Origin of the sequence: Streptomyces sp. NPDC051776, from assembly GCF_040681345.1 — a bacterium.
Classification (GTDB): Bacteria; Actinomycetota; Actinomycetes; order Streptomycetales; family Streptomycetaceae; genus Streptomyces.
In genome coordinates, this window is the sequence record NZ_JBFAYQ010000021.1 from 57,672 (window position 1) to 115,342 (window position 57,671).

Sequence of the window (57,671 nt, forward strand, 5' to 3'; positions counted from 1 at the left end):
GAGGCGTCGGGTCATTACGAGCGTTCGCCGCGGCTGCTGTCGCGCGCCCAGTACCACGAGGACTGCGCGGCCGTCCTGGCCGGGGCCGGACACACGAACGAGGCGCGTAACGAACTCGACCGGGCGTGGGACCTGTACACCCTCCTCCAGGCCGACCGGTGCATGTCGCAGGCCGAGGCCAGGCTCGGCGCCGCGGGCGTGGCGCGGGCGCGGCGCAGCCGCCCGCACCGTCCCAGCAGGGGGTGGGGCTCCCTGACCGAGACGGAGCGCAATGTGGCCGCGCTGGTGGGCGAAGGGATGTCGAACACGGCGATCGGCGCGAAGCTCTTCATCTCGCGGAGGACCGTGCAGTCCCATGTCTCGATCATTCTGCGGAAGCTGGGTCTGACCTCCCGCGTGGAGATCGCGGTCGAAGTGGCCGGCCACGTCTGAACGTCGGGGCGCCCCGGCGCCTCCGCGCTCGGCCGCACCGCACGTAAGAGCCACCCGTACGTCGACGCTGCCACGTGCCAGCTACCCGTACCGGTCAACGCTGCCGCGTGACGGCCACCCGTACGGTCAGCGCTGCCGCGTTCGGCGCCCGTACGGTCAGCGCTGTCGTGTGACGGCCGTCGCCAGTTCGACGCGCGACGTGAGACCGAGCTTCCCGAGAATGCTGGAGACGTGCGACTGCACGGTCCTCCGCGAGATGAACATCCGGGACGCGATCGCCGGGTTGGACAGCCCTTCGGCGACCAGCGCCGCGATCTTGTGCTCCGTGTCCGTGAGGGCCTCCCAGCCGCTGGCCGGCCTCCGGCGGCGGTCGGTGCGCCGCCTGGGCAGGCCCGCCGCCTCCAGCCGCTCCTCCGCACACGAGATGCACCAGTCGGCGCGCATCTGGGCGTAGACGTCGAGGGCCTGGTCGAGTTCGGTCCGGGCTTCGTCCAGGCGCCCGGCGTCCGCGAGCACGGCGGCGAGGTCCTCGTAGTACTGCCCGCGCGAGAGCAGCCAGGGCGTCTCCCGGTAGTAGTCGGCGGCGTCGGCGAGCGCGACGAGGTCGCGGTCGGCCAGTCCCCGGCAGTGGGAGATGATCGCGCGGGCGCGCCGGGTGGTGCGCTCCGGGTCGTCGATCAGCTCGGTCTCCTCGATGACCTCGCGCACCGTATCGGTGTCGCCGACGTCCAGGGCGAGCCGTACGAGGTCGGCGGCCCGGAAGAGCAGTCCTACGCCCCGGACCGGGCCGAAGCCGCGCCGCCATCCCTCCAGCAGGTCGGCGAGCGCCTCCTCCTTGCGGCCCTGCGACTCCAGGCGCAACTCCCGTGCCCAGCGCGGCAGATACTCCACGTACGGGGTGGTGGTGGAGGACGTGGTCGCGGCATCGGCGGCCGCGAGCCGCTCGTCGGCGCTTGTGAAGTCTCCCCGAAACCCGGCGATCAGGGCCATCAGGCCGTGGATCGCGCGGGGCGTGCTGAGGTGGTCCGGGAGTTCGATGCCGACCTGGGCCTCGGCCAGCGCGTCGTCCCAGCGGCCTGCGTGGAACATGAACGAAGCGCGGCTGGCGTGGCACAGCGTGAGCAGCATGCCCCCGCTGCGCTCACCGAGTTGGAGGCCGGCGGCGATGGACTGGTGGGCCTCCGCGGTCCGGTCGAGTTCGAACAGGCTACGTCCCCGGATGATGTTGAGACCGATCAGGCTGTGCACCGGTACGGCCTGTCCCGGTGCGTTCCGCAGAGCCTGGTCGGCGGCCTCGATCGCCTCCCGGTAGTTGCCGTGGAACATCCGCACGATCGCGATCGTCAGCAGGGAGTCGACCATCGCGTGGTACTCCCCGTAGCGCACCGCGTCGGCCCATACCTCCTCCGCGATGGCGTGTGCCCGGTCGAGCTGGCCGAAGCGGAACAGGCAGGTGGACAGGAACGCCTGGTAACGACGGGTCTCGTAGGGCGACAGCGTCCCGGAGTCGAGGGCGTCCCTGGCACGCTGGACGGCGAGGTCGGGCCGGCCGCAGGCGACGTCCGCCTGGGCGAGGACCCAGAGCAGTTCGCTCCTCAGCGCCGGGTCGGTCATGTGCGGAAGGGCCTCTTCGGCCTGCGGCTTGACCTCGGGGGCGCGCCCCGACCACAACAGGGCCGAGGCCAGCAGGATCTCCAGGCGGCCCGCCCGGTCGCTGTCCGGGCTCGTCCCGTCCAGCGTCTGCTGCAGCAGCTCGACGGAGAGGGACGGCGCCCGCAGGGTGAGCGCCGCGGCGTGGTCGGCGACCCAGTCGACGACCACGTCACCGCCGGCAGCGGCCCCGGCGTCCCCGTCGGTGTCCGAGCCCATCAACAGGTGCTCGGCGACGCGTTCCACCGGGGCGCCGCTGCGGGCCAGGGCACGGCCCACGGCGCTGTGGGAGGCGGCCCGCGCGGGGATCGCCTCGTACAGGGCCTGGCGGATCAAGTCGTGGCGGAACACGAGCCGTTCGTCCTGCTCGCGCAGCAGGCCGTACCGGACGACCTCCATGACCGAGTCCACCAGGTCCGCTGCCGGCTTGCCGGTCACGGTCGACAGCTCCGGCACCGTGAAACCGGAGCCGAGCAGCGAGGCCGTCCGCAGGACCTCCAGCCCTTCAGGCGAAACCCAGTCGAGCCGTCCGACGATGGCGGAGGCCAGCGAGGCGGGGACGTCGGCCGTGCCCGCCTCCACGGTGCCCCGGGCGATACGGATCGCATGCTCCCGTTCCAGCGCTCCGACGATCTCCGTGACGAACAGCGGGTTGCCGGTCGCATCGTGCAGCAGGCGGCGCAGCGTCGGGCCGGCGGGCGCTCCGAGCAGGCCGCGCACCATCTGGGAGACCGCATACTCACCCAGCGGCCCGACCTCCACCAGGACCGCGCCGCGGCCGATCAGGCTGTGGCGGAGCTGGTCCAGCTCACCGCCCGCCGCGGCGGGGCGGGCGGCCGTGATCAGCGCCAGGGGCAGGCTGTGCAGGGACTTTCCGAGCTGGTGCAGCAGGACGAGCGTCCCGTTGTCCGCCCACTGGAGGTCGTCCAGCAGCAGGGCCACGGGCCCCGTGGACGACCAGTCGTCGAGAAGGGCGAGGATCGCCTCCACCGTGGCGAAGTCGGCTTCGAGTCCGGGAATGACATCGGGCCGACCCTCTCCGCGTATCTGCCCGGCCAGGGCGCGCAGTTGGGGGTCGGCCCACGCGGCATCGATGCCGAGACACCGCCCGATCGCGGCGAACGGCACGCGTTGTTCCAGCTCCTCCGCGGCGCCGTGGAGCACGCGCATGCCGCTCTCGCGGGCCTCGTCGGCGGCCGCCTGGAGCAGGGCGGTCTTGCCGATGCCCGGCTCGCCTTCCAGGAAGACGGCCTGGCCGAGGCCGGAGGATGCCCGGCTGACGGCCGTGCCGAGTTCCCACATCTCCTGGGAACGGCCTGCCAGTCCGGTTGTTGCCACACTCATGCGTCGCCCACCGATCTGTGCCACCGGTGCCGGGCAACGGCCGCCCTCTCCCCGATCGAGCGCCCGTCCCGGCACCCACCTGAATCATCATAAGACTCCCACTTTCGGGATGTTCATCCCATATCCGTGCACTCTTCACGGAAAGTGACAAGATGGTCACAGCGATGGCCTGGCACGGGTGACGTTCTGAGGTTTGTCTGGGAATACGCGATATCGCACACTTGACGAGTCAGCCTCCGGAAGGAGGGAGACCAGGGTGGCCGACGTGCCTGTGGGTCTCGTGGGCCGAGCGGCCGAGACGGCCGCCATCGAACGGCTCGTCCGCGAGGTCACCACCGGCGTGGGCCGGGCCCTGCTCATCGAGGGAGAGCCGGGCATCGGCAAGTCGGCGCTGCTCTCCCACGCCGAGGCCCAGGCCCACCGCTTCGGTCTGCGCGTCTTCAGCGGCGCGGCGGACGAGATCGACCAGCGTCTGCCCTTCGCCGCGATCTCCACCTGCCTGGGCGCGCGGGCCACCGCGAACGACACGCGCGACGCCGGCGTGGACGCCCTCATCCGCGGCGAGGGCTGGACCAGCACGCCGCTCGGGGTCGAGGCCGCCGACGCCGCGTTCACGGAGTCCTTCCTCGCCCAGGTCGACCAGTTGTGCGCCACCGGGCCCCTCGCCCTGTTGCTGGACGATCTCCAGTGGGCCGACGGGGCGAGCCTGCGGGTGCTGGCGGAACTCAGCCGCTCGCTCAGCCAGCTTCCCGTTCTGCTGGTCGGCGCCTGCCGGACCGCGCCGCCGGGAGGCCAGGACCTCAACCGGCTGCGCCGGACGTTGCGGGCCCACGGGGCGACCGCGCTGACACTGGAGCCGCTGGACGAGGGCACCGTACGGGAACTCGTGACCCGCATGCTGGGCGCGCGCCCGAAGGAGGATCTGCTGCAGTTGATGAAGGACGCCGGGGGAAATCCGCTCTACGTCACCCAGCTCGTCGAGACGTTCACCGCGAGCGGGGCGATCCGGGTCACCGACGGGACGGTGGAGGCGAGCGTGCCGACCACTACCCCGTCACTGCGCGCAGCCGTGCTGCAGCGGCTGAACTTCCTCTCCCCCGAGGCGCTGTCCGTGCTGCGGGTGGCCTCCGTGCTCGGCGCGGGGATCACCGTGGAGGACCTCGCTGTCGTCGCCGCCCGCCCGGTGCACGATGTGCTGGCTGTGCTCATGGATGCCCGTGATGCGGGTGTGCTGGACGAGAAGGCCGGCCGTTTCTCCTTCCGCCGCACCGTGGTCCGCCAGGCCCTCTACGACGACCTCCCCGCTCCGCTGCGTGCGGCCTTCCACCTGGAGGCGGGCCTCGCGCTCGCCGAGACGTCCGCCCAGCCCGAGCTGATCGCCGAGCATCTGACGCTGGGCACCCCGTCGGGCAGCCCGCGGGTGATCGACTGGCTGGCCGAGAACGGCGAACAGCTCATGGCCAGCGTGCCGAGGATGGCGGTCGAACTGCTGCGTCCCGCCCTGGACAGCGCGGATGCGACCGAACCCCGCCGGGGCCGCCTCCACATCCTGCTCGCTGTCGCCCTGCTGCGCTCCGGGAGGGCGGCCGAGGCCGAGGACCAGGCACGTCGGGCCCTGGCCCAGCACCACGACCCCGCATCGGAAGGCGCCATCTGGTGGATCCTGGCGCGCGCACCGTACGTCTCCGGGGAGCCGGAGCTGGCCTGGGCCGAGATCGAGCACGCACGGAACTCGGTCTCCCTCTCGGAGGTCGAGACCGTACGCCTGCAGGCCTTCGGCTCCGTCGTCCTGCTGGCCCTCGGCGAGCTGAACCGGGCCGAGAAGCTGGCCCGGGGCGCGGAGGGGGACGCGCTCGGCCTGGGGGACCTCAACGCGCTGTCGGACGCGTACCAGACCCTGGCCCTGCTGGATCTGCTGCGGGGCGAGACCCGCGGGGCGCTCGACCGGGTCGACCGCGCGCTGCGGCTGGCCAGGGACGAGAACGCGCCCGAGGACCGGCAGATCCCGCTGCATCTCATCCGCGGCTACTGCCTGCTCGCGCTCGCGCGCTCGCGGGAGGCGGACGAGGCCATGGGCTTCAGTCAGCAGGCCGCCAAGCAGCTCTGGGACCATATGCCGCTGTGCGATCTGTCCCGCGCGCAGGTGATGTTCGCCGACGGGCGGTGGGACGACGCCCTGGTCGAGATCCAGGCGGGACTGGAGCCGTCGAACGAGTCCCTCCCGAAGGCCCTGCACAGTCTGGCGGCCGTCATCGCCGTGCACCGCAACGACTTCGTCACCGCAAAAGCACATCTGGCGGCGGTGGACAGCGCGACCGACACCGCCCCGCAGAAAAACTTCTTCGACCACCTCTCCATCTGGGCGGCCTGCCAATTGGAGGAGGCCGAGGGCTACCCGGGCCGCGCACTCGACCGGTGTCTCGCACTCGTCGGCGAAGGCTTCGTCTCCGTGATGGGTTCGGTCCTGGCATTCTTCGCGCCACGCGTGGTGAGTCTGGCCCTCAGCGCCGGAAACACCGAATTCGCACGGGAGTTGACCGTCGCGGTCGAATCCAGAGCGGCCGCCGGTCCACCGGACGGCATTTCCGCGTTCGCCGCTCATTGCCGGGGGCTGCTGGACAACGACCCGGACGAGCTGCTCGGCGCCTCGCAGTTCTACGACCAGTTCCCCTGGGTGCTCTTCCGGGCGCTGTACTACGAGGACGTGGCCGCCGCCCTGGCCGAGGCTAGGCGGCTCCCCGACGCCCGCGGAGCGCTGAACCGGGCCATGGACATCTACGCGGGACTGGACGCCACCTGGGACGCCACACGAGCGGCGTCCCGGCTGCGGGCCCTCGGCGTCCGCAGGGGCCACCGAGGCCTGCGCGGGCGGCCCACCAGCGGCTGGGACAGCCTCACCGACACCGAGGTGGCGGTTGCCTCCCTCGTCGCCCAGGGGCTGTCGAACCCGGACGTGGGTGCACGCCTGCGGATCTCCCGCCGGACCGTACAGACGCACGTCTCCAACATCCTCTCCAAACTCAGCCTCAGCTCCCGTGTCGAACTGGCCACGGAAGTCACCTCGCACCATCTTCAGAGTCAGCCCTGACCGTCAGCGTCAGCCCTGACCGTCAGCGTCAGCCATGACCAACCGGCCCTTCGGGGAAGAGCCCGGCCCGGCTCGTCCCGTGATCGAGACGTGGCCGACGCGCCGGGGTCCGGCCACGCGAGCCAAAAAAGTTCGGACGGCGATGTCGAGAACCCGTGGCCGGCTCCGTCCCCGAGGTGAACGCGACCACAATGGGTCGCACCAGCACGGAGGAGAAAGACGATGGCCAAGTACTTGCTGCTCAAGCACTACCGCGGCGCTCCGGCTTCGATCAACGACATTCCCATGGAGAAGTGGACGCCGGAGGAGATCTCAGCGCACGTGCAGTACATGAACGACTTCGCCGCCCGGCTCGAGGAGACCGGCGAATTCGTCGACGGTCAGGCACTCGCCCCCGAGGGGACGTGGGTCCGCTACGACGGCGAGGGTCGCCCGCCGGTCACCGACGGGCCGTTCGCCGAAACCAAGGACCTCATCGCCGGCTGGATGGTGATCGACGTCGACACCCACGAGCGCGCCGTCGAGCTGGCCGGGGAACTGTCGGCCGCCCCCGGCGCGGGCGGGAAGCCGATCCACGAGTGGCTCGAGCTGCGCCCGTTCCTGACCGCGCCGCCCACCATCACGGAGTGACCTCATCGATGGACGAGGTTCTGCTCCGGAGCCTCACGCCGAGCGTGCTCGGGGTTCTCGTCCGCCGCGGAGCCGACTTCGCGGCGGCCGAGGACGCCGTGCAGGACGCGCTGGTCGAGGCGGTCCGCGTCTGGCCGGCCGACCGGCCGCATGACCCCAAGGGCTGGCTGGTCACGGTGGCCTGGCGCAAGTTCCTCGACGCGAGACGGGCGGACGCCGCCCGCCGCCGCCGTGAGGACCTCGTCCACGAGGAGCCGGTGCCCGGGCCCGCGCCCGCGGCGGACGACACGCTCCAGCTCTACTTCCTGTGCGCCCACCCGTCGCTGACGCCGTCGTCCGCGGTCGCGCTGACGCTGCGCGCCGTCGGCGGGCTGACCACCCGCCAGATCGCCCAGGCCTACCTGGTGCCCGAGGCGACCATGGCGCAGCGCATCAGCCGGGCCAAGCGCACCGTCTCCGGCGTGCGGTTCGATCGGCCCGGCGACGTGGCCACCGTGCTGCGCGTGCTCTACCTGGTCTTCAACGAGGGCTACTCCGGTGACGTCGACCTCGCTGCCGAGGCCATCCGGCTCACACGCCGGCTCGCGGCCGCGATCGACCACCCCGAGGTGGCGGGGCTGCTCGCCCTCATGCTGCTGCACCACGCCCGGCGCGCCGCCCGGACCGCGCCCGACGGCAGCCTGGTGCCGCTCGCCGAGCAGGACCGCGGCCTGTGGGACACCGAGTCGATCGCCGAGGGCATCGAGATCCTGCAGGCGGCCCTCGTCCGCGACCGACTGGGCGAGTTCCAGGCCCAGGCCGCAGTCGCGGCGCTCCATGCCGACGCGGCCACCGCAGAGGAGACCGACTGGGTGCAGATCGTCGAGTGGTACGACGAGCTCGTGCGCCTGACCGACAGCCCGGTCGTCCGGCTCAACCGTGCGGTGGCTGTCGGCGAGGCCGACGGGCCGCGCGCCGGCCTGGCGGCGCTCGCGGCGCTGGACGACTCTTTCCCGAGCTCTTCGAGCAGGGGACACCCCCTGCCCCGCCGCACCGCGGTGGCGGCATACCTCCACGAACGCGACGGCGACCTGGTGACGGCGGCCCGGCTGTACGCCGAGGCGGCCCGGAATGCGCCCAACCTCGCCGAGCGCGACCATCTGACGCGCCAGGCCGCCCGGCTCAACGCCAGCGGGCGGCACTGACCTCCGCGCTCGGTTTTCCCGTGGCGATTGGCACGGCCCCGTGGCCGGAGTGGTCGCCTCACAGTGAGGAGGTGGGCAGGACCAGCCGCGCGCGCGTGGCCGGGTGGGGCAGCTCAGCGGCGGACGACCTGCGCGCCGGAGGCCTGGTCTCTCCACGGACCCGTACGCGAACTGCCCCGTGAAGGTGGCCCATCCGCGACGATGGTGCCGCCTGGAAAGCGGCTCACCAGGTTTTGTCCAGGACGAGGCCATAACTGAGTGCACTCGCCCCGGAGATGAGAGGATTCCCGGCTGGGAGCGCTCACGGACCGCTCACGGAACGGGCACGGAAGCGCGCAGGGAATCGCGCGGTGGTACGGGTGGTGGTACGCCCCGAAAGGCCCTCACCTCGCACACCGGAAAGCCCGGTACGACTAATTCCGCTTTTCTTGTCGGTCTCCGTGCCGGGTGATTCGCTGAATTCATCCACACCGGCGGGCCGCCCACCCTCCCGGGGGAGTGACGACATGGCGGTCCCGTCGCCGGCTTGCGAGCCGGACCGGGCTTCCCAGCCGCCGCGTCGCTGGGCAGGCTCCCCCGCGGAGGAACTGGATCCAGCAGTCGGTGCCGGCCAAGACGGCACCGACTGGTGCGGCTCGTACCTCGACGCGCGAAGGAGTCCCGATGCGAGCCCCCCGCAGAGTCCCAGCTCTCCTCGGTGCCGCCGCCCTGGCGGCGGGTCTTGCGCTCCTCCCCGCCGAGGCCCGGGCCGTACAGTTCGTGGGCTGCAGTGAGGACGCCTTGGTCGACGCCATCGAGGCGGCCAACACCGCGGGCGGGGACACCCTTTTCCTGTCCCCGTTCTGCACGTACTCGCTCACCCGAGCCCACAGCGCCGACGGGGCGTCAGGGCTGCCGGAGATCACCGCGCCGATCACCCTCAGCGGAACGGTGTCCGACATCGTCCGCGCCCCGGGTTCCCCCGAGTTCCGTATCGCGAAGGTCGACGGGACCGGGACCAACCACGGCGAGTTGCATCTCGTCACGGTCACCATCCGCGGCGGTGACGCACCCGGACTCGAAGCGGGCGGCGGCATCGCCAACGTCGCCGGTCGCGTGACGCTGACCAGCAGCACCCTGCGCGACAACCGGGCCAGCGTCGGCGGCGGTCTCTACAACGACACCGGCACGTCGACGCTCAACGGAAGTGTCGTGGTGGGCAACACGGCCGACGACCCCGCCGGAGGCGGGGGAATCTACGAGCTGTCCGGCTCGGTGAATCTCGTGGGCACCCTGATCGGGAGCAACGCGCCGAACAACTGCGCTCCGGCGAGCAGCGTGCCCTTCTGCTCGGGCTGACCCACCGTCCGCGCCCCCGTTCCCGGGCGCGGCCCCCATTCTGCGGACGGTTTCTCCCGCCCGCTCCGCCCCCAACGCACAGGCAACCAGGAGGTATCCCATGCCCATCACACCCAACCAGGGGTCGACCGGCGGAGGAACCGCTGTCACGATCAGCGGCACCAATCTCACCGGCACGTCCGCCGTCCGGTTCGGATCCAAGCTCGCCACCAACGTCACCGTCGTCAACCCCACGACGGTCACCGCCACTTCACCCTCGGGCAGCGGCACGGTCGACGTCACCGTGACCACCACCGGCGGCACCAGCAACCCCATACCCTTCTTCTACGTCGGGTCGCCGTTCAAGTCGTCGCTGAACCCCGCGTCGGGCTCCACGGCCGGCGGCAACACCGTCACCATCAACGGAACGGGCCTGTCCACCGCGACCAATGTGTCCTTCGGCGGCACCAACGCCACCCCCACCGTGGTCTCGGACAGCGTGATCACCGTGACCGCGCCGGCGCACGCGGCAGGGCCCGTGAGCGTCACCGTCACCACCGCGGGCGGCAGCAACAACGGGCTGTCGTACACCTATGTCGGGGCACCCACGATCACCACGGTGGCACCGACCGAGGGGCCGGAGTCCGGTGGCACCGCCGTGACCATCACCGGCACCAACCTCGGCAGCACCCAATCGGTCACCTTCGACGCGACGGCGGCGCCGTTCTCGGTCATCAACTCGACCACGCTCTCCGCCGTTTCGCCTCCCGGAACGGGCACGGTCGACGTCATCGTCACCAACGCCGCCGGGAGCGACACCGAAGTCGACGCCTTCACCTACGTCGCCGGCCCCGGGATCTGATCCGGTCCGGCACGCTCTGCCGCCCGCGGCCGTCACCGCGGGCGGCAGCGGAGCACCGCAGGGTCGCTCAAGAGACCGCCGACGGCGGCTCGTCGGACCGCTGCGCGGGCGCTGCACGCATCGGGTTGCGCGAACAGTTGACCCGCACCCGGTGCGCGGGCCGCTGCAACTGGCCGCAGCGCGGCCGCCGTCCCGGTCGCCGTACGGGCTTGGCGGGCGGGTCCTCGTGCACCGGACGGAACGGCCCGAGGTCCCTCACGCCGGCGGGTCCCGGCCGGTCTTCGCCACGGCCGGCCGGGCCCGCGCCATCACGCCGTCAGGAGAGCAGCCATGAGCAGGGCCGAACCGTCACACGAGGCGAAAGACCCGATACCCGTCGCGGCGCTCCTGGCCGTGCCCGTGGTCAGCTCGATCAGCCCGTCCTCCGGTTCGACGGGCGGAGGCAGCGCGGTCACGGTGACCGGCAGCGGCTTCAGCGGCGCCACACAGGTGCGATTCGGCGCCACACCGGCAGGTTCGTTCACGGTCAACTCCGACACCCGGATCACTGCGGTGTCCCCGGCGGGCTCCGGCACGGTAGGGGTCACCGTCACCACGCCCGGCGGCATCAGCTCCCAGTTCGTGCCGTACACCTACGTCGCCGTGGCCGCGCCCGTGCTCAACTCCCTCAACCCCAGCTCGGGTCCACCCACCGGCGGCACCACCGTCACCCTCACCGGAACCGGCCTCAGCGGCGCCACCGCGGTCACCTTCGGTACGACCGCGGCCCCCTCCTTCACCGTCGTCTCCCCCACCCGGATCACCGCGGTGTCCCCGGCGGGCTCGGGCACGGTGGGAGTCACGGTCACCACGCCCGGCGGGGTCAGTGCCCAGTTCGTGCCGTACACCTACGTCGCCGTGGCCACGCCCGTGCTCAACTCCCTCAACCCCAGCTCGGGTCCACCCACCGGCGGCACCACCGTCACCCTCACCGGAACCGGCCTCAGCGGCGCCACCGCGGTCACCTTCGGTACGACCGCGGCCCCCTCCTTCACCGTCGTCTCCCCCACCCAGATCACCGCCACCGCCCCACCTGGAACCGGAACCGTCCAGGTCACAGCCACCACCCCCGGCGGCACCAGCAACGGGCTCTCCTACACCTACGTGGCGGCACCCGGTCTCACGACGATCGCTCCCGCCCAGGGGCCGGCCACCGGGAACACGACCGTTACCCTGACGGGCAGCGGTTTCACTGGCGCGACGCAGGTGAACTTCGGTGCCGTACCCGCGACATCGTTCACGGTGATCTCCGACACCCAGATCACTGCCGTGGCTCCCGCGGCGTGTCCCGGCGCCGCCGCCGTGACCGTCACCACCCCTGCGGGCACGACTCCGCCAACCGTCTTCTACTTCTACCGCGGCACCCCCGCCGTCACGCAGATCTCCCCGGACACGGGGCCGGTGTCCGGGGGAACGACGGTCACGCTCACCGGAAGCAATCTCCTCGGCGCCACGGCGGTGCGGTTCGGGGCCACGTCCGCCCCGTCGTTCACGGTGGTCTCCGACACCCAGGTGACCGCCACGGCACCCGCGTCGTCCGCCGGTGCCGTCGCCGTCACGGCCATCACCCCCGGCGGCACCAGCACGCCCACGGTCACCTACACCTACGCCGCCGTCCCCTCCCTCACCTCTCTCGCACCGCCTTCGGGGCCTGCCACGGGCGGCAACACGGTCACCCTGATCGGTACGGGGCTGACGCTTGCCCAGTCCGTCACCATCGGCGGCGCACCAGCGGCCTTCACGGTGGTCTCCGACACGTACGTCACCGCGATCGCACCGCCGGGCCCTGCGGGTTCGTCCACTGTCGCGGTGACCACCCCCGGTGGCACCGCGACCCGCACCTACACGCGCGTCGCCCCGCCGACGGTGTGAAGGTGGCCCGGGCGACTGCCGTGAGCGCCCGTGCCCGCACCCAGGCCCGGCCCGTCCCGAAGCGGCGTGCAGTGTCGGCCACTTGGGCACAGATACGCCGCAAGCCCTTCTCCGCCTCCGTCAGACAGTTTCGGTCGGGCACCTTCAGCACGCTCCGTAGTCGGCAGGGAGGGCGGCGCGGTGGGCGTCCGGGCGCTCAGCGCAGGCCCATGGCGAGGGTGACCACGGCACCGACCGCCCCCGCAGCGATCTCCAGGCGGTCGGCGAGCTGCTGCGTCAGCCACAGGCCGCGACCGCCCTCCCCGCTGCACACTCCCGGCGGATCGGGCGGGATGACGTCCTCCGTGAAGCCCGGGCCGTGGTCGGTGACCTTGCAGTGCAGCGTGCCGTTGCTGCGGTAGAGGAGGAGGCGCCCGGCCCCGCCACCGTGCTCGACGGCGTTGCACGCCACCTCGTGCACGGCGAGGACGAAGTCGCTGCGCCGAGGCTCCCCGAGACCGGCGCGGGCGGCGCACTCCGTGAGCTGCCGCCGCAGTATGGGCACGTCCTCGGCCGCGAAGGGCAGCTCCAGCAACTGCTCCCGCGGCAGGTCCGCCACATCCGCGTTCATGGCATCGCCACCTCGACCTCGGTCAGGACAAGCCGCAATGGTGCACTGCGGAGGAAACCGCAATCCGCATATGACGCTACTCGGCGTCATCGTGCGACACCACGTGTCACAACTTTTGCGCCGAGGCGTACGCATCTTGACCGGACGAACCATGGAGACGACAGAAAGCGTCCTTTCAGTGTCCGGACATGAACTCCGGGCAGAGTTCCGGGCAGAGTTCCGGACAGAGCGCCGGACAGAGCGCCGGACTGGAACAGCATGTGTGTGAGAGGACGCCGATATGAGCATCGTCAGTTGGATCATCCTCGGCCTCATCGCCGGAGTCATCGCCAAGATCCTTCTCCCGGGCCGCGACCCGGGCGGGCTGATCGGCACGACCTTCATCGGGATCGTCGGATCCTTCGTCGGCGGGTGGCTCTCGCTGCACTTTCTCGACCGGCCGGTGCCTAAGGACTTCTACGATCCGGAGACCTGGGTCGCGGCCATCGGCGGCGCCCTGGTGCTGCTGATCGGCTACCGGATCCTCTTCGGCCACTCGCGGGAACGCCGCTGATCCGCGTCCGCGTCTCGCCTGCCGCCCGGATGCCCCGCATGCGCGGATGCCTACTGCCGCAACTCCCCTCCGGGCGCGGCCCGTCCGGTCAGGACCGGGCGCCGCGGCCGAGGATGCCGGACGCCGCCGTTCAGCGTGACCCGGGGTCCGCGTCCCGGTCCGGTTGCGCACCGCGCTGACAGGGTTCCGCCTCGCCGTCCGGGGATGGATCCCGGCGCGCATCCGGTCCGGCTCCCGGGTCCTCCCCCGGCTCCGGCGCGCGGCGCGGAGCCCGGCCCGGCGCCTCGTCCTGTGCCGCGCCGCGCTGCAGCAGATGGCCCAGACCGTGCCGGGTGGCGGCGATGACGACGCGGTCCTCCGGCTGCAGCACATATCCGGGGTGCAGGTCCCATTCGAGCTCCGGCCCGCGGTGCTCCGGGTCGACCCGCAGCGGCAGGGAGAGATCGGGGTTGCGCTCCTCGGGGGCGGCGACATCGAGGGCCAGGACCCGCCAGGCACCGGGGCGAAACGCTTCAGCAACCGTGCGGCCCGCGAGTTCGGGGTGGCCGCCGACCTCGATCGCGGCGAAGAGCAGCACGCGGCGCTGCACCGGGATGGCGCCGAGGATCTGGCGGCCCATCATGGCCCCCGCGAAGGATGGCCCGGCCAGTGCCGACACGCTGCGGCTGCGGGTGAGAGCGCCGGGGTAGGAGTCCCGCAGCGTGCGGTAGACGGTGGTGGAGAACTTGTCGTCGTACAGCCGCAGGACGACCCTCAGATCGGGCCGTATCTCGCGCGCGTAGAGCACGGCTTCGAGGTTGGTGCTGTCGCTGCTGGTGAGGGCGAGCAGCACGCGGCTGCGCCGGATCTTGGCCGCCTCCAGGACGCCTTCCTCGGTGACGTCGCCGATGACGACCGGGACCCTCCTGCTGCGCGCGACGGCCAGTCCACGGGCGTTCTGGTCGCGTTCGACGCAGACCACCGGCACGTCGAGTTCGCAGAGCCGGTCCAGCACACGCGCCCCCACCTTCCCCAGGCCCAGCAGGACGACGTGTCCGGACAGTCCGCTCGGCGGTCTGCGGACGGAGGAGGCGGCACGGAAGGACCCGTAGCTCTCCAGCACGACGGCGAACAGCAGGGGAAGCATCATCAACCCGGCCAGGCCCGCGAGGAGTTGCAGGACCTGACGGCCCGTGGACTCCCCCACGGCGGGGTCGCCGATTCCGAAGACGTCGAGCAGCGCCAGATAGAACGCGCTCAACGGGCCGGCCGGGGTGACCAGCCAGGTGAGCACGGCGAGCAGGACCACCAGCCCGGTGAGCCCCGCGGTCGCAATGCGCAGCCTGCGGGAGAAGAAGGACGCCAGGGGGAGCGATCCTGCCATCCGCGGTGCGGGCAAGGCCCGTTCCGTGCCGTGGCTCATCGCCTCCAGGACGACGGCGGGGTGGGCGGCGTGCGTACGGGCCAGCGTCTCGTCGTCCGGCAGCAGTTGGGGCTCTTCGTCGTCCGAGGTGGCATGCAGGGCGAGGGTGCACAGCGCGCCCCGGCTGGTGCGTTCGCCCGCGCTGCGGTCGGAGGCGCGCAGCATGAGCCCGTCGGCCTGAACGATCTTGGTGGTGCCGGTGACGGCCGCCGCGGCCAGCGAGTGGGCGGCGGTGTCCGCGTCGGACAGCACCGTCGTCGAGGCTTCGATCGTCCGGGAGTCCATCCCGGGCGCGCGGACGGCCGCAGCCCGCTCCAGGAGCGCCTCCAGATGCCGTCCGAGTTTGCGATTGAAGAGGCGTACGACGATGCGAAGTTCGGGGTTGAGGCGGCGGGCGCGCAGCGCGGCGTGGATGTTGTCCTGGTCGTCACCGGTGGCCAGCGCGAGCGCCGCGGCACCCTCCACACCGGCCTCGATCAGCGCGCCGTCGTCCGGCTCCGCTGCCTCGACGACCGCGACCTCCAGATCGGATCGGCGGGCGAGAGCGGCGATCTGGGGGCCGTGGCGATGGCGGACGGAGGGCAGGACGACGGTGACCCGCTCGCCGTAGACGGTGGCCAGTTCGGTGACGAGCCGGTGCGCGAGCGCGTTGTCCCCGCAGACGACCATGTGGCCGGCGCGCGGTGCACGGCGCGGGAACGGGAGTTGGAACGGCAGGGTAGGCACCTGTAGAGCATGCCTGCTCGACCCCAACGAGGTCATGGATCAAGCCAATTCGGCCGAACTATCCACTGCTGGCGACCTTCCGGTGACGATCACGATGCCCCGGGGCGGACGACCGCGCCGGACGTTGCGTGCGTGAAGCGGGAACCGGGCCTCTGGATCCCGGCCAGGGTGGCCCCGTCGGAATGGGGCCGAGGTGACCGAACAGTCCCGCTCCAGCAGTCAGCTGTACACAATCCTGCGGCGGACAGGGCCCGCACGGGACCGGACGAGGCCGTCGTCGCGACGGGCAGGGTTCCGCACGGGACCGGCCAGGGACATCGGCAAGCGGGTCCGCCTGCCCGCACGGAACGGCGGGGCCCGTCGGCAGACGGGTCCGCCTGCCCGCACGGGACCGGCCAGGGACATCGGCAGACGGGGCCGCCTGCCCGCACGGGACCGGCCAGGGACATCGGCAGACGGGGCCGCCTGCCCGCACGGGACCGGCGGGGCCCGTCGGCAAGCAGGTCCGCTTGCCGATCTCCTGGTCCCGTATGAGGTCCTTCAGCAGCCGGACGAACGTCCCCGTGGCGATCTCCTGGCTGCCGGGGCCCTGCTTGATCGAGGAACAGGCCTTGTCGTTGTCAGGTTGAGCGGCTTGGAGGGGCTCTTGTCCGAAGCCGACCCGGAGCCCGCGGCAGATTCAGGAGGCGTAGGACCAGCCGGACCAGCGGTACACCGTGACCGCCACCACCGGGCCGCGGGGCGGCCGTTCACGGTACGGCGGATACTTCTCCACCAGCAGCGCCACCGGGCGCGCCCGGCCCGACTCGTCCTCGATGATCTCGGCGGTGCCGTCGGCGCGCACCCACCAGAGGGCGGCCCAGTCCTCCGCATAGTGGTCGGCCAGCAGCGCGACGCTCGCGTTCGCCCGGATGTTGCGCAGCCGCCGCAGATCCCGGACGCGCTTGGGCTTGTGGTCGACTGCGGAGAAGAACGTGTCACCGTCCAGCGCGAACGTGACGGGCACGAGGTGCGGCCGTCCGTCATCGCTCACCGTGGCGAGCCGGGCGACCCGTTGTGCCGCGAAGCGCCGCCGCGCCTCGGCCGGTTGGAGTTCCATGGCACGCGGCCGCGGTCAGGATGCGGACGGCGGCTGGTGCAGCCCGAAGCGTGAGCCCTGGTCGTCGCGGCAGAGTCGGAAACGGCCGAAGGTACGGACGGAGTCCTCGTCCCCCTCGACATCCGCCTCCTCGACCGTGCCACCCAGCTCCCGGACGCGGTCGAGCGCCGTGTCCAGGTCGTCGACGCGGAAGAACAGATACGGGCCGGCGCCCGGGTCACCTCCGTGCATGCCACCGGGCAGGCCCGGCGTGCCGATGGCGAATCCACCGCCCACGGGGCCCGGCTCGAAGGTCCAGCCGAAGAGGGCGCCGTAGAAGGCACGGCCCTGCTCGGGATCCTCCACGCCGATCTCGAAGAAGGCCGGTTCACCGGTCATCGGGCTCGCTCCCTCGGTCGTCATGGACGTCGCACCGACCACCGTACGGCGCGCCGGACACCATCGCCCGGCGAGCACCGACCGCGGAGGACGCAGGAGCGCGGCATCCGGAATCGGCGCCGGCAGACCACGCGTCGTCAGGACACCACGTCCTTGGTGCGGAAGCCGCGGAACGCGAGCGCGCCCAGGACCAGCGCGTAGGCCACCGAGACGGCCGTCCCCTTGATCATCCCGGCCCACTCCACCTGCTGCTGCAGCGCGTCCGCCCAGGCGAACTGCCAGTGAGCGGGCAGGAAGTCGCGCCACGAACCGAGCGCGGTGACCTGGTCGAGCACATTGCCGACGATCGTCAGGCCCACCGCGCCGCCCACGGCGCCCAGCGGGGCGTCGGTCACCGTCGAGAGCCAGAAGGCGAGGGCCGCGGTGACGAGCTGCCCGACGAAGATGTACGCAACGACCAGCGCCAGGCGCGGCAGGGCCGTGCCTGGCGCGAGGAAACCCCCGGTGGGGAGCTGCAGGGCATCCCAACCGTAGGCCGCTGTGCCCGCGGCGAGCGCGACCACGGGGAGCAGCACCATCGCCGCCGCGCTGAAGGCAAGCCCCACCGCCAGCTTGGCGGCCAGCAGCCGGGTGCGGGGCACGGGCGCGGCCAGCAGGTAGCGCAGCGAGGACCAGCTCGCCTCCGAGGCGACCGTGTCGCCGCAGAACAGCGCGACCGGCACGACGAGCAGAAAGCCCGCCGAGACGAAGAGGCAGGTCGCGGCGAAATTCGCGCCCGAGGCCGTGGCGGTGTCGACGAGCGTCACGCGGCTGTTCCCGTTGTCCGAGCCGCCGCCGATGGCGAAGGCGGCGATCAGGACGAACGGCAGGGCGGCGAGCACCCCGCCCATCACGTACGTGCGGCGGCGGCGCAGCTGGCGCATGGCCTCCACGCGCAGGGGCAGGGTGTGCCGGGCGCGGTAGCCGGGCGCCGACTGCACGAGCGCGCCGGTGCGGTCCGTCGCGGTCACGGGGTGCCTCCTCCGATCAGGGTGAGGAACGCGTCCTCCAGGCGGCGGTGCGGCCCGACCCGGTCCACCGGGATCTCCAACCGAACCAGTTCGACGAGCAGTTCGGGGGTGGTCAGCCCGTCCAGGCGTACGAGCAGGCCCTCGTCGGTGCGCACCGCGGAGACGACACCCGGCAGGGCGGCGACCCGGTCCGCGACGGCGCCGGAGGGCGAGCCGCCCGCGACCCCGACCAGCAGCGTGTCCCCGCTGCCGGTGATCTCAGCGACGGGGCCCGCGGTGACCAGCTCGCCGCGGTCCATCACGACCAGGTGCGTGCAGCTCTGCTCGACCTCCGCCAGCAGATGGCTGGAGACGATGACGGTCCGTCCGGCGGCGGCGTACCGGATCAGGACCTCGCGCATCTCGCGGATCTGCGGCGGGTCCAGGCCGTTGGTGGGCTCGTCGAGGATCAGCAGATCCGGCAGGCCGAGCATGGCCTGGGCGATGGCGAGACGCTGCCGCATGCCCTGGGAGTACGTACGGACGGCGCGCTCCAGGGCGTCACCGAGACCGGCGATCTCCAGGGCCTCCTCGATGTGCGCGTCCGCCGCCGGGCGTCCGGTCGCCCTCCAGTAGAGATCGAGGTTTGCGCGCCCGGACAGATGCGGCAGGAATCCGGCGCCCTCGACGAACGAGCCGACCCGCGACAGCACGGGCGCACCCGGCACGACGGCGTGCCCGAAGATGCGGATTCCGCCCGCGTCGGGCCGGATCAGACCCATGAGCATGCGCAGGGTGGTGGTCTTGCCGGCGCCGTTGGGGCCGAGCAGTCCCAGCACCTGGCCGCGTTCGACACGGAAGGACAGATCGCGGACCGCGTACCGGTCGTCGGACTTGGCGTACCGCTTGGTCAGGTCCGTGATCTGCAGCGGCACATCGGCCAGTTCCGCGTCGGGCGGCAGTACGGCGGTGCGGCGGCGGCCGGTCAGCAGCAGGGCGGCCGCCGCGACGGCTCCGGCCAGCGGCAGGCCCCAGGCCCACCAGGGCAGGGCCTCGTAGCCGGACCGCACCTCGGGCGCGGTCGGCACGGTCAGAGCGCCGGACCCGTCGAGAGCGACGGAGTGGGTGGCGGGCTCGGCCGGGGACGCGTACGCGAGATCGGTCGAGGAGACGACGAGCCGCATCCGGTGCCCGGCCGGGAACGTGTGGTCGACCGGTGGCAGCTCCAGCCGGACGGTCTTCCCCTCCTTCGCGCCGGCGACACGGACGGGGGTGACGAGCTGCGAGGGCAGCACCCTGCTGCCGTCCGGGCCGACGTCGTAGACCTTGGCGAACAGCACGGCCTCGTCCGCGTCGGACCTGACCTTCACACGGACGGATGACGAACCGGTGACGCGGGTGCCGGACGACAGCGGCCGGGACTGGAAACTCGCGTACTGGCCGGGGAAGTCGACGGACACCCCGACGCCCAGGCCGGACAGCCGCGACAGGCCGCCGACCCCGGGCAACCCGGAGATCGCGGGCGGGGTGGAACCGGCCGGGTTGGCGATCCGCTGCTCGCGGCCTCCGAGCGTGACGCTGCGGCGCTCGGTGCCCCTCAGCCCCGGGTAGCGCTCGCCCGTCGCGCCGCGGAGCTGGGAGCGGCCGTCGGTGGAGTCGATGCCTCCCGTGCGGGAGACGCGGAAGGCCGGTCCGGTGTCGGTGTTCTCCTCGCCCTTCAGATAGCGGTCGAACCAGGCCGTGACGCGGTTCCTGACCCGGTCGGTCTCCTGGTCCCCGCCGTCGTGGCCGCCGGCGAGCCAGTCGACCGCTACGGGCGCGCCGTTGCCCCGGACGGCGCGGGCGATGCGGTCGGCGTTGTCCAGCGGGAACAGCGAGTCGGTCTGGCCCTGCATGATCAGGGTGGGGACCTTGATGCGATCACCGACAGCCGACGGACTGCGCTCGGCGAGCAGGTCGCGCGCCGCGGAATCCGGCTTGCCCGCGACCGCCACCCGCTCGTACATCGCGCACAGCTCCTTCTCGAACCGGCCGCAGCCGGGCTCCTGTCCGGGCGGCGGGACCGCGCCGGGCGCGGCTCCAGTGTCTCCGCCCACGCTCTGCCCGGCCGCCGGGTCCTGGCCGGAGGCGGCGGCCTGTGCGTCGTCACCCGGGGTCCGGCCGCCTTCCCCGCCGCCGGTCGGGATGGGGGCGGAGCCGGTGGAGAAGAAGATCCCGGCCCACAGGCTCTTGAACACCCCATGGGGAAACAGTGCGTCGGCCAGGTTCCAGTACGTGTTCTGCGGCGCGATGGCGTCGACGCGCTTGTCGTACCCAGCGGCCAGCAGCGAGATCGCGCCCCCGTACGAGGCTCCGGCGACCCCCACGCGAGGGTCGCCGGAAGAGTCCAGCCGCACCTCCGGACGCTTCGCCAGCCAGTCGATCATCCCGCGGACATCGGCGACTTCACGGTCCGGATCGTTGATCCCGATGCGGCCGGTGGACCTGCCGAAGCCGCGCGCGGACCAGGTCAGTACGGCGTAGCCGTCGCGGGCCAGCTTCTCCGCCTCGCCGCGGAGCTGCTCCTTGCTGCCCCCGAAGCCATGGGCGAGGAGGACGGCGGGACGGCGGGTGGTGGCGGGTCCGGCGGTGTAGAAGGCGGTGTCGATCCTCACGTCCTCGGAGGAGCGCGGTGTCTCGGGCAGGGCGAGGATCCGGTCCTCCCGGTGCACCGGCTCCTCGTCCCCGGCCGCCGCGCTCCAGCCGATGCCGCCGGCGAGCACGGCGAGCACGGCAAGGACCGCGAGCCACCGCCCCCGCCGCTGGGGCATCCGGGGCCGGGGTACGCGTCCGGGCAGTCGGAGATCCATGTCCCGGATCCTACGGACGCCCTCGGACATGCCGAGGGGGCCTGTGGACGGAATCCCGGCGTCTCCCGTTGCGGTAGAAGGCGGTCACCGCGTACCACGACGGCGGTACGGAGCGGTTGCATGGCCCTTACAGCGGTGCCCCTCGGAAGAAACGGCCAGTGTCGGCCAGATGGCGCACAAGTCCGGAAAAACCGTACGGACTTCGCCGTCGGCGGTGTACCGGATCTCACAGCCCCGGGCGGTCCGCTCCCTCAGCGGTGCTCGGGGTTCTCGTAGTCGAAGCGGCAGCCCGCGTCCCACTCGGCCCGCTGGTTGCCGTACGCCGGGAAGCCGCCCGCGTCCTTCAGAAGCCGTGCGAGATGCATCAGGTTCCAGGTCATGAAGGTGGTGTTGCGGTTGGTGAAGTCGTTCTGCGGCCCGCCCGATCCCTCGTCCAGGTAGGACGGTCCCGGGCCGACCTCACCGATCCAGCCCGCGTCGGACTGGGGCGGGATGGCGTAGCCGAGGTGCTGAAGGCTGTAGAGCAGGTTCATGGCGCAGTGCTTGACGCCGTCCTCGTTCCCGGTGACGAGGCAGCCACCGACGCGCCCGTAGTAGGCGTACTGGCCCCGGTCGTTGAGCAGGGACGAACAGCTGTAGAGGCGCTCGACCACCCGCTTGGTGACCGAGCTGTTGTCGCCGAGCCAGATGGGCCCGGCCAGGACCAGGATGTCGGCGTCCAGCACCCGCTCGTAGAGTTGCGGCCACACGTCACTGGCGGCGCCATGCTCGGTCATGTCGGGCCATGTCCCGGTCGCGATGTCATGGTCGGCGGCGCGGATCTCGTCCACCTGGACGCCCTCGCGCTCCATGATGGAGCGGCTGATGTCGACCAGGCCCTGGGTGTTGCTCACGGCCGGGGACGGCTTGAGGGTGCAGTTGATGAACAGGGCCTTCAGGTCGTCGTACGTGCTCCGGGCCGAGGCCCCTCCGGATGCGGCGGATGCGGTCACAGGTCTCCTCCTCGAGTCGCCCCCGGCCGCTCAGCTCACCACGGCGCCCCGGGGCCCCGGACGCGACACGGCCCGGCATGTCGCCGGGCCGTGTGACGCGATCCGTCCTTCGAAGGTCAGTGGTTCTTCGGGAAGCCGAGGTCCACGCCGCCGTCCTCCGGGTTCGGCCAGCGCGTGGTGACGACCTTGCCGCGCGTGTAGAAGTGCACGCCGTCGTTGCCGTAGATGTGGTGGTCGCCGAAGAGCGAGTCCTTCCAACCGCCGAAGGAGTGGTAGCCGACCGGCACCGGGATCGGCACGTTGACACCGACCATGCCCGCCTGGACCTCCAACTGGAAGCGGCGGGCGGCGCCGCCGTCGCGGGTGAAGATGGCCGTGCCGTTGCCGAAGGGCGAGGCGTTGATGAGCGCGAGGCCGTCCTCGTAGGTCTCGGCGCGCAGCACGCACAGCACCGGGCCGAAGATCTCGTCCTTGTACGCGTCGGAGTCCGTGGAGACCTTGTCGAGCAACGAGAGGCCGATCCAGTGGCCGTCCTCGAAGCCCTCGACGGTGAAGGCGGTGCCGTCCAGGACGACGTCGGCGCCCTGGGCCGCGGCACCCGTCACGTAGGAGGCGACCTTGTCGCGATGGGCCTTCGTGATGAGCGGACCCATCTCGGAGGTCGGGTCGTTGCCCGGGCCGATCTTGATCTTCTCGGCGCGGTCGCGGATCTTCGCCACCAGCTCGTCGCCGACACCGCCGACCGCGACGACCGCGGAGATTGCCATGCAGCGCTCGCCGGCCGAACCGTACGCGGCGGAGACCGCGGCGTCGGCGGCCGCGTCGAGGTCGGCGTCGGGGAGGACCAGCATGTGGTTCTTGGCGCCGCCGAGGGCCTGGACGCGCTTGCCGTTGGCGGAGGCGGTGGTGTGGATGTAGCGGGCGATCGGAGTGGAGCCGACGAAGGAGACGGCGGCCACGTCCGGATGCTCGAGCAGCCGGTCGACGGCGACCTTGTCACCGTTGACGACGTTGAGGACGCCCTCCGGCAAACCGGCCCGGGCGGCCAGCTCGGCGAGGAGGATCGCCGCGGACGGGTCCTTCTCGCTGGGCTTGAGGACGAAGGTGTTTCCGCATGCGATGGCGAGCGGGAACATCCACATCGGCACCATGGCGGGGAAGTTGAACGGGGTGATGCCCGCGACGACACCGAGCGGCTGCCGGATCGAGGACACATCCACACGGCTGGACACCTGCGTGGACAGCTCGCCCTTGAGCTGGGTCGTGATCCCGCAGGCGAGCTCGACGATCTCCAGGCCGCGCGCGACCTCGCCCAGCGCGTCGGAGTGCACCTTCCCGTGCTCGGCGGTGATCAGCTCGGCGATCTCGTCGCGGTGAGCGTCCAGCAGCGCGTGGTACTTGAAGAGCACGGCGGTACGTGCCGCGAGCGAGGAGGTGCCCCACGTCGCGAACGCCTCCTTGGCCGCGGCCACCGCGGAGTCGACCTCCTCGACCGAGGCCAGCGCGACCCGGGTGGTCTGCGCACCGGTCGCCGGGTCGGTCACCGGGCCGTAGTTGCCGGAATCGCCTTCGACGGACTTCCCGCCGATCCAGTGGTCGATGGTCTTCATGGTCATCCTTTGCGAGAGGCGGTGGGCAACGGGTGGGCGGTGGTGCGCGGGCCCCGACCGGACGATCGTTCGGCACTTGTCTCCGGACGGTGCCCCGCAACGGAGTCACAGGTGCCGGCGTCGGCCGGCGGCCTGCCGTTCGTACTCCTCCCGGGCCTTCACGGCCGCCGGGCGGGTGGCGGCCTCGGCCACAGGAACATCCCACCACGCCTGCGGTCCGGGCGCGCCGGACAGAGTGTCTGCTGTTTCGGTCTCCACATAGACACATGTGGGACGGTCGGAGGCGCGAGCCGTGGCCAACGCTTCGCGCAGCTCACCGACAGTCCTCGCGCGGAGCACATCCATGCCGAGACTGGCGGCGTTGGCGGCCAGATCGACGGGCAGCGGGTCGCCGGTGTAGGCGCCTTCACCAGGGCCTTCGGCCTGAGGGGACCCCCAGACCCGGAAGCGGTAGGCGGTACCGAAGCGTTCGCCGCCGGTCAGCTCGGAGAGACCGCCGATGGAGGCGTAGCCGTGGTTCTGGACCAGCACCACATTGATGTTGATGCCCTCCTGTACGGCGGTGACGATCTCCGTCGGCATCATCAGATACGTGCCGTCCCCGACCAGGGCCCACACGGGGCGGTCGGGGGCGGCCAGGCGTACGCCGATGGCGCCGGGGATCTCGTAGCCCATGCAGGAGTAGCCGTACTCGACGTGGTACTGCCGCGGGGAGCGGGTCCGCCAGAGCTTGTGCAGGTCGCCCGGCATGGACCCGGCCGCGTTGATCACCACGTCCTCGTCGCCGACGACGGCGTCCAGCGCGCCGAGCACCTGCGTCTGCGTCGGCCGCGCGCTCTCGTCCGGAGCGGCGTACGCCCGGTCGACGGCCTCCTCCCAGCGCTCCTTGCCTGCGGTGTACTCACGCACGTAGGCCGGGTCGACGCGGTGGCCCTCCAGCGCGGCGGCCAGGGCTTCGAGGCCGGCTCGGGCATCGGCGACAACCGAGAGACCGGCCATCTTGTGGGCGTCGAAGGCGGCGATGCTGAGGTTGAGGAAACGGACGCCGGGCTCCGCGAAGAGGGTGTTGGAGGCGGTGGTGAAGTCCGTCCAGCGGGTGCCCACGCCGATCACGAGGTCGGCGGTGCGGGCCAGGTCGTCGGCCACGGCCGTACCGGTGTGGCCGATGCCGCCCACGTCCGCCGGGTGGTCGTGGCGCAGCGAGCCCTTGCCCGCCTGGGTGGCGGCGACCGGGATGCCGGTGGCGTCGGCGAGGGCCTTCAGCGCGTCCTCGGCCTCGCTGTGATGGATGCCTCCGCCCGCGACGATCAGGGGGCGTGCGGCAGCCCGTACGAGCCGCGCGGCCTCGGCGAGCGCGTCCGCGTCCGGTGCTGGGCGGCGGATGTGCCAGACCCGTTCGGCGAAGAACTCCTCGGGCCAGTCGAAGGCCTCGGCCTGCACGTCCTGCGGCAGGGCGAGCGTGACGGCGCCGGTGTCGACAGGGTCGGTGAGGACCCGCATGGCCTGGAGCGCGGCCGGAATCAGCGACTCGGGCCGTACGACCCGGTCGAAGTACTTCGACACCGGGCGCAGGCAGTCGTTGACCGACACATCACCCGCGTACGGAACTTCGAGCTGCTGGAGGACGGGGTCGGCGGGCCGGGTGGCGAACACGTCGCCGGGCAGCAGCAGCACAGGCAGCCGGTTGATGGTGGCGAGCGCGGCGCCGGTGACGAGGTTGGTCGCGCCGGGGCCGATGGAGGTGGTGACGGCGTGAGTGGACAGGCGGCCGGACTGGCGGGCGTAGCCGACGGCCGCGTGGACCATGGCCTGTTCGTTGCGGCCCTGGAGGTACGGCATGCGCCCGGGCCCGGACTCCAGCAGCGCCTGCCCGATGCCCGCGACGTTGCCGTGGCCGAAGATGCCCCAGCAGGCACCGATGAGCCGCTGCCGGTGGCCGTCGCGCTCGGTGTACTGCCGGGAGAGGAACTCCACCAGCGCCTGGGCGACGGTGAGCCGTCGAGTGGTCATCGCTTTCCTCCAGCGGGGGCCTCGTAGAGCGGGAGCCGCGAATCGACGGCCTGGTCGTCCCAGGTGCCGCGGATCCAGGCGTGGTCGGGGTGGTCGCAGATCAGCCAGGCGCGCTCGTCGCCGGGGCCGGCCATGACGTTGAGGTAGTACATGGCGTGGCCGGGGGCGGCGATGGACGGGCCGTGCCAGCCGTCGGGGATGAGGACGACGTCCCCGGCGCGGACCTCGGCGAGCACGTCGGTGTCCTTGCCGGGGCCCGAAGGGGTCACGCGCTGGTAGCCCAGGCCCTCGGTGCCGTGCGCCTCGGCGATCTCGAAGTAGTAGATCTCCTCCAGCTCCGATTCCTTGCCCGGACGGAACTCGTCGTGCTTGTGCGGTGGGTAGGAGGACCAGTTGCCGCCCGGGGTCAGCACTTCGACCGCGATGAGCCGGTCGGCCTCGAAGACCCCGGCGGCAGCAAAGTTGTTGACCTGCCGGGAGCAGTTCCCGGTGCCGCGCAGCTCGACCGGGACGCCGGATGCGGGCCCGTAGCGTGCAGGCAGACGGCGCTCGCAGCGGGCACCGGTGAGTGCGAACCGTCCGCCTGCGGCCGAGGTAATGCGGGCGCGCGCGTCGCGCGGGACGTACGCGAAGTCGCTGACGCCGCTGAACACGCTCTCCCTGCCGTGGAGTTCGAAGGTGTGGGCGGTCTCGGAGGTGGCGGAGGTGGCGGCCGATTCGGAGGTGGCGGCGGACTCGGAGGTGGCGGATGTGTCCGCGGGCTCGCAGGTGTCGCTGGTGCGAGAGGCCTCGCCATCGATGGTCACGGTGCAGCCGCCGCTGAGCGGCAGCACGATCCACTCGCTGTCACCGGCGTCGAGGGCGTGCGTGGCGCCCGGCGCGAGTTCGAGGACGCGCAGGGCGGAGTAGTCCCAGCCGGCCCTCTTCGGATCGATGTCCACGACGTACGGGCTTCTCGCCGCGCTCCCGGCCGGAAGGTGGAAGCTGGTGGAGGTCATGAGGTCAAGTCTCCTGTGGGGTACGGCGGTTCACAGCAGTCCGACGGCGGTGTCGACGGCCCCGGCGACGTCCCCGTCCGCCGGGTAGAGCAGCGAGCGTCCGACCACCAGGCCCTGCACGGTCGGCAGCCGCAGCGCCTTACGCCACTTCTCGTAGATCTCGTCCTGGTCGCGGCCGACCTCGCCGCCGAGCAGGACGGCGGGGAGCGTGGAGGCCTCCATGACGCTCGCCATCTCGTCCGGGTCCTCGGTGACCGGCACCTTCAGCCAGGTGTACGCGGACGTGCCCGCGAGTCCGGAGGCGATGGCGATGGACTTGGTGACGGCCGCGGCGCTGAGGTCGTTGCGCACCTTGCCGTCCACGCGGCGGGATATGAACGGCTCGACGAAGACCGGGAGCCGGTGGGCGGCCATGGCGTCGATGGTGCGGGCGGTGGAGAGCAGCGTGGTGAGCGAGCCCGGGTCCTCGTAGTCGATGCGCAGCAGCAGCTTTCCCGCGTCGAAGCCGAGGCGGTGGATGTCCTCGGCACGGGGCCCGGTGAAGCGGTCGTCCATCTCGAAGACGGCGCCGGCGAGGCCGCCGCGGTTCATGGAGCCGATCACAACCTTGTGATCGAGAGCGCCGAGCAGGAGCAGGTCGTCGAGGATGTCCGCGGTGGCCAGGACGCCGTCCACCCCGGGTCTGGACAGCGCCAGGCACAGCCGCTCCAGCAGCTCGGTGCGGTTGGCCATGGCCAGGTCGTGGTCGCCGATGGCCAGGGCGCCGCGCGCGGGGTGATCGGCGGCCACGATCATCAGCCGCCCGCTGTCCCCGATCAGGGGGCGGCGGACGCGGCGGGCCGCGGCCTCGGCGATGGCCTCCGGGTGCCGGGTCCGCACCTTCACGATGTCGGAGAGACGGATGCTCAAGGGTGCCTTCTCTGGGGTCGTCGGTGCGTCAGGAGCGGGCCAGGAGGTCCTCGACCTCGGCCTCGGTGGGCATCGCGGCGGAGCAGGCGAGGCGAGAGGCGACGATGGCGCCGGCCGCGTTGGCGTGGCGCATGGTTCGCGTCAGGTCCCACCCCGCGAGCAGCCCGTGGCACAGGGAGCCGCCGAACGCGTCGCCCGCGCCGAGGCCGTTGACCACGTCGACGGGCACGGGCGGGACTTCGGCGGAGGTGCCGTCGCGGTGGACGGCGAGGACGCCCTTCGGTCCCTGCTTGACGACGGCGAGTTCGACACCGGCGTCGATGAGCGCCTCGGCGGCGAGGCGGGGTTCGCGCTCGCCGGTGGCGACCTCGCACTCGTCGAGGTTGCCGACGGCGACGGTGGCGTGGGCGAGGGCCTGGCTGTAGTACGCGCGGGCGTTACGGGCGTCGGGCCAGAACATCGGGCGCCAGTCGAGGTCGAACACGGTGGTGTGGAGGGCGGGTTCAACAGCGGGCACCGCTGTGGCCGCTGTTGCCGCTGAGGCGCTCGCCGGCGCTGACCTGGCGGGGCCCGCGATGGCCGGCGCTGACCTGGCGGGGCCTGCGCTGGCCGGTGCGGGGCCCGCCGCACTGCGGGCCTCCAGCGCGGCGAGCGTCGCGGCCCGGCTCGGCTCCTCGCACAGACCGGTGCCCGTCATCCAGAACACCCGGGCCGCCCTGATGGCGTCGAGATCGAGCTCGTCCGCCACGACCTCCAGGTCGGGCGCCTTGGGCTCCCGGTAGAAGTACAGCGGGAAATCGTCCGGCGGGAAGATCTCGCAGAACGTGACGGGTGTGGGGTACCGGTCGACGGCCGTCACCCAGCGGTCGTCCACGCCGAAGTCGCGCAGCGCCTGGTGGATGTAATGGCCGAACGGGTCGTCCCCGGTGCGGCTGATGACCGCTGTACGGCGGCCGAGCCGGGCCGCGGCGACGGCGACATTCGTCGGCGAGCCACCGAGGAACTTCCCGAACGTCTCGACCTGCGCCAGCGACACACCGGTCTGGAGCGGGTAGATATCCACCCCGATGCGTCCCATGGTGATCAGGTCATAAGGGCTGTACGGGTCGTACGGCTCGTAAGGCTCAGGCATGCGCGCCCCTTCATTGCTCGTCCGGCGCTCGTCCGGGCTGGCCGGCCCGGTGACAGGTCTAGCCCTGACCGCCGGACACTGTCAATAGTTTGTCCTTACATACTGACCTGCGAGTGGGGCGACCGCGGTGCAACACGAAGCCGAGACGGTCGAACCGCATTGACGTTACGTCCTTATGTCAGGACGAACTCTTGACACTCATCGGAGCGAGGTGGAGGCTACGCGGCATGACAGCCAGCCAGTCCCCGTCCCCCGTTCCGAGCCTCGACCGGATCCGGGTCGGCTCCGCCCCCGACTCCTGGGGGGTGTGGTTCTCCGACGACGACCGGCAAGTCCCCTGGCAGCGCTTCCTGGACGAGGTCGCGCAGGCCGGATACTCCTGGATCGAACTCGGACCGTACGGCTATCTGCCCACCGACCCCGCCCGGCTCGCCGACGAGACGGACAGGCGGGGGCTGAAGGTCTCGGCGGGCACGGTCTTCACCTCGCTGCACCGCGGTCCCGCCGTCTGGGACGCGACCTGGGAGCACGTCTCGCAGGTGGCCGAGCTGACCCGCGCCATGGGTGCCGGGCACCTCGTCGTCATCCCGTCCTTCTGGCGCGACGACAAGACCGCGGAGGTCCTCGAGAGCCCGGTGCTCGACGCCGGGCAGTGGCGCGATCTGACCTCGGGTATGGAGCGGCTGGGGCGAGAAGTGCGCGAGCACTACGGGCTGGACATCGTGGTCCATCCGCACGCCGACACCCATATCGACGGCGAGGCAAACGTCGCCCGCTTCCTGGACGGAACCGACCCCGACGCGGTCAGCCTGTGCCTGGACACCGGGCATTACGCGTACTGCGGCGGCGACAGTGTCAAGCTCATCGAGACGTACGGGGAACGGCTCGGCTATCTGCACCTCAAGCAAGTCGACCCGGAGATCCTCGCCGATGTCGTCGCCAACGAGATCCCGTTCGGGCCGGCCGTCCAGCGGGGGGTGATGTGCGAGCCGCCCAGGGGCGTACCGGAGTTGGAACCCGTCCTCGCGGCCGCGCAGAGCCTGGGCGTCGACCTCTTCGCGATCGTCGAGCAGGACATGTACCCGTGTCCACCGGACCAGCCGTACCCGATCGCCGAACGCACCCGGCGCTTCCTGCGGAGCTGCGGCGCATAGAGCGCGTCGACCGGGAGGTAACACCGGCCGCGGGCAACGGTCGACCGGGAGGTAACACCGGCCGCGGGCAACGGTCGACCGGGAGGTAACACCGGCCGCGCGCAACGGTCGTGCGGCGGGGCTTCCCGCCCGGGGAAAGCCGGGGCCCGGCGGCCGGGCTTCCCGCCCGGGGAGAGCGCCAGGGTCCGGCGGCCGGGCGAAACACCGGGGTGCCGAAGCGGGGAAACACCCGGGACGGGCCCGATGCCCGCACACTGCAGATCAGCCACGACTTCTCGAGGGACACCAATGACCAAGCAGGGAACGCTCGGCGTCGCCGTCATCGGCACCGGGAGGATGGGCGCCGACCACGTCCGCCGGATCGACTCCGTGACGAGCGGGGCCCGGGTCGCCGCCGTCGTCGACATCGACGCCGAGCGGGCCAAGCACCTCGCCGACGGGATCGAGGGGTGCACCGCGTTCAACGATGCGGCCGCCGCCATGGCCTCCCCCGACGTCGACGCACTCCTCATCGCCTCGCCGGGGCCCGCGCACGAGGCCACCCTGCTCCAGGCGTTCGAGCACGATCTGCCGGTGCTGTGCGAGAAGCCGCTCACGCCCGACGCCGCCTCCGCACTGCGCGTTCTGGAGGCGGAGCAGAAGCTGGGACGCCGGCGCGTACAGGTCGGTTTCATGCGCCGGTACGACGCCGAGTACCTGGAACTCAAGGCGCTGCTGGACAGCAGGCGGTTCGGGCGGGCGCTGATGCTGCACTGCCGGCACCGCAACGCCTCCACCCCGCCCGGCTTCACCAGCCAGATGATGATCAACGACTCGGTGGTGCACGAGATCGACACCACCCGCTGGCTGCTGGAGCAGGAGATCACGGCGGTTACGGTGCTCCGCCCGCTCCCGTCGAGCGCCGCCCCGGACGGGCTGAGCGACCCGCAGTTGGTGCTCTTCGAGACCTCGGGCGGCGCGGTCGTCGACGTGGAGATCTTTGTGAACTGCGGCTGGGGCTACCAGGTGCAGTGCGAGGCGGTCTGCGAGTCCGGCAGCGCGCGGGTGGGCGACGGGCACGCGATGGTCACCAGCACGGCGGGCCGCTGGGGCGGCGACATCGACATGGACTTCGTTTCCCGCTTCGAGGACGCCTACGACCGGCAGGTGCAGCGGTGGGTGGATGCAACGCGCCGGGGCGAAGTGGAAGGGCCCAGCGTGTGGGACGGCTACGCGGCCGCCGCGGTCTGCGAGGCGGGCGTACGGGCCCAGGCCACCGGCGAGCGAACGCCGACGCTGCTGACCGAACGGCCGGCGCTCTACCGCTGACCCGGCGATGGCTGCGCCCGGCAGGCCGGCACGATGCTCCGCCCACGCGGGATGCCCGGCGCCCCGGGCCCCCAAGGCGCGATGTCCGGCGTCCCGGGTCCTATCCGCGGGATGTCCAGCGCCCCACATCCCCGCCGCGGGATGTCCAAGGCCCCACACCCCCGCCGCGGGATGTCCAAGGCCCCGCACCCCCGCCGCGGGGTGCCCGGGCCCCGGATGCCCGGCAGCGAAAGACCTGCCCGACAACCACCTACTCCGCCATGGGAGCTGACGTATGCGGATCGGATTCCTCGGCGCCGGACGGATCGGCGCCTTCCACGCCGAAGTGCTGAAGGCGACGCCCGGTGTTGACGACGTACTGATCGGGGATGTGGACAGCGCCCGCGCGGGCGAGGTCGCACACCGCATCGGCGCGCTGGCCGCGGAGTCGGTCGACGCCGTTTTCGCGGACGGTGTCGACGCCGTGGTCATCGCCACCGCGACGGCATCCCATGCCGAACTCATCACCCGGGCCGCCCGTGCGGGGCTGCCCGCATACTGCGAGAAACCGATCGCCCTGGACCTGCCCGGGACCGTACGGGCCCTGAGGGAGGTCGAAGCCGCCGGAACCCTGCTGCAGATGGGCTTCCAGCGGCGATTCGACGCGGGGTACATCGCGGCCAAGGAGGCCGTCGCCGAAGGGCGACTCGGCAGGCTGCACACCATCCGGGCCGTGACCTCCGACCCCGCCCCGCCCCCCGCCGCCTTCCTCCCGCTCTCCGGCGGACTCTTCCGGGACTGCCTGGTGCACGACTTCGACGCCGTACGGTGGCTGACGGGCCGTGAGGTCGTCGAGGTGTTCGCGACCGGAGCCAATGGCGGTGCGGCGTTCTTCCGTGAGGCCGGTGACGTCGACACCGCGGCCGCGCTGCTCACCCTGGACGACAGCACCCTGGTCACTGCCACCGCCACCCGCTACAACGGCGCCGGATACGACGTACGCATGGAGATCGCCGGCGAGCGCGACCAGCTCGTCGTCGGTCTCGACGCCCGCACCCCCTTCACCTCCGCGGAGCCGGACGGCCCCGAACCTCCCGCCCGCCCGTGGACCGGCTTTCTGGAGCGCTTCGCCCCGGCCTACCGTGCCGAACTCGCCGCGTTCGTACGGGCGGCGAGCGGCGCGGCCCCCAATCCCTGCTCCGGCAAGGATGCCCTGCACGCCCTGCTGGTCGCCGAGGCCTGCGAAGTGTCACGAATGCAACACCGGCCGGTTCGGCCCGCCGAGTTGCTGAAGGAACTCGCCGACCTCGCCTGACCGGATCTGTACGGACTCGTCACCTCCTCCGGGTCCCGCCCGTGCCACGGTTGTCACCACTCCACGCGATTCCCGTCACAGCCGGACCACAGCCCCTCCCTGGTTCCCGATCCGCATCGTTGACGGAGCGCAGGCTGACTGATCACGAGCGGTTGCGTCGCAGCGCCCCACCGGCTCCCCCAAGGGCCGCGCCGCGGCGGCCGCGAGGAGGTGCTCAGATGACCGACCGTCGGCTCTGGTCGTACAAGGAGATCGCCGCACACATCCGCGTGCAGACCGACACCGTGCGGTCCTACCGCAAGCACGGGCTGCTGCCGCCACCCGACCACGTCGAGTCCGGCAAGCCCTACTGGTTCGCCGACACGATCCGCGCCTGGGTCTCCCGGCGACCGGGGAACCGTGGGCGGCGGGCCCGGGAGTAGGGCGGCGGGCTCAGAGTAGGCCCGCCGGTCCGAGCCGACCCGCCGCCGGACCGTGGATCTCGAACCGCCCGCCCTGGCGGGCCGGTCCCGAACCGTCGGGCTGAACGGGCGTCCTGAACCGACGGGCTGAACGGCCGGCCCTGAACTCGTTCGAGCCTGAACCTACGGGCTGAACGGCCGGCCCTGAACTCGCTCGACCTGAGCGGCCCGTCCTGGACGGGCCGGCCCTGGACGGCCGGCCCTGGTCGGCCGGCCCTGGTCGGCCGGCCCTGGTCGGCCGGCCCTGAACCGCGGCTTGCGAACCGCGTCCCGAACCGCGGGTCCCGAATCGCCGGTCCCAGGGGGCAGGTTCGCCGGTCTCCGCCCGATGGTCCGGGAGCAAAACCGCCGGCCCCGGAGAGCCCGCCGTCCCGCTACCGGTGGCCTGCGCCCACCGGGTCGCGCTCCTCGGACTCCTCGGTCGGAGCCGATCCGGCATCCGGGCCGGAGGCGGTCCCGGATGCTGGGGCGGCCGCGCTCTCCCCCTCGCTCAGGCCTATTCGGGCGTGCAGCCGGCGCAGCGGACCGGGCGCCCACCATGTCGCCCGTCCGGTGAGCCGCATGACCGCCGGGACCAGAAGACTCCGCACCACCATGGCGTCCATCAGGACGGCGAGGGCGATACCCAGTCCGAGCATCTTGGTGTTGGTCACCCGGGACGTGCCGATGGCCACCATGACGACGGCAAGGATGATCGCGGCCGCGGTGATGAGTCCGCCGGTGCGCCGGAGGCCGAAGACGACCGCGCCCTGGTGGTCACCGGTTCTGTCGTACTCCTCCTTGATCCGGGACAGCAGGAACACCCCGTAGTCCATGGAGAGTCCGAAGGCGACACAGAACATCAGCACCGGCAGGGTGGTCTCGATGTCTCCGGTGGATGTGAAGTTCAGCAGACCGGACAGATGGCCGTCCTGGAAGACCCACACCAGGGCACCGAACATCGCCGTGAGACTCAGGGCGTTGAGCACGACGGCCTGAAGGGGTATCAGCACGCTGCCTGTGAGCAGGAACACCAGCAGCAGCGTGACGACGGCAATGATGGCGACCGCCCATGGAAGACGGTCCGCTATCGCGTCCTTGGAGTCGACGAGGACGGCCGCGGTGCCGGTGACCGAGGCGTCCACGGAGGAGTCCACGGCCCGGATGTCCCGCACCAGTTGCTGACTCGCGGTGTCCACCGCCTTGCTCTTCGGCGCGACGCTTATCTGCGCCACATCCCCCGAGCGGCGGGCCGCCTCCGCGGGGCCCGGCTTCCGGATGCGCTCGCCGCGGACGTACTGCCCCGTGGGCCCGTCCACCCTCAGCACGCCCGGGAGTTCGGAGATCCGGCTGCTGTAGTCGGCGAGCCGGGCGGTCGAGGGGTTGCCCTCGGCCAGGATCTCCATGGTGCCGCCCGGACGGCCGGGGAAGTCGTCGCGGATGTGCTGCTGCACGACATGGGACTCGGCCGTCTCCGGCAACTGCCGGTCGTCGGCCGTGCCGAACTTCACGCCGAGGAAGGGCAGTCCGAGAAACACAAGGCCGGCCGTGGTGGCCCCGGCGAAGAACGGGGCGCGGCGCATCACCAGCCGGGCCGTGCGCGCCCAGCTAGCCCCGGCGTCCTTGCCGGTCCCGGGTGCCGGGCGTCCGCGCCGCAGCACCTTTCGCAGATCCAGCGCGTTGACCCGGTCCCCCAGCAGCACCAGTGCCGCGGGCAGGACGACCAGGGCCGCCGCCGCGGCGAGCAGCACGACGGCGATCCCCGCGTAAGCGAAGGAGCGCAGGAAGTACTGCGGGAAGACGAGCATCGCGGCGAGCGATACGGCGACGGTGAGCGCGGAGAACAACACGGTGCGGCCCGCGGTGCGCAGCGTCGCGCCGACGGCCGGCAGCGGCTCGGCACCGGCCGCGAGCTCCTCACGGAAGCGCCGCACGATGAACAGGGCGTAGTCGATGGCGAGTCCGAGGCCCAGTGCCGTGGTGAGGTTCTGGGCGAAGACCGAGACGTCGGTGAACTCGGTGATGCCGCGCAGCACCGCATTGGTTCCCAGGATCGCCACTATGCCGACGGCCAGGGGCAGCAGAGCGGCTACCGCGCTGCCGAAGACCATCACCAGCAGGACGAGCGTGACGGGCAGGGCGATCGCCTCGGCACGCAGCAGGTCCTCCTGGATGGTGGTCTGCAGCTCGTGCCGCACGGCCACGGGACCGCCGAGCGAGACCTCCACCGGACCCTGGCGGCCGCGGAATTCGTTCGCGATGCGGTCCAGGACGTCCGCCGTCGCATTCTCGTCGCCGGCGATCCGGGCCATGATCAGCGCTTCGCGGCCGTCTTCGGCGCGCAGCCCCGGGGACTGCGTCCGCCAGTAGGACGTGACGCCCGCGACGGACCTTTCCCCCGCGAGCCGCTCGGCCAGCCGCTCTCCCTCGGCCGCCACGGCCGGGTCGTCCACCCGCCTGCCACCACTGTCGACGTGAAGGATCAGATTGGGCTGCGACGCCGGGAACTCCCGCTCCAGCGCCTTGGTCGCATACGAGGACTGGGAGTCCGGAGCCTCCCAGCCGCCGCTGCCCATGCGGTCGGCGACCCCGCTCCCGGCGACCACGGCCAGAGCGGTGAACAGCAGAGCAAGCAGCAGCGAGAGCCGCGGCCGGGCGGTGACCACCCGGGTCCACCCCCCGGTCTCGCGGTTGACAGCAGGCATGACGCAGGTGTCCCCTTCCCCCTTGGCAGCACGTAAACTGCAAACACGAGCGCTCACTCGCGTTAGCCAAGAATGCGAGCGACCACTCGCGTTTGTCAAACCGAAACCGAAAGCTGGGGATGGCGCGTGACGAAGGCCGGAGCGGCTGAGGACGGAACGAGCGTGAGCCGCGACGAGGCCGCGACCAGGCCGCGCCGCCGTCAGGCCCGTGGCGAGCGCCGCATGACGCAGCTCCTCGAGGCCGCGGCCAACGTGTTCGGCCAGGTCGGCTACACAGCCGCGAGCACCAACGCGATCGCACGCGAAGCGGGCGTCTCGCCCGGAACGCTCTACCAGTTCTTCCCCAACAAGGAAGCCATCGCGGTGGAGTTGGGCGACCGCTTCCTCCACCGGATGCGTGAGGCCCACACCCAGGTGTTCACCGAGGCCAACGCCGCGCTGCCGCTCGCCGAGATGCTCGACGCGGTCCTCGATCCGCTCATCGAGTTCAACTGCCGCAACCCCGCGCTCCTGGCCCTGATCAAGAGTTCCGACATCCCCGGCAAGCTCGCCGAGGATCACGACGCGCTGCACGAATCCCTGCTCACCCGCGTCGGGGAGCTGATCTCCGTCTACGTCCCGGCCATGCCCGCCGCTCAGCGGACTCGCACGGCCACGATGGCGTTCGCCCTGTTCAAGGCAGGCCTGGAGCTGGTACTTGCCCACGAGGGGGCCGAACGGAAGGCGTACGTCGCCGAGTTGAAGGCGTCCATGTACCGCTACCTGGAGCCCGTCCTCGGAGCCGGATGCTGCGATCCGGCAGGCGGGGCGGCGGACCTGCCCTCCGCGGGGGACGGCGCCCGGCACTGACCCGGGCCCCGTACGGTACGACGGCCCAGCACCGCGCCCGGCGCCGGCCAGCGTCCCTGCCCGGACGGCCCCGCCGGCCCGCACGGATCCAGCGGCCAGGACGGGCGCACCTGAGCACCCCCGCCCACCGGGCCGCCTACGGTCGCCGGCCTGTCCACTGGGGCCGGCGCCCCATCCCATACGAGCCCCTCGGCCGCTCCCGGCTCAGGTACCGCACCACGGCATTCCAGCTCGGGCGACCCCACCGGCTCGGGCGACCCAGCCACGTCGGGCGACCCCACCGGCTCGGGCGACCCAGCCACGTCGGGCGACCCCACCGGCTCGGACGACCGCGCCGGCTCCGGCGACCGAGCCGGCTCCAGCGCGCGGCGCCACCGCACGGCCGCCTGCACCAGACCACCCACCGCGGCCACCACCGCGGACACCCCGATCCCGATGGCTGCCGCGTACAACGGATTACCCGAGGCCGCACTGCCCAGATATCCCAGCCCCACCGTGTACGTGGCCCAGATCGCCTCGGCGACGCCCGCGCCGATCAGGTAGCGCCGCGCCGGGTAGCCGACCACGCCCGCCGCCAGTCCGCCGACCAGCCGCCCGCTGGGCAGGAATCGCACAGCAGCCACGAACGGCACCCCGCGCCGTTCGAGCCGCAGGGCCAGCCACTCAAGCAGCGCCCAGCGCCTGCGACTGCGCCCCATCCACCCCCGTACCGGATCACTGAACCTCCGACCGGACGCGTGCATGAGGAGATCGCCGACGAGTGCACTGCCCGCCACCACGAGGAGCACGACGGCGAGGTCCAGATTCCCGCGGGACGCGAGAACCCCGGCCGTCACCAGGAGGCCCGAGTTGGGCAGGAGGGGCGGGGCAGTGGTGAGCGCGAGGACTCCGTAGATCCAGAGCACTTCCATGTCGGCCGCCCCTCAGCAGGGAGCCGCAGCATCTGCCTCGAACCCCGAGGAGGGGCAAAGCCGACAGATCTGGGGCTAATCACCACAAAGCCTACTCGGGAAAGGGTGGGGCAGCCTGCGGGGCAGATACCCCCTAGGGGTACAGTGGAATCCGGAACGCGTACCACCCGTACCACACGCACGAGCAAGGGGAGCACCATGACCATCGAGACGACGACCGGTCCAGTCACCGCCACCTACCAGGTCACGGGCATGAGTTGCGGCCACTGCGAAGGAGCCGTGACCGAAGAACTCTCGGCCCTCGAGGGCGTCGCGTCCGTCGAGGCCGTCGCCGCCACCGGCCTGGTCACCGTCGTCTCCGCGGCCCCGCTCCCCGGGGAGGCCGTCCGTGCAGCGGTGGACGAGGCGGGGTACGAGCTCGTAGGCACGGCCTCGTAGAGGAGGGCGCATGACCAGGACAGCGCACGCCTCCCGCGTCCCGCCGGCGACGAACGCGTCCTCCACAGGACCCGTGACCGCGGCAGAGCCCGCCACCGTGACCGGGCCGGCGCCCGCCAACCCCGGCACCGCACGGGTCGAACTCGCCATCGGCGGCATGACGTGCGCGGCCTGCGCGGCACGTGTGGAGAAGAAGCTCAACCGCATGGACGGCGTCTCGGCCACGGTCAACTTCGCCACGGAGAAGGCCGTCGTGACGTACGGCGGCGGGCTCGGGGTCGCGGACCTCATCGCCACCGTGGAGAGAACCGGCTACACGGCCGCACCGCCGCCTCCGGCCGAGCCGGAGCCCGAACCCTCCGATCGGCCCGCCCCAGGGGCGCAGGCGGGCGCTCAGCCCCCCGTACGGGCCGAGAACGGCGGGAACGGGAACAACCGCGGGGACGGGAACGGCGAAACAGCCGCACTGCGCCGTCGGTTCACGATCGCGATGCTGCTCGGCCTACCCGTCGTCCTCATGGCGATGGTCCCGGCCCTGCAGTTCGACAACTGGCAGTGGCTGTCCCTGACTCTGGCCTCGCCGGTCGTGGTGTGGGGAGGCCTGCCCTTCCACCGGGCCGCCTGGACCAATGCCCGGCACGGCGCGGCCACCATGGACACCCTCGTCTCCCTCGGGACACTGGCCGCCTTCGGGTGGTCGCTGTGGGCGCTGTTCCTCGGCCACGCCGGCATGCCAGGGATGCGGCACGGCTTCGACCTGACGATCGCCCGCACGGACGGGTCGTCGTCCATCTACCTCGAGGTCGCGGCCGGGGTGACCGTGTTCCTGCTGCTCGGCCGCTACTTGGAGGCGAAGGCCAAGCGCAGGGCGGGCGCCGCGCTGCGCGCGCTGCTCGAACTGGGTGCCAGGGACGCGTCGTTGCTCCACCCCGACGGCCGAGAGGAGCGGATTCCCGTCGCACGGCTGGCGGTTGGGGACCGGTTCGTCGTACGGCCCGGGGAAAAGGTCGCCACGGACGGCCGGGTCGTCGAAGGCGCATCTGCGGTCGACGCCTCGATGCTGACCGGCGAATCGGTTCCGGCGGACGTGACCGTGGACGGGAATGTCACCGGCGGCACCGTCAACGTCTCGGGCCGACTGGTCGTCGAGGCCACCCGCATCGGGTCGGACACGCAGCTCGCGCGGATGGCGCGGCTCGTCGAGGACGCCCAGAACGGCAAGGCGGAGGTGCAGCGTCTCGCCGACCGCATCTCCGGGGTGTTCGTGCCGGCTGTGCTGGTCGTCGCACTCGGCACACTCGTCGGCCGACTGCTGCTCACCGACAGCGTGACAGCCGCCTTCAGCGCAGCCGTGGCCGTACTGATCATCGCCTGTCCCTGCGCCCTCGGTCTCGCCACTCCGACTGCACTCATGGTCGGTACAGGCCGGGGCGCTCAGCTCGGGATCCTGATCAAGGGCCCGGAGGTGCTGGAGTCGACACGACGCGTGGACACCGTGGTCCTGGACAAGACCGGCACGGTCACCACCGGACGTATGGCCGTACGGGAAATCGTCACGGCGGACGCCGTCACTACGGAGGGGGACGCCGTCACCGCGCAGGCGGACGCCGTCACTACGGACGGAGACGCCGTCACCACGCAGGGGGACGCCGTCACTACGGACGGGGACGCCGTCACCACGCAGGGGGACGCCGTCACTACGGACGGGGACGCCGTCACCGCGCAGGAGGAGGTCGAGGCCGTGGACGGCGGCGGCACGGCGGCGGAGCGCGAACTGCTGCGGCTCGCGGGCTCCTTGGAGCACGCCTCGGAGCACCCGGTCGGCCGGGCCATCGCCGCGGCCGCCGTCGAGCGGGAGGGGACGCTGCCCGCTCCCGAGGTGTTCGAGAACGTGGCCGGCCTCGGCGTCCAAGGTGTCGTCGAGGGCCGGAAGGTCCTTGTCGGCCGTGGAAGGCTTCTCGAGGAGAGGGCCGTCGAACTGCCCGAGCGGCTGGCCGCTGCCATGGACACGGCCGCGGCCGAGGGGCAAACGGCGGTCGCCGTTGCCTGGGACGGCCGCGCGCGGGGCGTGCTGACCGTGGCGGACGGCGTGAAGGAGTCGAGCGCGGAGGCCGTGGCCGGGCTGCGCCGGCTGGGGCTGACCCCGGTACTGCTGACCGGCGACAACCGGGCCGTGGCGGAGTCGGTGGCCCGCGAAGTGGGTATCGACGAGGTCATGGCCGAGGTGCTGCCCGAGGAGAAAGTGGACGTCGTCCGGCGCCTCCAGCGCGAGGGACGGGTGGTCGCCATGGTCGGTGACGGGGTCAACGACGCGGCCGCGCTGGCGGCCGCCGACCTGGGCCTGGCCATGGGCACGGGCACGGACGCCGCGATCGAGGCGGGCGATCTCACGCTGGTACGGGGCGATCTGCGGACGGCCCCCGACGCGATCCGGCTGTCCCGCCGTACGCTCGCGACGATCAAGGGGAACCTCGTCTGGGCCTTCGGCTACAACGTCGCCGCGCTGCCGCTGGCCGCTGCCGGGCTCCTCAACCCGATGATCGCCGGGGCGGCGATGGCGTTCTCGTCGATCTTCGTCGTGACCAACAGCCTGAGACTCAGAAATTTCAGATGACTCCAGCACCTTCACAACGGCCGTGGACTTTTACATAATCCCCACATGGGTCACAGCACTCTTACGAGGGGGCCTCGATCTCCAGATCGAGGCTCTTGCCCGTTTTAGTGCGGTTATGGCAAGAGACCCAGATCACAGAGGAGCGAACGTAACCTTCTTGGGGGGTCGCGAGTCTAACCAGTGCGATGCCACACTCCCGGCGGGGTGAGGCATCGATCCAGACCAGGTTCCGTCTTGGGGGACGAGCCGGGTCAGCGTGGCCGGGGCACGTGCGCGGGGAGCTTTGAGCGGCCCTCCCGTCCGTACGGGTCCCGGCAGATCGCACGGCGCACCAACGGTGCGCCGGGGGGAAATGAGACGCCCGGCCGGATCCCGTGGGGGGAATCCGAACCGGGAATGGGAGGCGCCCCGCTGATCGACCCGTGGGGGGATCGATCGGGCGGGGCGCCTTCTGACCTTTGTGACCACTCGATGCCGCGGCCACCACCTGACGCCGCGGCCGGCGCAGCGGCCGGGGCCGCCCGCCATCGTGGCGGGCCGGCACCGTGCAGCCGAGGGTCAGCGCTTCTCGACCGGGATGAAGTCGCGCTCGACCACGCCGGTGTAGATCTGCCGCGGGCGGCCGATCCTGGAACCCGGCTCCTTGATCATCTCGTGCCACTGGGCGATCCAGCCCGGGAGCCGGCCGAGCGCGAACAGCACTGTGAACATCTCGGTCGGGAAGCCCATGGCCCGGTAGATCAGACCGGTGTAGAAGTCGACGTTCGGGTAGAGCTTGCGCCCGACGAAGTAGTCGTCGGCCAGCGCGTGCTCCTCGAGCTTGAGCGCGATGTCGAGCAGCTCGTCGGACTTTCCGAGCGCCGAGAGAACGTCGTGCGCCGCCGCCTTGATGATCTTCGCCCGGGGGTCGAAGTTCTTGTAGACGCGGTGGCCGAAGCCCATGAGCTTCACGCCGTCCTCGCGGTTCTTCACCTTGCGGATGAAGGTGTCGACATCGCCGCCGGAGTTCCGGATGCCCTCGAGCATCTCCAGCACCGACTGGTTGGCGCCGCCGTGGAGAGGGCCCCAGAGCGCGCTGATGCCCGCGGAGATCGAGGCGAACATGTTCGCCTGCGAGGAGCCGACGAGGCGCACGGTGGAGGTGGAGCAGTTCTGCTCGTGGTCGGTGTGCAGGATGAACAGCTTGTCGAGGGCGCTGACGACGACGGGGTCCAGCTCGTACTCGGCGGCCGGCACGGAGAAGGTCATCCGCAGGAAGTTCTCGACGTAACCGAGGTCGTTGCGCGGGTACACGAAGGGGTGGCCCACGGACTTCTTGTAGGCGTACGCGGCGATGGTGGGCAGCTTGGCGAGCAGGCGGACGGTCGAGAGGTGACGCTGCGTCTCGTCGAACGGGTTGTGGCTGTCCTGGTAGAAGGTGGACAGCGCGCTGACCACGGAGGACAGCATCGCCATCGGGTGCGCGTCGCGCGGGAAGCCGTCGTAGAACCGCTTGACGTCCTCGTGCAGCAGCGTGTGGGTGGTGATCTCCTCGCGGAAGGTCGCCAGCTCGTCGACCGTCGGCAGCTCACCGTTGATCAGCAGGAAGGCGGTCTCGAGGAAGGTGCTGCGCTCGGCGAGCTGCTCGATCGGGTAGCCGCGGTAGCGCAGGATGCCTTTCTCGCCGTCGAGGTAGGTCACGGCCGATTTGTACGCAGCGGTGTTGCCGTAACCGCTGTCCAGGGTCACCAGACCGGTCTGGGCGCGGAGCTTCCCGATGTCAAAACCCTTGTCGCCGACGGTGCTGTCGACCACCGGGTAGCTGTATTCGCCGTCCCCGTACCGCAGTACTACAGAGTTGTCGCTCACGTCATCCCTCACCGACGTTGTGCCTCTTTTTCGAGGTGCCCTGACTATCTCTACCTTCCCCCATTTGGCACGGGGTCGTGCACTCGGGGTCGGCCGCAAGGCCCACGGATGGCACGCAGTGCCGCGCGTGCGGCCCTATCCTGCTCCTCTTCGCCTGTTTTAGGAAACGCGTGGGGCGCGGCTCCCGCTCCCGATCGCCCCGCTGATCCGGTGATCGAGTGCCGTCCAGCGCCGTCCGGCCGAGACCGTACGCACCGCCTGGCCGAGAGCTTTCCGCGAGCCGACCAGCACAACCAGGCGTTTCGCCCGCGTGACCGCCGTGTAGAGGAGATTGCGCTGCAGCATCATCCATGCACTGGTGGTGACGGGGATCACCACGGCCGGATATTCGCTTCCCTGCGAGCGGTGGATCGTCACTGCATAGGCATGGGAGAGCTCGTCCAGCTCATCGAAATCGTATGGAACCTCCTCGTCCTCGTCCGTCATCACCGTCAGCCGCTGGTCCACCGTGTTGAGTGACGTCACGACGCCGACCGTGCCATTGAAGACACCATTTGCGCCTTTTTCATAGTTGTTACGGATCTGGGTGACTTTGTCGCCGACACGGAAGACCCGACCACCGAACCGCCGCTCCGGAAGATCCGGTCGGGCGGGGGTGACGGCCTGCTGCAGCAGGCCATTGAGCGTCCCGGCGCCGGCAGGTCCCCGGTGCATCGGGGTGAGCACCTGGACGTCGCGGCGAGGGTCGAGCCCGAACTTCGCCGGGATCCGGCGGGCGACCACGTCGACGGTCAGCCGCCCGGCCTCCTCGGTGTCGTCCTCGGCGAACAGGAAGAAGTCCGGCAGTCCCTGAGTGATCGGCGGGACACCGGAGTTGATGCGGTGGGCGTTGGTGACCACCCCCGATTGCTGGGACTGCCGGAAGATGCGGGTGAGCCGGACTGCGGGCACCGGGCTGTCCGGCGCGAGCAGATCCCGCAGCACCTCCCCCGCTCCCACGGACGGGAGTTGGTCCACATCCCCCACCATCAGCAGGTGGGCGCCCGGCGGCACCGCCTTCGCCAGCTTGTTGGCAAGCAGGAGATCAAGCATCGACGCCTCGTCGACCACCACCAGGTCGGCGTCCAGCGGACGGTCCTTGTCGTATGCCGCGTCCCCGCCCGGCCTCAGCTCCAGCAGCCGGTGGACAGTGGACGCCTCGGCGCCCGTGAGCTCCGCGAGCCGCTTGGCCGCCCGGCCCGTCGGAGCCGCGAGGATCACCTTGGCCTTCTTGGCGCGGGCCAGCTCGACCACCGACCGCACGGTGAAGGACTTGCCGCACCCCGGACCGCCCGTCAGCACCGCCACCTTGCGCGTCAGCGCCAGCTTGACGGCCTCCTGCTGCTCCGGCGCCAGATCCGCACCCGTACGCTGCGCCAGCCACGCCAGCGCCTTCTCCCAGTCCACGTCGCGGAACGCGGGCAGCCGGTCCTCGTCCGTGCGCAGCAGCCGCATGAGCTGCCCGGCCAGGGAGATCTCGGCCCGGTGGAACGGCACCAGATAGACCGCGGTGACCGGCTCGCCCTCCCACTCCCCCTCACCCGCGGCCGACGAACCGGTGGACACAGCTTCCTGGCCCGGGACCGACTCGCGGACCACGCCCTCCTCCCCCTGGGCCAGTTCGCCGAGGCAGTCGATGACGAGACCGGTGTCGACCTGGAGCAGCTTGACCGCGTCCGCGATGAGCTGCTCCTCGGGCAGATAGCAGTGCCCCTGGTCGGCGGACTGCGAAAGGGCGTACTGCAGGCCCGCCTTGACACGGTCGGGACTGTCGTGCGGAATGCCGACCGCCTGCGCGATCCGGTCGGCGGTCAGAAAGCCGATGCCCCAGACGGCCGCAGCCAGGCGGTACGGCTCATTCCGCACCACTGAAATGGATGCGTCGCCGTAACTCTTGTAGATCCGGACGGCGATGGAGGTGGAGACCCCCACTCCCTGGAGGAAGACCATGACCTCCTTGATGGCCCTCTGCTCCTCCCACGCGGCCCCGATCAGCTTGGTGCGCTTCGGCCCCAGGCCCGGAACCTCGATGAGCCGCTCCGGCTCCTTCTCGATGACATCGAGCGTGTCGATGCCGAAGTGGTCGACGATCCGCTCGGCGATGCGCGGCCCGATGCCCTTGATGAGACCGGAGCCCAGATAGCGGCGGATGCCCTGGACGGTCGCGGGCAGCACCGTCGTGTAGTTGTCGATCGTGAACTGGCGGCCGTACTGCGGGTGGGAGCCCCAGCGGCCCTCCATCCGCAGCGACTCGCCCGGCTGCGCCCCGAGCAGCGAGCCGACGACGGTCAGCAGGTCGCCGCTGCCACGGCCGGTGTCGACGCGGGCCACCGTGTAGCCGTTCTCCTCGTTGGCATAGGTGATCCGCTCCAGGACCCCTTCGACCACGGCAAGCTGCACCATGGCCCCGACGGTATCGCCCCGCGCCGACAGCCCGTCAGCCCTGTGGACAACGGCACCGGCGAGCACACGCGGCGGTCGACGATGCCCGCCGCGGCAGCGCGAAGGATGAACGGATGGCCGGGACGAAGGAACGACCGGATGGGGACGACCGACGGAACCACTGGAAGGAACGACCGGACGGGACGACCGGGGAACGACCGGACGGGACGATCGGCGACGAGCGGAGAGAAGGCACAACGATGCAGACGTACGACCTGCTGGTGGTCGGCTCGGCCAACGCCGACCTGGTGGTCCGGGTCGACCGCCGCCCCGCCGCGGGCGAGACCGTGCTCGGCTCGGACCTCGCCGTCCACCCCGGGGGAAAGGGCGCCAACCAGGCGGTCGCCGCCGCCCGTCTCGGCGCCCGTACGGCGCTGCTCGCGCGCGTCGGCGAGGACGGGCACGGCCGGTTGCTGCTGGAGTCGCTGCGCGTGGCGGGCGTGGACACCGACGCCGTTCTGACCGGCGGAGCGCCCACGGGCGTCGCCCTCATCACGGTGGATCCGGCGGGCGACAACAGCATCGTCGTCTCCCCTGGCGCGAACGCCCGTCTTGCACCGGCCGATGTGACGGACGCGGCCCGGCTGACGGCCGCCGCCGTCGTCTCGCTGCAGCTCGAGGTCCCGCTGGAGACGATCGCGGCGACGGTACGTGCTGCCGCGGCGGCCGGCACCCGCGTGGTGCTCAACGCCTCCCCGCCCGCGTCCCTGCCCGCCGACGTCCTGGCCGCCTGCGACCCCCTGGTCGTCAACGAGCACGAGGCGCGCTTCCTGCTGGGCGACCGGCCGGAGGCGGGTTCGTCCGAGCCGGAGGCGTGGGCGTCCGCACTGACGGCCCTCGGTCCCCGCTCCGTGGTCGTCACACTGGGCGCGGACGGGGCACTGGTGACCGCCGCGGACGGGACGTCCGTACGGGTCCCGAGCCCGCCCGTGAAGGCCGTGGACACCACGGGCGCGGGCGATGCCTTCACCGGCACGCTCGCGTGGCGGCTGGGGTCGGGCGAGGACCTGGAGACGGCCGTGCGGTTCGCCGTACGGGTCGGGGCGGCGGCGGTGACGAGGGCCGGGGCGCAGGAGTCGTTCCCGACGGCGGACGAGATCCCGGCACCTCCTGCGCCATGAAAGGGATACACAGGACGGACAGACTCTCCCTGGGGGCCGCGCGGGGATGCAGCCGGCGACGGCTGGCCCCGCACTCCGGTGTCCCACATCGAGGGGGCCCGGCTCGTCAGCCGGGCCCCCTCGTGGTTCCCCACCCCCAGGCCTCCCGGAATCTCCCCCCTCGGGCCCTCCACAGGAGGCCTGACGGGAGTACGACCCACGAGGGGCGAGAAGGGTTGCACGGTTCCCGGCAGTTACTGTTTTGTCACCCGACGTGCCGACAGCAGTCGCGCACCGTAGCGTTTGACGCATGAGGGACGAATCTCTGCTGAGCGATGTTCTCTCCGAGCTCGGCGACGACCGCCTCCGGGAACTCGCCGGGGAGCTCGGCACCGACCCCCGCGGCGCGGAGACGGTCGTCGAGGCCACCGTCTCGGCCCTCCCCGCATCGACCGGGGAGGGGACGCTCGCCGGAGTCATGGGAAGGATCTCCGCTCCAACGGCAGTCGCCGTGGCGGAACGGACCGGGCTCCCGGTCGACTCCGTGTCCCGTGCCCTCGAACTCCTGCTCCCCGTCGTCCTGTCGGTCATCGCCGACCACCGGAGAGCCCGGAAGTGACGGCGGGCGGGACCCACCCACAGGCGTCGCGATCCCCCGCACCCCGACCCACAGGCGGGCCCATCCCCCGCAAACCCCCACCCCCCACACGCAGGCCCATCCCCCGCAAACCCCCACCCCCCATACGCAGGCCCATCCCCCGCAAACCCCCACCCGCACAGGCGGGCCCATCCCCCGCAAACCCCCACCCCCACAGGCACTCCCATCCCCCGCAAACCCCCACCCCCCACAGGCGAACCGATCCTCCCCGAGCCCTCAGCCCTCACTCCTCCGCGGGCGCCCGCAGGACGTGCCGTACGTAGCGCTCCACGACCTCGGCGACGACCTCGTCCCCGTCGCGCGCCCACAGCGCCGGGTTGAAGATCTCGACCTCGGCCGGGCCTTCGTACCCCGCCGCGTCGGTCCGTTCCCGGAACCAGCGCAGATCCACGCAGCCGTCCCCCAGTTGCCCGCGCCCCAGCAGCACACCCTCGGGCAGCGGTGTCACCCAGTCCGCGAGCTGGAGGGACGCGATCCGGCCGCAGCGTCCGGCCCGTTCGATCTGCCCGGCCACCGCGTCGTCCCACCACAGGTGGTAGGTGTCCACGACCACCCCGACCCGCTCGGCCGGGAAGCGCTCGGCGAGGTCCAGCGCCTGCGCCAGGGTCGAGACGACGCAGCGGTCGGCCGCGTACATCGGGTGCAGCGGTTCGATCGCCAGCCGCACGCCGCGGCCGGCCGCGTACGGTGCCAACTCCCCCAGTGCCTCGGCGACCTGCTCGCGAGCGCCGGCCAGGTCGCGGCTGCACTCGGGCAGTCCGCCCGACACCAGGACCAGGGTCCCCGTGCCGAGCGCAGCGGCCTCGTCGACGGCCACCCGGTTGTCCTCCAGCGCGGCCGCCCGGGCGGCCGGGTCCGCCGCGGTGAAAAATCCCCCGCGGCACAGGCTCGTCACGGCCAGTCCGGCATTCCGTACGAGCCTGGCCGCACGTCCCGCCCCGTACTCCGCCACCGGCGCGCGCCACAGACCGATCCCCGGAACTCCGGCCCTGGCGCAGCCGTCGACGAGTTCGGGGAGTGACCACTGACGGACGGTCTCCTGATTGATGCTCAGCCGCTCCAGTCCTGGCGGGCGCACGTCGCTCATCCCTCCACCCCGTACAGCGCGAGCAGGGACCGCATGCGGGCTTCGGCCAGCGTCGGGTCCGGGAACAGGCCGAGACCGTCGGCCAGTTCGTAGGCGCGCGCGAGATGGGGGAGGGAGCGGGCCGACTGCAGTCCGCCCACCAGTGCGAAGTGCGGCTGGTGGCCTGCCAGCCAGGCCAGCAGCACAACTCCCGTCTTGTAGAAGCGGGTCGGCGGTCCGAACAGATGCCGGGAGAGTTCCACGGTGGGGTCCAGCAGGGCGCGGAAGCCGCGGGCGTTCCCGGTGTCCAGGACGCGTACGGCCTCGGCGGCGAGCGGCGCCAGCGGGTCGAAGATGCCGAGCAGGGCGTGGCTGAAGCCGTCTGCGTCGCCCTCGATCAGCTCCGGGTAGTGGAGGTCGTCGCCGGTGTGGACGCGGACGCCGTCCGGGAGCAGTCGGCGGAGGGCGGTTTCGCGTCCCGCGTCCAGCAGCGAGACCTTGACGCCGTCGACCTTGCCGGGGTGGGCGGCGACGAGTTCCACGAACGTACGGGTCGCGGCGTCGAGGTCCGCGCTGCCCCAGTAGCCGGTGAGCTCCGGGTCGAACATCGGGCCCAGCCAGTGGAGGATGACGGGACGGGCGGCCTGGCGCAGCAGATCGCCGTAGACCGCGAGGTAGTCGTCGGGTCCGCGGGCCGCGGCGGCCAGGGCGCGGGAGGCCATGAGGACGGCCTGGGCACCGGTGCTCTCCACGCATGCGAGCTGCTCCTCGTAGGCGGCCCGCACGCCGTCGAGGCCCGCGGCGGACCCGGTGAGCTGGTCGGTGCCCGCACCGCAGGCGATACGGCCGCCGACCGCGCGGGCTTCGGCCGCCGACCGCAGGATCAGTTCGGCGGCGGCCGGCCAGTCCAGGCCCATGCCGCGCTGGGCAGTGTCCATGGCCTCCGCCACGGCTAGACCATGGGACCAGAGGTGGTGGCGGAAGGCGAGCGTGGCGTCCCAGTCGAGGGCGGCGGGGCCGCCGGGGGCGGTGTCCGCGAACGGATCTGCGACGACATGGGCGGCGGCGAAGACCGTACGGGAGACAAAGGGCGCGGCCGCCCGGCCCCGCGGGCCGTGCCTGGGATCGCCCGCCGATGCGGTGACGCAGGGGGCGGGGTCGGGCCGCGGCTCGTATGGGCGCAGTGCTCCCCCAGCACCGGGGAGCCGTATCACGGGAGGGTCCTCACCGGAGAGTCCTCGCGGCACCGGCGGTAGGGGCTGCGGCTGCCCGTGGAAGGGCGGCGGTTCCCGTGCCGGGCCCCGGGCGTGTCAGCTCCGGTACGTCGAGGCGGCGCCCCTCCGCGGCGGATCTGAGGGCGAGTTCGGCGAGCTGTACTCCGCGCGCGCCCGAGAGGAGGTCGTGGGTCCAGGGCTCGTCGAGCACGACATGCCGCAGGAAGAGCTCCCACTGCGCCTTGAACCCGCTGTCGAAGCACGTGTTGTCCGGGACCTCCTGCCACTGGTCACGGAAGCGCTCGGTGACGGGGGCGTCGGGGTTCCAGACGGGCTTGGGGGTCGTGGAGCGGTGCTGGACACGGCAGTTGCGGAGTCCGGCGACGGCCGACCCCTCCGTGCCGTCGACCTGGAACTCCACCAGTTCGTCGCGGTGGACCCGTACCGCCCAGGAGGAGTTGATCTGCGCGACCACTCCTCCGTCGAGCTGGAAGACGGCGTACGCCGCGTCGTCGGCCGTCGCGTCGTAGGGTGTGCTCCGCTCGTCCCAGCGGGACGGGATGTGCGTGGCGACATGGGCCTGCACGGTGCGTACGGCGCCGAAGAGCTCGCGCAGCACGTACTCCCAGTGCGGGAACATGTCCGCGACGATGCCTCCGCCGTCCTTCGACCGGTAGTTCCAGGACGGCCGTTGGGGCGGCTGCCAGTCCCCCTCGAAGACCCAGTAGCCGAACTCGCCGCGCACGGAAAGGATCCGGCCGAAGAATCCGCCGTCGATCAGCCGCTTCAGCTTGAGCAGGCCCGGCAGGAACAGCTTGTCCCGGACGACGCCGTGCTTGACGCCGGCGGCGTCCGCGAGCCGGACCAGATCCAGGGCGCCGTCGAGCCCGGTGGCCGTGGGCTTCTCGCAGTAGACGTGTTTGCCCGCGGCGATCGCGGCACGCACGGCGCGCTCGCGGCCCGTCGTGACCTGCGCGTCGAAGTAGATGCCGGTGTCGGGGTCGGTGAGGACGGCGCCGAGGTCCGTGGTCCACTTCTCCAGCCCGTGACGGTGGGCGAGGTCCTTCAGCGCGTGGGCGCGCCGGCCGACGAGGACCGGCTCGGGCCACAGCACCGAGCCGTCGCCGAGATCCAGGCCGCCCTGCTTCCGGATGGCGAGGATCGACCCGACCAGGTGCTGGCGGTGGCCCATGCGACCGGTCACGCCGTTCATGGCGATCCGAACCGTCCTACGCGTCACGCGGGTTCCTCCCTCTTCCGGTCGTCCGGCCACCCGTCGCCCACCGCCTGGGCCCGGGTTCCGGTGCGCTCGTCGGGCGGACCGCACAGTGAACAAACAGGCAGCAAGCGCTTGCTGACGGCCAACGTTAACCGGGGGCGCTACCGCCCATCAAGAGGGCCTCAACTTGTGCGAGACGTACCCCCGGTGACGGCCGGAAGGCCGCCCGGGAGGCCGAACGCGCTCCGGGCAAGGTCCCGTTGACCGGATGTCGCCGGTCCGGAAATGCCGGGCACACATGTGGCCGCAACCGCTCGCTGCCTCCCGCGGGTTCGCCGACCACACCGAACACCCCGGCCGGGAGGTGGCACCCACGGGCAACGCCCGAGCGCACCGGACGGGCCGTCGCCGCCGCGTACCGCCTGCCGGACGGGCCGACGGGGACGGGGACCCAACCGGCAGGCCTGGCGGACCATATCGTTCCACCCCCATGCCCCGCCGCAGTCCCGCGCGGCTCCACGAGGCTCTCACCGTTGTCGCTCGAGAAAGCGCTTCCCCGCATGAGGGGCCGGGGTGGACAGCAGGAGGAGGCCAACGGCACACACCGCATCTCGCGAAGTGAGAGCATGTGTCGGACGGTCGAACAGGGGACCCCGCGCTCTCCGTTCCGCACCACTGACGGCTCTCAGGCACGCGGAGGCATCGATGGCAGTGACCCTGGCGGATGTGGCGGCCCGCGCCCAGGTCTCCTCGGCCACGGTCTCCCGGGTACTCAGCGGCAACTACCCCGTCTCGGAGGCGACCAGGGCCCGAGTGCTGCGCGCCGTCGACGAACTGGACTACGTGCTCAACGGCCCCGCGAGTTCACTCGCCGCCTCCACCTCGGACCTGGTCGGCATCCTCGTCAACGACATCGCCGACCCCTTCTTCGGCATCATCGCCGGCGCGGCCCAGTCCGAGATCGGCGCCGGGCAGCCCAACGGGCGGGGATGCGAGAAGCTGGCCGTGGTGTGCAACACCGGCGGATCCCCGGAGCGTGAACTCACCTACCTCACCCTGCTCCAGCGCCAGCGCGCTGCCGCCGTCGTCCTCACCGGCGGTGCCGCCGAGGACCCCGAACACAGCGCTGCCATGGCCGCGAAGCTCGGCCGTCTGTCCGCGGCGGGCACCCGGATCGTCCTGTGCGGGCGGCCGCCGCTGACGGCCGTTCCCGGCGCGGAGGGCAGCGACCCCGCCGCTGCCGTCACCCTCGCCTTCGACAACCGCGGAGGTGCCCAGCGCCTGACCGCGCACCTACTGGCCCTCGGTCACCGCCGGATCGGCTACGTCGCGGGCCCGGTCGGCCGCTCCACGACCCGGCACCGCCTCGAAGGACATCTCTCGGCCCTCGCCGCCGCCGGAATCGAGGAGGACCAGGCGCGGCTGACCGTCCACGGCTCGTACGACCGCGAGTCCGGCTACGACGCCGCGCTCGAACTCCTGCGCCGAGGCCCGGACCTGACCGCGATCGCCGCCGCCAACGACTCGATCGCGCTGGGCGTCTGCGCGGCGGTGCGCGACAGCGGTCTGCGCATACCGGAGGACGTGTCGGTCGCGGGCTTCGACGACCTGCCCTTCAGTGTGGACACCGTGCCCGCGCTCACGACCGTACGACTGCCGCTGCACGACGCGGGTGCCCGCGCGGGGCGCCTGGCGATGGGCCGCGAGACCCCGCCGCCGGGCGGGGTGGCCACGATCCGCGCGGATGTGATGGCTCGCGCGTCGACCGCCCCGCCGCCCGCGGCATAGTGCCGCCCCCATCCGCGAGCCAAGCCCTGCCGAACTCCACGCCCCGGATCCGGGACCGCACCCCTTCACAAAATGCTTGACCGGGAGCAACTATTGGGTCAAGCAATTCTGCGGAGCCGTACGGAAGGGGCCCGGCATGGGTACGTCCGACGATCTCGATACGGCGGTGGCGGAGGTCCGTGCGTTCAACCGCGTCTACACCCGGCTCATCGGCGTCCTCGACTACCCCGAGAAGCTGCACACCCCGTACACGCTCAGTGAGGCGCGCGTCCTCTACGAGCTGGCGCGCCGCGATCTCACCCACGTCCAGGGCCTGCGCGAGGACCTGGGACTCGCGGCCTCCCACCTCTCCCGGATGCTCGGCCGCTTCGAGAAGCGCGGCCTGATCACCCGGGAGCGCTTCGCCGGTGACGCCCGGCACCAGCAGATCCGGCTCACCGGAGCCGGACGCGCCGCCGCCGCCGACCTCGACGAGCGGTCCCGGCGGGCCACGGCCGAACTGCTCCACCACTGCAACGGCGCCCAGATCCGGGAGGTGACCCGTGCGCTGCGCACCGTGCGGTCCACGCTCGGCACCCGCCCCGCAGGGCCGGACGTGCGGCTGCGGGAGCCCGGTCCCGGTGATCTCGGGTGGATCGTCTCCGCCCACGGAGCGCTCTACGCCTCCGAGTACGGCTGGAACGCCCGCTTCGAGGCCCTGGTCGCCCGCATCGTCGCCGACTACGCCGAGCACCGCGACCCGGCGCGAGAGCGGGTGTGGATCGCCGAACTCGACGGCACGCCGGTCGGTTCGGTGATGTGCGTACGGGACGAGGCTCCGGACACCGCCCGCCTCCGCCTGCTGCTCGTCGACCCGGCCGCGCGCGGTCACGGGATCGGCGACCTGCTCGTCCGCACCTGCGTCCGGTTCGCCCGCGAGGCCGGGTACCGCGAACTGGTGCTGTGGACCAACGACGTTCTCACCGCCGCCCGGAAGCTCTACACACGGGCCGGTTTCGTACTCGTCGCCGAGGAGCGGCACCACAGCTACGGGACGGAGCTGCTGGGGCAGGACTGGCGGCTGGATCTGACGACGCCGACCTGAGCGGGGACAGCCGACGGGCGCCGGGGGTCCGGCAGGGCCGCGCGTGATCGTAGCCGGGGGCGCCCGGTTTCTGGCACTGTGCCTGGTGCACGTCGCGCGGATGCGCGGGACGGCGGCGCCCGGCCGGTTCACCGTACGGGGTGAAGGTCCGGCGCCCGCCCCGAGCAGCCGCCAGTCCGCCCCGTCCGTCTGGAGCAGCCGTGAAACTCGCCTTCTCGACCCTCGGAGTGCCCGGGATGCCCGTCGCGGACGTGGTCCGGCTGGCCTCGGCCAGCGGCTATCACGGCGTGGAGCTGCGGGCGCACCCCGAGGAGCCGGTCAACACCGCTCTCGGGCTCTCCGAACGGGCCGGTGTCGCCGATGAGTTCAAGGCCTCGGGGGTCGAGATCCTCACGGTCGCCGGATACACACGCGTGGCCGCACCCGGTGACGACGAGGCCGTGATCGACGAGTTGGGCGCCCTGCTGGCCCTCGCCCGCGATCTGGGCGCCCCGTACGTGCGCGTCTTCCCCGGTGGCGGCGGCCTCCCCGCCGAGGAGGCGGACCTGATCGCCGCCCGCCGTCTCGCGGCCGCCGCGCCACACGCCGCCGACCTCGGCGTCCGCATCCTCCTGGAGACCCACGACTCGCACCGCCGCGGCGTGGACGCGGCACGCGTACTCGGCCTGGTGGGCCACCGCAGCGTCGGCGCCGTCTGGGACGTGATGCACCCGTGGCTCGGCGGCGAGGACCCGGCCGCGACCCATGCGGTGCTCGCCCCGCACCTCGGCTACGTCCAGGTGAAGGACATCGCCACCGCCGACGACACGACCCCGCTCCCGCTCGGCGCGGGAGTGCTGCCGCTCGCCGAGTCGGTGGAACTGCTCAGCCGCGCGGGCTGGGACGGCTGGTTGTGCTGGGAGTACGAGAAGCGCTGGTACCCACAGGCCCGGGACCTTCCGGATCTGCTGGATCGGGGCCGCGACCATCTGTCGTGGCTGCTGGCCCAGTCGGCCTGAAACCCGGCAGGCACTGCCACGCCACCCCCCTCACGAGCCGGGACCGGGGCCACGCAACCGGTCCGCCCCCTGGCCACGGTGACGAGGACAGGCACACGGCGGCCATGCCTGGGCGAGTGCCTGGACGTCGACCGCGTCCCCCGCCACGACACGCACCTCGGTCACCGGCCCCGTTTCGGCACCTTCGCGCGTCACCGTGCGGATCCGCAGCGTCATGCGCGACCGGAGCCCCGTGTCCGGCTGTCCCTCCCCACGCGTGCTCACCGGCCCACGTCCCCGCGGCGGTTCCGCTGTGCGGCTTCGAGGACCAGCAGCGGATCCGGCACAGGCGGGAAGTACGGGGCACAGGCGGGACAGGCGTACACGTTCCAGCCCGGCCCGCTCGCCCCGTGCACCTCGTGGACCACGACCGGCGAGGCCGTGGTAGCCCGGCAGCGCACACACATGCGGACCGGCACAGACGTTCCGGATTCGCTCATGTCGCGTCCGCCTCCGAGCCGTTGGCCCAGGTCCGGGCAGCCGGCGGCGTAGGCCCTGCGGTGCGGCGGGCACCGCCTGTGGGGCAGGACCTGCGAGGGGCGGGAAACGCCCTCACCCACGAGGGGCTCGGAGACATAGGCTCCGTCATGTCGACGCTCCTGGATTTGCGTTGGCCACGCCCCGGGGTCGTTGCAGCGACCGCCGGGGCCCGTTCGACCGCCTCACGCGGACGAACCATTACGGTCTGTGCATCCATCGTCGCCCAGTGCGGCTACGCTCGGCAGCGGTTTGCTGTCCCACGGGCCGTCATGGGACAGGGAGGGAGGGGCCGATGACCTTCGAACCGCGGGAACTCACCCCGGACCGCTCGGCGCGCGACCTGTTCGGCGCCGAAGTCCGCCGCCACCGGATCAAGACGGGCATGTCTCTGAGACGGCTGTCCGAGGTGCTGAACTACAGCAAGTCACACCTCGCCCGGATCGAGAGCGCGGAGTCACTGCCGTACGACGACCTGCCGTCGAGCCTGGACGCGTGCTTCGGCACGGACGGGTTTTTCGTGGCCCTGCACCAGCTCGCGAAGAAGGAGCCATTTCCGGGAAAGTTCCGCCGCGTCATCGAGATCGAGAGCCGGGCCTCGGTCATCGAGCAGTATCAGAGCGCGGCCGCTCCCGGCCTGCTCCAAACCCCCGCGTACGCGACGAGGTTGATGCGAGGAGTGCAACCGCATGCCCCCGAAGCGGAGATCGAGGCCATGGTTTCGGCACGCATCGACCGGCAGAAGCGGCTCAAGGGCATCAAGCCCCCACGCTGCTGGTTCGTCCTGGACGAAGCCGTGCTGCGCCGTCCGATCGGCGGTGCCCGGATTATGCGAGACCAGCTGAACCGCCTCATCAGTTGCGCCGCCGAGCCAAGCATCACGCTGCAGATCCTGCCGTTTGTGGCAGGCGAGCACCCGGAATTACTCGGCGGCTCCCTGACGCTCTACACCCTCCCCGACCAACCACTCGTGGCCTACGAGGAGGGCAGCCGTTCGGGCACGATCATCGAGGACCGCAGTGGGGTCGCCGAGCGGCGTGAGTCCTACGATCTGCTCAGGGCAATGGCCCTCTCGCCTCGCGAATCCGAGGCGCTGATCCGAGCGGCACTGGAGGATTGGACGTCATGCCGACCACCCAGGACCTGAGCACGGCTGACTGGCGCAGGAGCAGTTACAGCAATGGGGCGGGAGGAGAGTGCGTTGAGGTGGCCGACGGCTGCCCCGGGGTCGTACCCGTCCGGGACAGCAAGGACCCGCACGGCCCCGCGCTCCTCTTCACCAACTCGGCCTGGACCGCGTTCATCTCCGGCGTGAAGTCAGGCGAATTCACCACGACGGAATAGGTACAAAGCATTCCCTCCGGCTTCGGGTTACGCCAAGGTGACCCGAAGCTCGGTCGCTCCGCTACCGCAGCGACCGAGGCTCCGTGCGCGCCCCCAAGCCACGAAGTCAAGGAGCTGAGGATGTACCCTGCAGCGTCGCCCCCACCCACCCCGTACCACCCCTACCCCGCCGGTCCCTGTGAACCCGAGGACGGTGACGGCCCGCGATCGCGAACCGCCGTACGCCGGACCGGAGTCCGGCAGCGTCCCCGTAGCCGGACGGCTCTCTGGCTCGCCGCGCTCGCCCTCGCGGGGGCGACCATCGGCCTCACCGCGCCGCCCGCTGCCGCCACCGACGGCGTCGACACCTACGGTCTGGAGCGGGCCTCGAACCCCGACTGGATGGGCCTGCTCCCCGACGGCACGGCCCTGACGGACCTCTCGATCCCGGGCACCCACGACACCATGGCCCGCGCCGTCGCCCCGATCGCCGAGACCCAGGAGAGCGACCTTCCGCAGCAACTCCGGTCCGGCATCCGCGCATTGGACATCCGGCTGCGGCACATCGGGGACGTCTTCACCATCCACCACGGCGTGGTCTACCTCAACAAGAACTTCACCGATGTGTTGCGGGAGACCACGGACTTCCTCGAGGAGCACCCCCGGGAGACCGTCCTCATGCGGCTCCAGCAGGAGCACACCGAGGAGAACGTCACCAGGACCTTCGAGCAGACGCTCAAGTGGTACGTGGAGAGCAACCCGGAGACCGCAGGGCTGATGCGCCAGTACCTGTGGAGGCCGAAGTCCGTGAACGATCCGTTCCCGCGCCTGGGCGAGACCCGGGGCAAAATCGTCTTTCTGCAGAACTTCGACAGCTCGGAGCCGTTCGGGCTGCGCTGGTCCCGCTCCGACATGGACATCGAGGACCACTACGAGGTGCCCACGATCTTCGACATCGCCCGCCGCTGGGACGGCGCCAGGGCCCAGCTCGAGAAGCTGAGGAATCCGTCGGCGGGAAAGATGTACGTCACGCACTTCAGCGGAGCGAGCCTGGGTGCGTTTCCGGACGCGGTGGCGGGCGGGGTTCTCGGCATCGAGGGCGTGAACTCCCGCGGATACTCGTATCTGGAGAGCGTCAACGCCCCCTGCGCACCGCAGCGTTGTCTGAAGAAGACCGGCACGATCATGATGGACTTCCCCGGCCCTGATCTGGTCGACCGGATCCTGCACTACAACGACGCGCTGGGCTGAGCGCGTCGGCGCCGGCCGGGGGAGGCGCGGGATCCCGAGGGGCCACGCCTCCACCGGCCGAGCTGCCGCGCTCCCCACCTTCGATGGCGCGGCGCTCGGGCGGGGCCGCGATCACCCGACCGGGCAGTCGTTCCAAACCTTTGCCAACTCGGCGGGGATCTCCTTGACCGCGGTGCAGCCCTTGGCCAGTTCCTCCGCGCCGGAAGCGATGAACATCCACTCTCCGTCCTGGATGGTGAAGTACTTCATGGTGGCGCCTTCGTCCTGCATGTTGACCCCCTCCTTTTCGGAGTGTCCCGGGGTCAGCTCGAACGTCGTACCGGCGAATTGGTTGCCGCACTCGCCGTAGTAGAAGGCGCCAGGAGTCGGCTTGATGTGCTGGAAGACCGGAAACGCCTTCCGGTAGGCGTCGGTCACGGCTTCCTTAACCTCGGCTGTGGCGACCAGCTTGCGGCAGGAGGAGCCCCCTCCCCCACCGCCCCCCGCGGTCTTCTCGGCGGTGGGTTCGGAACCCGCCTTCCCGGCCGATGAGTCCGAGGCGGAGGAGTCCTTGCCGTTCGAAGTGTCCGAGGCGGAGGAGTCCTTGTCGTTGCAGGCGGGCAGGGTGGCCAGCGCCCCGGTCAGCAGGACGGCGGCTATCAGGCCACGGGAGCGGGAAGTCACGGGCATACCTCGTTCACAAGTGGGGTCCGGCCGGGTTCCCGGCCGGTGGTCGTGGGCGGGCTCGACGGGTGCGC

44 protein-coding genes and 1 pseudogene (1 of these 45 only partly in view) are annotated in these 57,671 nt (G+C 71.5%); 23 read left to right on the forward strand and 22 right to left on the reverse strand.

Features of this window, described 5'->3' with window-relative positions; all coding sequences use genetic code 11:
* On the forward strand, window positions 1-432 hold the 3' end of the coding sequence (locus tag AB0M26_RS17970; protein ID WP_365261727.1) for an AAA family ATPase. The gene continues 2,388 nt to the left of window position 1, outside the view; the window shows 432 of its 2,820 coding nt (coding positions 2,389-2,820); its start codon lies beyond the left edge, outside the window; the stop codon is at window positions 430-432.
* 156 nt (window positions 433-588) lie between these two features.
* Here AB0M26_RS17970 and AB0M26_RS17975 read toward each other — a convergent pair whose 3' ends face one another.
* Window positions 589-3,426: an AAA family ATPase gene (locus tag AB0M26_RS17975; protein ID WP_365261730.1), complete on the reverse strand. Its 2,838-nt coding sequence runs from the start codon at window positions 3,424-3,426 to the stop codon at window positions 589-591.
* Between the two features lie 256 nt (window positions 3,427-3,682).
* Between AB0M26_RS17975 and AB0M26_RS17980 the strand changes: the two genes are divergently transcribed.
* From AB0M26_RS17980 to AB0M26_RS18005, 6 genes are all read left to right on the forward strand, one after another.
* Window positions 3,683-6,514 carry an AAA family ATPase gene (locus AB0M26_RS17980; RefSeq protein WP_365261733.1) on the forward strand — a complete coding sequence of 944 codons (2,832 nt, stop codon included), beginning with the start codon at window positions 3,683-3,685 and terminating at the stop codon, window positions 6,512-6,514.
* A 222-nt stretch (window positions 6,515-6,736) separates the two neighbouring features.
* Complete coding sequence (locus AB0M26_RS17985; protein ID WP_365261736.1) at window positions 6,737-7,144, forward strand: YciI family protein; 408 nt, start codon at window positions 6,737-6,739, stop codon at window positions 7,142-7,144.
* An 8-nt stretch (window positions 7,145-7,152) separates the two neighbouring features.
* Window positions 7,153-8,328: a DUF6596 domain-containing protein gene (locus tag AB0M26_RS17990; protein WP_365261870.1), complete on the forward strand. Its 1,176-nt coding sequence runs from the start codon at window positions 7,153-7,155 to the stop codon at window positions 8,326-8,328.
* A 663-nt stretch (window positions 8,329-8,991) separates the two neighbouring features.
* Entirely contained in the window at window positions 8,992-9,666 is a 675-nt protein-coding gene (locus tag AB0M26_RS17995; RefSeq protein WP_365261739.1) for a hypothetical protein, read from the forward strand.
* 100 nt (window positions 9,667-9,766) lie between these two features.
* Window positions 9,767-10,507 carry an IPT/TIG domain-containing protein gene (locus tag AB0M26_RS18000; RefSeq protein WP_365261742.1) on the forward strand — a complete coding sequence of 247 codons (741 nt, stop codon included), beginning with the start codon at window positions 9,767-9,769 and terminating at the stop codon, window positions 10,505-10,507.
* A 330-nt stretch (window positions 10,508-10,837) separates the two neighbouring features.
* Window positions 10,838-12,418 (forward strand): IPT/TIG domain-containing protein, encoded by a 1,581-nt coding sequence (locus AB0M26_RS18005; RefSeq protein ID WP_365261745.1) that lies wholly within the window; start codon window positions 10,838-10,840, stop codon window positions 12,416-12,418.
* Between the two features lie 196 nt (window positions 12,419-12,614).
* On the opposite strand, the gene AB0M26_RS18010 is transcribed toward AB0M26_RS18005, so the two are convergent.
* On the reverse strand, window positions 12,615-13,028 hold the full coding sequence (locus AB0M26_RS18010; RefSeq protein WP_365261748.1) for an ATP-binding protein: 414 nt from the start codon (window positions 13,026-13,028) through the stop codon (window positions 12,615-12,617).
* A 280-nt stretch (window positions 13,029-13,308) separates the two neighbouring features.
* On the opposite strand from AB0M26_RS18010, the gene AB0M26_RS18015 reads away from it, so the two are divergent.
* Window positions 13,309-13,581, forward strand: coding sequence for a GlsB/YeaQ/YmgE family stress response membrane protein (locus AB0M26_RS18015; RefSeq protein WP_365261751.1), 273 nt, complete (start codon window positions 13,309-13,311; stop codon window positions 13,579-13,581).
* A gap of 130 nt (window positions 13,582-13,711) precedes the next feature.
* On the opposite strand, the gene AB0M26_RS18020 is transcribed toward AB0M26_RS18015, so the two are convergent.
* From AB0M26_RS18020 to AB0M26_RS18070, 11 genes are all read right to left on the reverse strand, one after another.
* Window positions 13,712-15,652 carry an NAD-binding protein gene (locus AB0M26_RS18020; protein WP_365261874.1) on the reverse strand — a complete coding sequence of 647 codons (1,941 nt, stop codon included), beginning with the start codon at window positions 15,650-15,652 and terminating at the stop codon, window positions 13,712-13,714.
* A 736-nt stretch (window positions 15,653-16,388) separates the two neighbouring features.
* The gene (locus AB0M26_RS18025; RefSeq protein ID WP_365261754.1) at window positions 16,389-16,808 is read right to left on the reverse strand and encodes a TIGR03668 family PPOX class F420-dependent oxidoreductase; all 420 of its coding nucleotides are present in this window, start codon (window positions 16,806-16,808) and stop codon (window positions 16,389-16,391) included.
* Window positions 16,809-16,823: 15 nt separating this feature from the next.
* Window positions 16,824-17,186 (reverse strand): VOC family protein, encoded by a 363-nt coding sequence (locus AB0M26_RS18030; RefSeq protein ID WP_365261757.1) that lies wholly within the window; start codon window positions 17,184-17,186, stop codon window positions 16,824-16,826.
* 137 nt (window positions 17,187-17,323) lie between these two features.
* Window positions 17,324-18,196, reverse strand: a complete 873-nt coding sequence (locus AB0M26_RS18035) for an ABC transporter permease (RefSeq protein ID WP_365261760.1) — start codon at window positions 18,194-18,196, stop codon at window positions 17,324-17,326.
* Complete coding sequence (locus AB0M26_RS18040) at window positions 18,193-21,024, reverse strand: alpha/beta fold hydrolase (protein ID WP_365261763.1); 2,832 nt, start codon at window positions 21,022-21,024, stop codon at window positions 18,193-18,195. Before AB0M26_RS18040 ends, AB0M26_RS18035 begins: the two co-directional genes overlap by 4 nt.
* Window positions 21,025-21,275: 251 nt before the next feature.
* A complete protein-coding gene (locus AB0M26_RS18045; RefSeq protein WP_365261766.1) occupies window positions 21,276-22,016 on the reverse strand; it encodes a flavodoxin family protein in 741 nt (246 codons plus the stop codon).
* Window positions 22,017-22,132: 116 nt separating this feature from the next.
* Window positions 22,133-23,632, reverse strand: a complete 1,500-nt coding sequence (gene mmsA, locus AB0M26_RS18050; RefSeq protein WP_365261769.1) for a CoA-acylating methylmalonate-semialdehyde dehydrogenase — start codon at window positions 23,630-23,632, stop codon at window positions 22,133-22,135.
* Window positions 23,633-23,731: 99 nt separating this feature from the next.
* Window positions 23,732-25,636, reverse strand: coding sequence for a 3D-(3,5/4)-trihydroxycyclohexane-1,2-dione acylhydrolase (decyclizing) (gene iolD, locus AB0M26_RS18055; RefSeq protein WP_365261772.1), 1,905 nt, complete (start codon window positions 25,634-25,636; stop codon window positions 23,732-23,734).
* Window positions 25,633-26,634 carry a 5-deoxy-glucuronate isomerase gene (gene iolB / locus AB0M26_RS18060; RefSeq protein WP_365261775.1) on the reverse strand — a complete coding sequence of 334 codons (1,002 nt, stop codon included), beginning with the start codon at window positions 26,632-26,634 and terminating at the stop codon, window positions 25,633-25,635. The genes iolD and iolB overlap by 4 nt, the downstream gene beginning before the upstream one ends.
* Window positions 26,635-26,664: 30 nt before the next feature.
* Window positions 26,665-27,543, reverse strand: a complete 879-nt coding sequence (locus tag AB0M26_RS18065) for a deoxyribose-phosphate aldolase (RefSeq protein WP_365261778.1) — start codon at window positions 27,541-27,543, stop codon at window positions 26,665-26,667.
* Between the two features lie 28 nt (window positions 27,544-27,571).
* Complete coding sequence (locus AB0M26_RS18070) at window positions 27,572-28,675, reverse strand: 5-dehydro-2-deoxygluconokinase (protein ID WP_365261781.1); 1,104 nt, start codon at window positions 28,673-28,675, stop codon at window positions 27,572-27,574.
* A 227-nt stretch (window positions 28,676-28,902) separates the two neighbouring features.
* Here AB0M26_RS18070 and AB0M26_RS18075 point away from each other — a divergent pair, with 227 nt between their 5' ends.
* The 4 genes from AB0M26_RS18075 (at window position 28,903) to AB0M26_RS18090 (ending at window position 32,853) form a co-directional block, all read left to right on the forward strand.
* Window positions 28,903-29,829, forward strand: coding sequence for a sugar phosphate isomerase/epimerase (locus AB0M26_RS18075; protein ID WP_365261783.1), 927 nt, complete (start codon window positions 28,903-28,905; stop codon window positions 29,827-29,829).
* A 288-nt stretch (window positions 29,830-30,117) separates the two neighbouring features.
* Window positions 30,118-31,137 carry a Gfo/Idh/MocA family oxidoreductase gene (locus AB0M26_RS18080; protein WP_365261786.1) on the forward strand — a complete coding sequence of 340 codons (1,020 nt, stop codon included), beginning with the start codon at window positions 30,118-30,120 and terminating at the stop codon, window positions 31,135-31,137.
* A gap of 274 nt (window positions 31,138-31,411) precedes the next feature.
* Window positions 31,412-32,431 carry a Gfo/Idh/MocA family oxidoreductase gene (locus AB0M26_RS18085; protein WP_365261789.1) on the forward strand — a complete coding sequence of 340 codons (1,020 nt, stop codon included), beginning with the start codon at window positions 31,412-31,414 and terminating at the stop codon, window positions 32,429-32,431.
* Window positions 32,432-32,649: 218 nt separating this feature from the next.
* Entirely contained in the window at window positions 32,650-32,853 is a 204-nt protein-coding gene (locus tag AB0M26_RS18090; RefSeq protein WP_365261792.1) for a MerR family transcriptional regulator, read from the forward strand.
* 413 nt (window positions 32,854-33,266) lie between these two features.
* On the opposite strand, the gene AB0M26_RS18095 is transcribed toward AB0M26_RS18090, so the two are convergent.
* Window positions 33,267-35,576 carry an MMPL family transporter gene (locus AB0M26_RS18095; RefSeq protein WP_365261795.1) on the reverse strand — a complete coding sequence of 770 codons (2,310 nt, stop codon included), beginning with the start codon at window positions 35,574-35,576 and terminating at the stop codon, window positions 33,267-33,269.
* A 222-nt stretch (window positions 35,577-35,798) separates the two neighbouring features.
* Between AB0M26_RS18095 and AB0M26_RS18100 the strand changes: the two genes are divergently transcribed.
* Complete coding sequence (locus AB0M26_RS18100; RefSeq protein WP_365261877.1) at window positions 35,799-36,425, forward strand: TetR/AcrR family transcriptional regulator; 627 nt, start codon at window positions 35,799-35,801, stop codon at window positions 36,423-36,425.
* Here AB0M26_RS18100 and AB0M26_RS18105 read toward each other — a convergent pair.
* Entirely contained in the window at window positions 36,335-37,336 is a 1,002-nt protein-coding gene (locus AB0M26_RS18105) for a VTT domain-containing protein (RefSeq protein ID WP_365261798.1), read from the reverse strand. The genes AB0M26_RS18100 and AB0M26_RS18105 overlap by 91 nt on opposite strands.
* A 198-nt stretch (window positions 37,337-37,534) precedes the next feature.
* Here AB0M26_RS18105 and AB0M26_RS18110 point away from each other — a divergent pair, with 198 nt between their 5' ends.
* Both AB0M26_RS18110 and AB0M26_RS18115 read left to right on the forward strand, forming a co-directional pair.
* Window positions 37,535-37,774, forward strand: coding sequence for a heavy-metal-associated domain-containing protein (locus tag AB0M26_RS18110; RefSeq protein WP_365261801.1), 240 nt, complete (start codon window positions 37,535-37,537; stop codon window positions 37,772-37,774).
* A 10-nt stretch (window positions 37,775-37,784) separates the two neighbouring features.
* Entirely contained in the window at window positions 37,785-40,388 is a 2,604-nt protein-coding gene (locus tag AB0M26_RS18115) for a heavy metal translocating P-type ATPase (RefSeq protein ID WP_365261804.1), read from the forward strand.
* Between the two features lie 558 nt (window positions 40,389-40,946).
* On the opposite strand, the gene AB0M26_RS18120 is transcribed toward AB0M26_RS18115, so the two are convergent.
* Both AB0M26_RS18120 and AB0M26_RS18125 read right to left on the reverse strand, forming a co-directional pair.
* Window positions 40,947-42,236: a citrate synthase gene (locus tag AB0M26_RS18120; RefSeq protein WP_365261807.1), complete on the reverse strand. Its 1,290-nt coding sequence runs from the start codon at window positions 42,234-42,236 to the stop codon at window positions 40,947-40,949.
* 159 nt (window positions 42,237-42,395) lie between these two features.
* Entirely contained in the window at window positions 42,396-44,678 is a 2,283-nt protein-coding gene (locus AB0M26_RS18125) for an ATP-dependent RecD-like DNA helicase (protein WP_365261809.1), read from the reverse strand.
* A gap of 239 nt (window positions 44,679-44,917) precedes the next feature.
* Between AB0M26_RS18125 and AB0M26_RS18130 the strand changes: the two genes are divergently transcribed.
* Both AB0M26_RS18130 and AB0M26_RS18135 read left to right on the forward strand, forming a co-directional pair.
* Entirely contained in the window at window positions 44,918-45,838 is a 921-nt protein-coding gene (locus AB0M26_RS18130) for a ribokinase (RefSeq protein ID WP_365261880.1), read from the forward strand.
* A gap of 289 nt (window positions 45,839-46,127) precedes the next feature.
* Window positions 46,128-46,436, forward strand: a complete 309-nt coding sequence (locus AB0M26_RS18135; protein WP_365261811.1) for a DUF937 domain-containing protein — start codon at window positions 46,128-46,130, stop codon at window positions 46,434-46,436.
* A gap of 262 nt (window positions 46,437-46,698) precedes the next feature.
* On the opposite strand, the gene AB0M26_RS18140 is transcribed toward AB0M26_RS18135, so the two are convergent.
* The 3 genes and pseudogenes from AB0M26_RS18140 to AB0M26_RS18150 all read right to left on the reverse strand — a co-directional run.
* Window positions 46,699-47,562: a sugar phosphate isomerase/epimerase family protein gene (locus AB0M26_RS18140; RefSeq protein ID WP_365261813.1), complete on the reverse strand. Its 864-nt coding sequence runs from the start codon at window positions 47,560-47,562 to the stop codon at window positions 46,699-46,701.
* A complete protein-coding gene (locus AB0M26_RS18145) occupies window positions 47,559-48,755 on the reverse strand; it encodes a dihydrodipicolinate synthase family protein (RefSeq protein WP_365261816.1) in 1,197 nt (398 codons plus the stop codon). Before AB0M26_RS18145 ends, AB0M26_RS18140 begins: the two co-directional genes overlap by 4 nt.
* Window positions 48,756-48,852: 97 nt before the next feature.
* A pseudogene (locus AB0M26_RS18150) lies at window positions 48,853-49,995 on the reverse strand (Gfo/Idh/MocA family oxidoreductase); the annotation flags it as partial.
* A 684-nt stretch (window positions 49,996-50,679) separates the two neighbouring features.
* On the opposite strand from AB0M26_RS18150, the gene AB0M26_RS18155 reads away from it, so the two are divergent.
* The 3 genes from AB0M26_RS18155 (at window position 50,680) to AB0M26_RS18165 (ending at window position 53,844) form a co-directional block, all read left to right on the forward strand.
* Window positions 50,680-51,762 carry a LacI family DNA-binding transcriptional regulator gene (locus AB0M26_RS18155; RefSeq protein ID WP_365261819.1) on the forward strand — a complete coding sequence of 361 codons (1,083 nt, stop codon included), beginning with the start codon at window positions 50,680-50,682 and terminating at the stop codon, window positions 51,760-51,762.
* A gap of 136 nt (window positions 51,763-51,898) precedes the next feature.
* Complete coding sequence (locus AB0M26_RS18160; RefSeq protein ID WP_365261822.1) at window positions 51,899-52,846, forward strand: helix-turn-helix domain-containing GNAT family N-acetyltransferase; 948 nt, start codon at window positions 51,899-51,901, stop codon at window positions 52,844-52,846.
* 200 nt (window positions 52,847-53,046) lie between these two features.
* On the forward strand, window positions 53,047-53,844 hold the full coding sequence (locus AB0M26_RS18165) for a sugar phosphate isomerase/epimerase family protein (RefSeq protein ID WP_365261825.1): 798 nt from the start codon (window positions 53,047-53,049) through the stop codon (window positions 53,842-53,844).
* A gap of 260 nt (window positions 53,845-54,104) precedes the next feature.
* Here the strand turns inward: AB0M26_RS18165 and AB0M26_RS18170 are convergent, their stop codons facing one another.
* Window positions 54,105-54,323 (reverse strand): hypothetical protein, encoded by a 219-nt coding sequence (locus AB0M26_RS18170; RefSeq protein WP_365261828.1) that lies wholly within the window; start codon window positions 54,321-54,323, stop codon window positions 54,105-54,107.
* Window positions 54,324-54,655: 332 nt separating this feature from the next.
* Between AB0M26_RS18170 and AB0M26_RS18175 the strand changes: the two genes are divergently transcribed.
* The 3 genes from AB0M26_RS18175 to AB0M26_RS18185 all read left to right on the forward strand — a co-directional run bounded on the left by AB0M26_RS18175 (window position 54,656) and on the right by AB0M26_RS18185 (window position 56,934).
* On the forward strand, window positions 54,656-55,507 hold the full coding sequence (locus AB0M26_RS18175; RefSeq protein WP_365261831.1) for a helix-turn-helix transcriptional regulator: 852 nt from the start codon (window positions 54,656-54,658) through the stop codon (window positions 55,505-55,507).
* Window positions 55,486-55,704 carry a DUF397 domain-containing protein gene (locus AB0M26_RS18180; protein WP_365261834.1) on the forward strand — a complete coding sequence of 73 codons (219 nt, stop codon included), beginning with the start codon at window positions 55,486-55,488 and terminating at the stop codon, window positions 55,702-55,704. The genes AB0M26_RS18175 and AB0M26_RS18180 overlap by 22 nt, the downstream gene beginning before the upstream one ends.
* Window positions 55,705-55,824: 120 nt before the next feature.
* Window positions 55,825-56,934, forward strand: a complete 1,110-nt coding sequence (locus AB0M26_RS18185) for a phosphatidylinositol-specific phospholipase C (RefSeq protein ID WP_365261836.1) — start codon at window positions 55,825-55,827, stop codon at window positions 56,932-56,934.
* 111 nt (window positions 56,935-57,045) lie between these two features.
* Here the strand turns inward: AB0M26_RS18185 and AB0M26_RS18190 are convergent, their stop codons facing one another.
* The gene (locus tag AB0M26_RS18190) at window positions 57,046-57,597 is read right to left on the reverse strand and encodes a hypothetical protein (RefSeq protein WP_365261839.1); all 552 of its coding nucleotides are present in this window, start codon (window positions 57,595-57,597) and stop codon (window positions 57,046-57,048) included.
* Window positions 57,598-57,671: the final 74 nt, after the last annotated feature.

Bases quoted from the DNA above. Each gene is read 5' to 3' on its own strand.
- AB0M26_RS17975 (WP_365261730.1), bottom strand. From the start codon at position 3,426: ATGAGTGTGGCAACAACCGGACTGGCAGGCCGTTCCCAGGAGATGTGG.
- AB0M26_RS17985 (WP_365261736.1), top strand. From the start codon at position 6,737: ATGGCCAAGTACTTGCTGCTCAAGCACTACCGCGGCGCTCCGGCTTCG.
- AB0M26_RS17990 (WP_365261870.1), top strand. From the start codon at position 7,153: ATGGACGAGGTTCTGCTCCGGAGCCTCACGCCGAGCGTGCTCGGGGTT.
- AB0M26_RS17995 (WP_365261739.1), top strand. From the start codon at position 8,992: ATGCGAGCCCCCCGCAGAGTCCCAGCTCTCCTCGGTGCCGCCGCCCTG.
- AB0M26_RS18000 (WP_365261742.1), top strand. From the start codon at position 9,767: ATGCCCATCACACCCAACCAGGGGTCGACCGGCGGAGGAACCGCTGTC.
- AB0M26_RS18005 (WP_365261745.1), top strand. From the start codon at position 10,838: ATGAGCAGGGCCGAACCGTCACACGAGGCGAAAGACCCGATACCCGTC.
- AB0M26_RS18010 (WP_365261748.1), bottom strand. From the start codon at position 13,028: ATGAACGCGGATGTGGCGGACCTGCCGCGGGAGCAGTTGCTGGAGCTG.
- AB0M26_RS18015 (WP_365261751.1), top strand. From the start codon at position 13,309: ATGAGCATCGTCAGTTGGATCATCCTCGGCCTCATCGCCGGAGTCATC.
- AB0M26_RS18020 (WP_365261874.1), bottom strand. From the start codon at position 15,652: ATGGTCGTCTGCGGGGACAACGCGCTCGCGCACCGGCTCGTCACCGAA.
- AB0M26_RS18025 (WP_365261754.1), bottom strand. From the start codon at position 16,808: ATGGAACTCCAACCGGCCGAGGCGCGGCGGCGCTTCGCGGCACAACGG.
- AB0M26_RS18030 (WP_365261757.1), bottom strand. From the start codon at position 17,186: ATGACCGGTGAACCGGCCTTCTTCGAGATCGGCGTGGAGGATCCCGAG.
- AB0M26_RS18040 (WP_365261763.1), bottom strand. From the start codon at position 21,024: ATGGATCTCCGACTGCCCGGACGCGTACCCCGGCCCCGGATGCCCCAG.
- mmsA (WP_365261769.1), bottom strand. From the start codon at position 23,632: ATGACCATGAAGACCATCGACCACTGGATCGGCGGGAAGTCCGTCGAA.
- iolD (WP_365261772.1), bottom strand. From the start codon at position 25,636: ATGACCACTCGACGGCTCACCGTCGCCCAGGCGCTGGTGGAGTTCCTC.
- iolB (WP_365261775.1), bottom strand. From the start codon at position 26,634: ATGACCTCCACCAGCTTCCACCTTCCGGCCGGGAGCGCGGCGAGAAGC.
- AB0M26_RS18070 (WP_365261781.1), bottom strand. From the start codon at position 28,675: ATGCCTGAGCCTTACGAGCCGTACGACCCGTACAGCCCTTATGACCTG.
- AB0M26_RS18075 (WP_365261783.1), top strand. From the start codon at position 28,903: ATGACAGCCAGCCAGTCCCCGTCCCCCGTTCCGAGCCTCGACCGGATC.
- AB0M26_RS18080 (WP_365261786.1), top strand. From the start codon at position 30,118: ATGACCAAGCAGGGAACGCTCGGCGTCGCCGTCATCGGCACCGGGAGG.
- AB0M26_RS18085 (WP_365261789.1), top strand. From the start codon at position 31,412: ATGCGGATCGGATTCCTCGGCGCCGGACGGATCGGCGCCTTCCACGCC.
- AB0M26_RS18090 (WP_365261792.1), top strand. From the start codon at position 32,650: ATGACCGACCGTCGGCTCTGGTCGTACAAGGAGATCGCCGCACACATC.
- AB0M26_RS18095 (WP_365261795.1), bottom strand. From the start codon at position 35,576: ATGCCTGCTGTCAACCGCGAGACCGGGGGGTGGACCCGGGTGGTCACC.
- AB0M26_RS18100 (WP_365261877.1), top strand. From the start codon at position 35,799: ATGACGCAGCTCCTCGAGGCCGCGGCCAACGTGTTCGGCCAGGTCGGC.
- AB0M26_RS18105 (WP_365261798.1), bottom strand. From the start codon at position 37,336: ATGGAAGTGCTCTGGATCTACGGAGTCCTCGCGCTCACCACTGCCCCG.
- AB0M26_RS18110 (WP_365261801.1), top strand. From the start codon at position 37,535: ATGACCATCGAGACGACGACCGGTCCAGTCACCGCCACCTACCAGGTC.
- AB0M26_RS18115 (WP_365261804.1), top strand. From the start codon at position 37,785: ATGACCAGGACAGCGCACGCCTCCCGCGTCCCGCCGGCGACGAACGCG.
- AB0M26_RS18125 (WP_365261809.1), bottom strand. From the start codon at position 44,678: ATGGTGCAGCTTGCCGTGGTCGAAGGGGTCCTGGAGCGGATCACCTAT.
- AB0M26_RS18130 (WP_365261880.1), top strand. From the start codon at position 44,918: ATGCAGACGTACGACCTGCTGGTGGTCGGCTCGGCCAACGCCGACCTG.
- AB0M26_RS18135 (WP_365261811.1), top strand. From the start codon at position 46,128: ATGAGGGACGAATCTCTGCTGAGCGATGTTCTCTCCGAGCTCGGCGAC.
- AB0M26_RS18140 (WP_365261813.1), bottom strand. From the start codon at position 47,562: ATGAGCGACGTGCGCCCGCCAGGACTGGAGCGGCTGAGCATCAATCAG.
- AB0M26_RS18155 (WP_365261819.1), top strand. From the start codon at position 50,680: ATGGCAGTGACCCTGGCGGATGTGGCGGCCCGCGCCCAGGTCTCCTCG.
- AB0M26_RS18160 (WP_365261822.1), top strand. From the start codon at position 51,899: ATGGGTACGTCCGACGATCTCGATACGGCGGTGGCGGAGGTCCGTGCG.
- AB0M26_RS18170 (WP_365261828.1), bottom strand. From the start codon at position 54,323: ATGAGCGAATCCGGAACGTCTGTGCCGGTCCGCATGTGTGTGCGCTGC.
- AB0M26_RS18175 (WP_365261831.1), top strand. From the start codon at position 54,656: ATGACCTTCGAACCGCGGGAACTCACCCCGGACCGCTCGGCGCGCGAC.
- AB0M26_RS18180 (WP_365261834.1), top strand. From the start codon at position 55,486: ATGCCGACCACCCAGGACCTGAGCACGGCTGACTGGCGCAGGAGCAGT.
- AB0M26_RS18185 (WP_365261836.1), top strand. From the start codon at position 55,825: ATGTACCCTGCAGCGTCGCCCCCACCCACCCCGTACCACCCCTACCCC.